This is a genomic window from Sorangium sp. So ce131, assembly GCF_051519095.1.
Taxonomy (GTDB): Bacteria; Myxococcota_A; Polyangia; order Polyangiales; family Polyangiaceae; genus Sorangium.
On the sequence record NZ_CP150455.1, the window covers coordinates 8,577,756 to 8,635,426 of the forward strand.

General features: G+C 72.6%; 39 protein-coding genes (2 of these 39 cut by a window edge). 21 read left to right on the top strand and 18 right to left on the bottom strand.

Going from position 1 to position 57,671, the window contains the following annotated elements:
- On the top strand, nt 1-200 hold the 3' portion of the coding sequence (locus tag WMF43_RS31030; RefSeq protein ID WP_437670212.1) for a GFA family protein. 196 nt of this gene lie to the left of the window's left edge; 200 of the gene's 396 nt are visible here — the last part of the coding sequence; its start codon lies off the left edge, out of view; it ends in the stop codon at nt 198-200.
- A 197-nt stretch (nt 201-397) separates the two neighbouring features.
- Nucleotides 398-1,672, top strand: a complete 1,275-nt coding sequence (locus WMF43_RS31035) for a PAS domain-containing protein (protein WP_437670214.1) — start codon at nt 398-400, stop codon at nt 1,670-1,672.
- A gap of 82 nt (nt 1,673-1,754) precedes the next feature.
- Here WMF43_RS31035 and WMF43_RS31040 read toward each other — a convergent pair whose 3' ends face one another.
- Nucleotides 1,755-2,669 (bottom strand): NAD-dependent epimerase/dehydratase family protein, encoded by a 915-nt coding sequence (locus WMF43_RS31040; RefSeq protein WP_437670216.1) that lies wholly within the window; start codon nt 2,667-2,669, stop codon nt 1,755-1,757.
- Nucleotides 2,670-2,874: 205 nt separating this feature from the next.
- On the opposite strand from WMF43_RS31040, the gene WMF43_RS31045 reads away from it, so the two are divergent.
- Together WMF43_RS31045 and WMF43_RS31050 are read left to right on the top strand one after the other, a co-directional pair.
- Complete coding sequence (locus WMF43_RS31045) at nt 2,875-3,852, top strand: LysR family transcriptional regulator (protein WP_437670218.1); 978 nt, start codon at nt 2,875-2,877, stop codon at nt 3,850-3,852.
- A 97-nt stretch (nt 3,853-3,949) separates the two neighbouring features.
- Complete coding sequence (locus tag WMF43_RS31050) at nt 3,950-4,720, top strand: alpha/beta fold hydrolase (RefSeq protein ID WP_437670220.1); 771 nt, start codon at nt 3,950-3,952, stop codon at nt 4,718-4,720.
- A gap of 228 nt (nt 4,721-4,948) precedes the next feature.
- On the opposite strand, the gene WMF43_RS31055 is transcribed toward WMF43_RS31050, so the two are convergent.
- Entirely contained in the window at nt 4,949-5,395 is a 447-nt protein-coding gene (locus WMF43_RS31055; protein ID WP_437670222.1) for a hypothetical protein, read from the bottom strand.
- Between the two features lie 417 nt (nt 5,396-5,812).
- Between WMF43_RS31055 and WMF43_RS31060 the strand changes: the two genes are divergently transcribed.
- Nucleotides 5,813-6,028, top strand: a complete 216-nt coding sequence (locus WMF43_RS31060) for a hypothetical protein (protein ID WP_437670224.1) — start codon at nt 5,813-5,815, stop codon at nt 6,026-6,028.
- A gap of 62 nt (nt 6,029-6,090) precedes the next feature.
- Here WMF43_RS31060 and WMF43_RS31065 read toward each other — a convergent pair whose 3' ends face one another.
- The 5 genes from WMF43_RS31065 to WMF43_RS31085 all read right to left on the bottom strand — a co-directional run bounded on the left by WMF43_RS31065 (nt 6,091) and on the right by WMF43_RS31085 (nt 10,425).
- Nucleotides 6,091-6,477, bottom strand: a complete 387-nt coding sequence (locus tag WMF43_RS31065) for a VOC family protein (RefSeq protein WP_437670225.1) — start codon at nt 6,475-6,477, stop codon at nt 6,091-6,093.
- 108 nt (nt 6,478-6,585) lie between these two features.
- Complete coding sequence (locus WMF43_RS31070; protein WP_437670226.1) at nt 6,586-7,194, bottom strand: GyrI-like domain-containing protein; 609 nt, start codon at nt 7,192-7,194, stop codon at nt 6,586-6,588.
- A gap of 298 nt (nt 7,195-7,492) precedes the next feature.
- A complete protein-coding gene (locus tag WMF43_RS31075; protein ID WP_437670228.1) occupies nt 7,493-8,242 on the bottom strand; it encodes a glutathione S-transferase in 750 nt (249 codons plus the stop codon).
- Nucleotides 8,243-8,426: 184 nt separating this feature from the next.
- Complete coding sequence (locus WMF43_RS31080) at nt 8,427-9,002, bottom strand: hypothetical protein (protein ID WP_437670230.1); 576 nt, start codon at nt 9,000-9,002, stop codon at nt 8,427-8,429.
- A gap of 487 nt (nt 9,003-9,489) precedes the next feature.
- On the bottom strand, nt 9,490-10,425 hold the full coding sequence (locus WMF43_RS31085) for a LysR family transcriptional regulator (RefSeq protein WP_437670232.1): 936 nt from the start codon (nt 10,423-10,425) through the stop codon (nt 9,490-9,492).
- A gap of 160 nt (nt 10,426-10,585) precedes the next feature.
- Here WMF43_RS31085 and WMF43_RS31090 point away from each other — a divergent pair, with 160 nt between their 5' ends.
- From WMF43_RS31090 to WMF43_RS31100, 3 genes are all read left to right on the top strand, one after another.
- Nucleotides 10,586-11,041 (top strand): DoxX family protein, encoded by a 456-nt coding sequence (locus WMF43_RS31090; RefSeq protein WP_437670234.1) that lies wholly within the window; start codon nt 10,586-10,588, stop codon nt 11,039-11,041.
- Between the two features lie 236 nt (nt 11,042-11,277).
- The gene (locus WMF43_RS31095) at nt 11,278-12,444 is read left to right on the top strand and encodes an FIST signal transduction protein (protein WP_437670236.1); all 1,167 of its coding nucleotides are present in this window, start codon (nt 11,278-11,280) and stop codon (nt 12,442-12,444) included.
- 2 nt (nt 12,445-12,446) lie between these two features.
- Complete coding sequence (locus WMF43_RS31100) at nt 12,447-13,145, top strand: STAS domain-containing protein (RefSeq protein WP_437670237.1); 699 nt, start codon at nt 12,447-12,449, stop codon at nt 13,143-13,145.
- A 175-nt stretch (nt 13,146-13,320) separates the two neighbouring features.
- Here WMF43_RS31100 and WMF43_RS31105 read toward each other — a convergent pair whose 3' ends face one another.
- From WMF43_RS31105 to WMF43_RS31120, 4 genes are all read right to left on the bottom strand, one after another.
- Nucleotides 13,321-14,370 carry an NAD(P)-dependent alcohol dehydrogenase gene (locus tag WMF43_RS31105; protein ID WP_437670239.1) on the bottom strand — a complete coding sequence of 350 codons (1,050 nt, stop codon included), beginning with the start codon at nt 14,368-14,370 and terminating at the stop codon, nt 13,321-13,323.
- Between the two features lie 225 nt (nt 14,371-14,595).
- The gene (gene mglC, locus WMF43_RS31110; RefSeq protein WP_437670241.1) at nt 14,596-15,639 is read right to left on the bottom strand and encodes a galactose/methyl galactoside ABC transporter permease MglC; all 1,044 of its coding nucleotides are present in this window, start codon (nt 15,637-15,639) and stop codon (nt 14,596-14,598) included.
- Nucleotides 15,640-15,675: 36 nt separating this feature from the next.
- Complete coding sequence (locus tag WMF43_RS31115; RefSeq protein WP_437670243.1) at nt 15,676-17,190, bottom strand: sugar ABC transporter ATP-binding protein; 1,515 nt, start codon at nt 17,188-17,190, stop codon at nt 15,676-15,678.
- 155 nt (nt 17,191-17,345) lie between these two features.
- A complete protein-coding gene (locus tag WMF43_RS31120) occupies nt 17,346-18,401 on the bottom strand; it encodes a galactose ABC transporter substrate-binding protein (RefSeq protein ID WP_437670245.1) in 1,056 nt (351 codons plus the stop codon).
- Nucleotides 18,402-18,610: 209 nt separating this feature from the next.
- Here WMF43_RS31120 and WMF43_RS31125 point away from each other — a divergent pair, with 209 nt between their 5' ends.
- The 8 genes from WMF43_RS31125 to WMF43_RS31160 all read left to right on the top strand — a co-directional run bounded on the left by WMF43_RS31125 (nt 18,611) and on the right by WMF43_RS31160 (nt 32,505).
- Nucleotides 18,611-19,726: a GIY-YIG nuclease family protein gene (locus tag WMF43_RS31125; RefSeq protein ID WP_437670247.1), complete on the top strand. Its 1,116-nt coding sequence runs from the start codon at nt 18,611-18,613 to the stop codon at nt 19,724-19,726.
- A gap of 145 nt (nt 19,727-19,871) precedes the next feature.
- Nucleotides 19,872-20,351 (top strand): MarR family winged helix-turn-helix transcriptional regulator, encoded by a 480-nt coding sequence (locus WMF43_RS31130; protein ID WP_437670249.1) that lies wholly within the window; start codon nt 19,872-19,874, stop codon nt 20,349-20,351.
- Between the two features lie 19 nt (nt 20,352-20,370).
- Nucleotides 20,371-21,111, top strand: a complete 741-nt coding sequence (locus tag WMF43_RS31135) for an acetolactate decarboxylase (protein ID WP_437670250.1) — start codon at nt 20,371-20,373, stop codon at nt 21,109-21,111.
- A 111-nt stretch (nt 21,112-21,222) separates the two neighbouring features.
- Nucleotides 21,223-21,489 (top strand): hypothetical protein, encoded by a 267-nt coding sequence (locus WMF43_RS31140; protein ID WP_437670252.1) that lies wholly within the window; start codon nt 21,223-21,225, stop codon nt 21,487-21,489.
- Complete coding sequence (locus WMF43_RS31145; protein ID WP_437670254.1) at nt 21,486-21,881, top strand: HNH endonuclease; 396 nt, start codon at nt 21,486-21,488, stop codon at nt 21,879-21,881. The genes WMF43_RS31140 and WMF43_RS31145 overlap by 4 nt, the downstream gene beginning before the upstream one ends.
- A gap of 107 nt (nt 21,882-21,988) precedes the next feature.
- The gene (locus WMF43_RS31150; protein WP_437670256.1) at nt 21,989-28,555 is read left to right on the top strand and encodes a kelch repeat-containing protein; all 6,567 of its coding nucleotides are present in this window, start codon (nt 21,989-21,991) and stop codon (nt 28,553-28,555) included.
- Nucleotides 28,556-28,716: 161 nt separating this feature from the next.
- Complete coding sequence (locus tag WMF43_RS31155) at nt 28,717-30,498, top strand: protein kinase domain-containing protein (RefSeq protein WP_437670258.1); 1,782 nt, start codon at nt 28,717-28,719, stop codon at nt 30,496-30,498.
- Nucleotides 30,499-30,648: 150 nt separating this feature from the next.
- Nucleotides 30,649-32,505: a PEGA domain-containing protein gene (locus WMF43_RS31160; RefSeq protein ID WP_437670260.1), complete on the top strand. Its 1,857-nt coding sequence runs from the start codon at nt 30,649-30,651 to the stop codon at nt 32,503-32,505.
- A 27-nt stretch (nt 32,506-32,532) separates the two neighbouring features.
- Here WMF43_RS31160 and WMF43_RS31165 read toward each other — a convergent pair whose 3' ends face one another.
- From WMF43_RS31165 to WMF43_RS31180, 4 genes are all read right to left on the bottom strand, one after another.
- On the bottom strand, nt 32,533-34,353 hold the full coding sequence (locus WMF43_RS31165; protein ID WP_437670262.1) for a sigma 54-interacting transcriptional regulator: 1,821 nt from the start codon (nt 34,351-34,353) through the stop codon (nt 32,533-32,535).
- Between the two features lie 131 nt (nt 34,354-34,484).
- Nucleotides 34,485-36,986, bottom strand: coding sequence for a hypothetical protein (locus WMF43_RS31170; RefSeq protein ID WP_437670264.1), 2,502 nt, complete (start codon nt 36,984-36,986; stop codon nt 34,485-34,487).
- 21 nt (nt 36,987-37,007) lie between these two features.
- Nucleotides 37,008-41,318: an RHS repeat-associated core domain-containing protein gene (locus WMF43_RS31175; RefSeq protein WP_437670266.1), complete on the bottom strand. Its 4,311-nt coding sequence runs from the start codon at nt 41,316-41,318 to the stop codon at nt 37,008-37,010.
- A 199-nt stretch (nt 41,319-41,517) separates the two neighbouring features.
- A complete protein-coding gene (locus WMF43_RS31180; protein WP_437670268.1) occupies nt 41,518-42,177 on the bottom strand; it encodes a histidine phosphatase family protein in 660 nt (219 codons plus the stop codon).
- Nucleotides 42,178-42,302: 125 nt separating this feature from the next.
- On the opposite strand from WMF43_RS31180, the gene WMF43_RS31185 reads away from it, so the two are divergent.
- The 3 genes from WMF43_RS31185 (at nt 42,303) to WMF43_RS31195 (ending at nt 46,167) form a co-directional block, all read left to right on the top strand.
- On the top strand, nt 42,303-42,617 hold the full coding sequence (locus WMF43_RS31185) for a hypothetical protein (protein ID WP_437670270.1): 315 nt from the start codon (nt 42,303-42,305) through the stop codon (nt 42,615-42,617).
- A gap of 347 nt (nt 42,618-42,964) precedes the next feature.
- Nucleotides 42,965-44,323 (top strand): PQQ-dependent sugar dehydrogenase, encoded by a 1,359-nt coding sequence (locus WMF43_RS31190; RefSeq protein ID WP_437670272.1) that lies wholly within the window; start codon nt 42,965-42,967, stop codon nt 44,321-44,323.
- A gap of 221 nt (nt 44,324-44,544) precedes the next feature.
- Nucleotides 44,545-46,167, top strand: a complete 1,623-nt coding sequence (locus tag WMF43_RS31195; protein WP_437670274.1) for a trypsin-like serine peptidase — start codon at nt 44,545-44,547, stop codon at nt 46,165-46,167.
- A gap of 114 nt (nt 46,168-46,281) precedes the next feature.
- Here WMF43_RS31195 and WMF43_RS31200 read toward each other — a convergent pair whose 3' ends face one another.
- On the bottom strand, nt 46,282-46,821 hold the full coding sequence (locus WMF43_RS31200; protein ID WP_437670276.1) for a GNAT family N-acetyltransferase: 540 nt from the start codon (nt 46,819-46,821) through the stop codon (nt 46,282-46,284).
- 890 nt (nt 46,822-47,711) lie between these two features.
- Between WMF43_RS31200 and WMF43_RS31205 the strand changes: the two genes are divergently transcribed.
- Both WMF43_RS31205 and WMF43_RS31210 read left to right on the top strand, forming a co-directional pair.
- Nucleotides 47,712-49,817 carry a collagen-like protein gene (locus WMF43_RS31205; protein WP_437670278.1) on the top strand — a complete coding sequence of 702 codons (2,106 nt, stop codon included), beginning with the start codon at nt 47,712-47,714 and terminating at the stop codon, nt 49,815-49,817.
- 889 nt (nt 49,818-50,706) lie between these two features.
- Nucleotides 50,707-51,939, top strand: a complete 1,233-nt coding sequence (locus WMF43_RS31210; protein ID WP_437670280.1) for a glycosyltransferase — start codon at nt 50,707-50,709, stop codon at nt 51,937-51,939.
- 357 nt (nt 51,940-52,296) lie between these two features.
- On the opposite strand, the gene WMF43_RS31215 is transcribed toward WMF43_RS31210, so the two are convergent.
- Both WMF43_RS31215 and WMF43_RS31220 read right to left on the bottom strand, forming a co-directional pair.
- Nucleotides 52,297-53,397 (bottom strand): serine/threonine-protein kinase, encoded by a 1,101-nt coding sequence (locus WMF43_RS31215; RefSeq protein ID WP_437670282.1) that lies wholly within the window; start codon nt 53,395-53,397, stop codon nt 52,297-52,299.
- Nucleotides 53,398-53,926: 529 nt separating this feature from the next.
- Nucleotides 53,927-57,671, bottom strand: partial view of a hypothetical protein gene (locus tag WMF43_RS31220; RefSeq protein WP_437670284.1) — the 3' portion only. Its footprint extends 1,121 nt past the window's final position; 3,745 of the gene's 4,866 nt are visible here — the last part of the coding sequence; the start codon falls outside the window, past its right edge; it ends in the stop codon at nt 53,927-53,929.

Genomic DNA, 57,671 nt, shown 5'->3' on the forward strand with positions numbered 1-57,671 from the left:
AGGGGTACCGCTGCCTCTGCGGTCAATGCTTCTCGCCCCTCTACGACGTGGTCCGCGCGCAGAGGTTCGCGCACGTGCAGCTCGGCACGCTCGCCGGCGTACCGAGGAGACGCCCCGATCATCACATCCACGTCGCGTACAAGGCGGCGTGGCACCAGATAACGGACGACCTCCCCCAATTCGATGAGTTCCCGCCCTAGCGCGGCCGCCGCGCCTCCTGTCCATGCGGCGCGCCGCGAGGTGGGAGGAGATCGCGTGTCAGGTCGTGCGCGGCGGACCTACCAGCGTCCGCCGCGGGCTCCGAGCGAGCAGAGGAGCACGAGGTGATGGCCGCCTCGGTCATCCGTGCACGCCGCTTGAGCGCTTGTGGTCTGCCGCGATGTGATAGAGGTGGCCCATGACGTCCGTCGATGTCGATGCGCTCACGGCAGAGCTCGCGCGCCTGCGCGAGGAGAACGCGGCGCTCACACGCGAGCGGGACGAGGCGCGCCGCGAGCGGGACGAGCTGCACAAGGCCATCCTGGGGATGCCCGCCGCGGTCGGGGTGATGCTCGGCCCGGACCACGTGTTCACGATCGTGAACGACGCGTGGCGCGCCTTGAATCCCGCTCTCGATCCGATCGGCAAGCCCTTGATCGACGTCCTCCCGGCGCCCCTCGGCGGGCGCGTCGCCGCGATGCTCGATCGCGTCTTCGCGACCGGTGAGCCCCTGATCTCCGCGAACGTGCCTTTCACGTGGCCGGGCGCCGAAGAGACGTCCTTCATCACGTTTCATTACTCCGCCCTGCGCAGGGACGACGGCGAGATCTTCGGGATGGTCTTCCACGGCCTCGACGTCACCGCGCAGATGCGATCGCAGCGCGAGGTGCAGTCGCTGAACGGCAGGCTGCGCACCTTCCTCGCCCTGGCCGAGAACGCGCCGGACAGCATCGTGGTCACCGAGCGCGGCCAGATCACGTACGCGAACCCGGCGTTCCGCCGCATGTACGGGTACGGCGCCGAGGTCGTCGGGACTCCCCTGCTCGACCTGGTCGACGCCGAGGGCCGGGCGCTCCTCGACGCGCGCCGGAAGGAGGGCGCGTCCCCGGGCGCAGCCCGGGCCGTCGTCACCTGCCGCCGCCACGACGGGAGCACCTTCCCGGGCGAGGTCTCCACGTTCCCCATCCGCGACGACGGCGGGCAGATCGACGCCGAGGGCGCCATCGTCCGCGATCTCACCGAGCAGCGGCGCGTGGAGCAGGATCGGCAGCGGCTCCAGGAGGACCTCATCGCGGCGCAGCAGCGCGCGATCCGCGAGCTCTCGACGCCGCTCATCCCGCTCGCCGCGCGGCTGGTCGTGATGCCGCTCGTGGGCACCATCGACAGCGTCCGGTCCGAGCAGATCCTGGAGACGCTCCTCCGCGGCATCACGGCGCACCAGGCCGCGGTGGCCATCCTCGACACCACGGGCGTGCGGAGCATGGATGAGCAGGTCGCGAGCTCGCTCCTCAGGACCGCCGGCGCGGCCCGCCTGCTGGGCACGGAGGTCATCCTCACCGGGATCTCGCCCGAGGTCGCGCGCGCGCTCGTGGAGATCGGGACCGACCTGAGCGGGGTGACCACGCGCGGGACGCTCGAGGCCGGGGTGGCCTACGCCCTCGGCCGCCGGTCCGGATCGAAGGGCAGGTCGTGACGCCTGGAGGCGGGCCCGCCCGGCGCCGCGGCGCGCCCGCCCGGCGCCGCGGCGCGCCCGCCCGGCGCCGCGGCGCGCGCGCTCAGGCGAGGCGCGCCGCGATGAGCGGGATGTCGTCTTCCAGGCGGTTCGTCGCCTCGTAGGGTTGCCAGCCGAGCTCGGCGCGCGCGCGCTCGTTCGACATCCGGTGGTCGAGCGCGAGCAGCATGGCGAAGAACGGCCCCCAGAGCGCGCCGGCCTGCTCGCGCGAGGCGCTCGCGACAGGCAGCGTCAGGGCGCCGCCGATCCAGCGGGCCACGTCGCCCGTCGCCACGTTGGCGCCGGCGCCGTTGTAGATCCGGCCCGGCGGCGCCTTCTCCAGGGCGAGGACGTACAGGTCGGCCAGGTCGTCGACGTGGACGCAGGTGACCTGGTTCTCGCCCGAGCCGATATGGTGGGCCGCGCCCGCCTTGCGCGCGGCCGAGACGAGCCGCAGGGCCACGCTGCTCGGCGCGTCGCTGTGGGTGAGGATCGACGGGCGAATGACGGCGGTCCTGACGCCCCGCTGCGCGCCGGCCACGTAGCAGCCCTCGACCTCGCGGCGTATGGCCCCCGGGTGGCCTGGCTCCGTGGGGTGATCCTCTCCGACGGGGACCTTCCCCGTGTTGCCCACGACGCCCGTCGCCGTCGTTCCGATCAGGCATTTGCCCGTCCCGGCGAGCGCCTCGATGAGCGCCTCGACGACGCGCCGCTCCTGCCCCACCGCGGACGCCAGATCGCCCGTGCGGTGCTCGAAGGCGAGGTGCACGACGGCGTCCGCCGCCCGCGCCGCGTCGGCCAGGATCCCGGCGTCGTCGAGCGAGGCGCGGAGCGGCTCGGCCGGGACATCCATGTCCCGCAGGCGCGCGGCGCTCGCCTCGTCGCGCACCGCCGCGATCACGGCGTGCCCCTTCGCGCGGAGCCGCCGCGCGACGCGTGAACCGATGTACCCCGTGGCCCCTGTGATCAAGACGCGCATCGCAACCTCCCTCTCCTGCTCCAGCGTCGTCCGCCCGGCGGCGCGCCAGCGGGCGCACGTTAGGCGCACGTCCGGCGCGCGGCGCCCAGCGCGCGCCGCGCGCCGGGCCTCCGTCGAGCCGCGCGAGGCCGCCCGCCGCGGCCCCTGTCCGCGGGAGAGTAAGGTTCTCCACGATGAAGTCGAGCGAATAAGATGTATGCGACCCATGAACGGAAGTTATGAGAAGGATCTCGACCTCAACCTGCTCCGCGTCTTCGTCGTCGTGGCGGAGGCGGGCAGCGTCACGGAGGCGGCGCGCCGCCTTTACCTCACGCAGCCGGCGGTGAGCGCCGCGCTCCGGCGGCTCGCGTCGGCGCTGGGCGCGCCGCTCTTCGTCCGCGCCGGGCGCGGGCTCGCGCTGACCGCGCGCGGGCGGCGCCTGCTCGCGTCGGCGCGCCCGCACCTCGAGGCGCTCGTCGAGGCCGCGCTGTCGCCGGCGGCGTTCGACGCGAGGACGAGCGAGCGCACGGTGCGGCTCGGCCTCTCCGACGCGAGCGAGGCGTGGCTGCTCGCGCCGCTCCTGCGCCTGCTCGAAGGCGAGGCGCCGCGCCTGCGCCTCGTCGTCCTCCCGGTGCAGTTCCGCACCGTCGCCGACGCGCTGGGCTCCTCGGCGGTGGACCTCGCGGTGACGGTCGCCGGCGATCTGCCGGCCGGCACGCGGCGGCGCGCGCTGTTCACGGGCGGCTTCGTGTGCCTGTTCGATCCGCGGCGCGCCCGGATCGGCAGGCGCCTCACGATGGCTCGCTACCTCGCGCACGAGCACGTCGTCGTGTCGTACAACGGCGATCTGCGCGGCGTCGTCGAGGACACGCTCGGCGTGCAGCGGCGGGTGCGGGTGTCGGTGTCGACCTTCCACAGCGTCGGCGCGGTCGTGGAGGGCAGCGCCCTTCTCGCCACGGTGCCCGGCATCATCGCCCAGGAGATCACCTCGCTGCGCCCGAGCCTCCGCGCGGCGGCGCTGCCGCTCGCCCTGGAGGGCATGCCGGTGGAGCTGCTCTGGCGGAGCGCGGTCGAGGACGACGAGGCCGTCGCCTTCCTGCGCGGCCTCGTGGTGCGCGTGGCGAGCGCGGTGAAACGCTCCGGCGCGGCGGCGCCGCCCCGTACGCCTACACGCCGCCGCTCGGCGCCGCCGCCCGCGGCTTGATCGGCGGTTTTCGACCCCTCCGGGCGGTGGTAGGCCTCTGCGCCGAGCCCCGCCGTGGCGCGGCGCGGAGCCCGGGGCATCTTTGCGGGGGAGCACCATGGACCACTTCGATCATCAATCGGGTCATTTTCTCGAGATAGACGGGGCCAGCCTCTATTACGAGGTGGTCGGCCAGGAGACCGGGCCGGCGCTCGTCTTGCTGCACGGCGGCTTCGGAGACATGGAGGACTTCAACGTCCTCGTGCCGGACCTCGCCAGGCGGTTCCGTGTGATCGGCGTCGACAGCCGCGGCCACGGGAAGTCCACGCTCGGCGGAGCGCCGCTCACGTACGAGCGCCTCCAGGGCGACGTGGAGCGGCTCGTCGGCCAGCTGGGGCTCGACCGGTACGACATCCTCGGCTTCAGCGACGGGGGCATCGTGGCCTACCGGATGGCCGCCCGGGATTCGTCAGCGATCAGGCGCCTGGTCACCGTCGGCGCGCACTGGGAGCTGAGGGAGGACGATCCGGTGCGAGAGATCCTGTCCAAGGTCACCGCGGAGAGCTGGCGCGCGAAGTTCCCGTCGACCTACGACAGCTACCAGAGGCTCAACCCGGAGCCGGACTTCGACGCTTTCGCCGGCGCCGTCGTCAGGATGTGGCTCGACGCCGGCCCTTCAGGATACCCGGGCGACGCGGTGGAGAAGATCTCTTGCAGGTCTCTCATTGCGCGAGGAGAGGATGATCACCTCGCGTCGCGCGACCAGATCTCCGAATCGGCGCGGCGCATCCGGGGCGCGACGGCGCTGACCATCCCGGGGGCTGGACACGCCGCGTTTCAGGACCAACCGGCGCTGTTCCTGCGCAGCCTGAGCGAGTTCCTCGAGTGAGGCTAGCTCGGCCTGTCAGAGGTCTTGGCGGGGAGCACGGCGAGAGAAGAGATTTCAACGCAAAGGCGCAAAGGCGCAAAGGCGCAAACCAGAATTTCTCTGTAGTTTATTTCTCTGCTTTTTTGCGCCTTTGCGCCTTTGCGCCTTTGCGTTAAAAATCTCTCGGGATCCCTGCACAAACCTGTGCGGCACGGAACGAGGGGGGCGCCGGCGGGGCGCCCCGAGGCCTCACGGAGTCACGCTCGTCAGCGTGTGGCAGTTGTTGCACGAGAACTCGCCGGTCTCGGTGGTCGGGTCGAACCGCTCGACCTGGAGCAGATCGGCCATCTGCGGCACGACCGTGTTGTACATCCAATCGGCCCACCGCCCGACCTCGGGATCCATGGCGTACTCGAGGAACGCGTCCGGGGTGTCGGGCAGCGGCGGGACCTCCGCGCTCGGCATCGCGTAGGAGCCGTCGGTCGCGCCGGCGCCGTGGCAGGTCGGGCAGCTCATGCCCTCGAACTTCGGGTCGAACGCGGCGAAGGTCTCCGACATCTGCGGCGTGACGACCTCCTCCATGTACGCGTAGCGCTGCTCGAAGCTCATGTCCTTCCACGCGACGGGCTCGCTGTCCTCCCCACCGCAGGCGGCGACGACCAGACACAGTGCGATCGGGATGCGCTTCATGGCCATGTTCCTTCTCCTTGCTCGTTTCAGCTCGTGCCGGGGCTCATCCGGCGGTTCGGGATCAGCGCGACCGGCTATACCCCAAAGACCCCGCCGCCCAGGGAAACTCATCGGTGAAAAGAACGAGGGGGAAAAAAATCGATCGGCCAGGGACATCGACCAGTATTTGTGAGATATTTCACATTTCACGACGCCGAAACCCCTGGCGCGGCGGTTCAGCGGCCCCGGGTAGCTGGCGCGCGCTCGGCTTGCCGGACTCGGGTCGCGGCTGCCGGGGCAGCATCGGGGAACGTCGGGGAGGAAGGGAAGCGCACCTGCGCACGTGAACGCGATCGCCCTGACGTGCTCTCGCGAAGCTGAAAGCGTGGCTCGCATCTCCCCGGGACTATCGGGCACTTCGAGATCGCCGGGGAGGCCGCGGCCGTGGGCGCGAAGGCGAAGGCGAGCGACGTCGTGCGGCTCGGCTTGCGCGCCCTCTCGACGGGACGAACACACGCCATCCACGGCTTCGGCAACTACATCCTCTCGAACCTCGCGCGCTTCGTACCGCGCTCCGTGGCGGCGCGCCTGACGGCGGAGGTCATGCGGAAGAATCAGGCGCGCGCCCTGCCCGCCTCGACGGCGGGCGCACGTCCCTGATCGGCGCTAAGCCTTGGCCGAAGGGTGAGGCCGCAGATTCGTGCTGAGGCCGGCTGCCCTGGTCATCGGCCGGCAGGCGGTTGCCAAAGCTCGACCTTGTTTCCTTCCGGATCGATGACCCAGGCAAACTTCCCGTACTCGGAATCGTCAATTTTCTCGAGAACGTTGCAGCCTTCTTCGCGCAAGACTTTAACGAGGGCGAGGAGATCCTCGACCCGGTAATTGACCATGAAGGTCGCAGCGCTGGGCGCGAAGTGGTCGCCTTGCGCCGAGCTGATGGACCAGACGGTCGTCCCGGCGACCGGCTTACCTTCACCGTCGGTCCAGGTAAAAGCCGTGCCACCCCATTCTTGGGCATCGATTCCGAGGTGCCGCTTGTACCAAGCCTGTAGCGCCGGAGCGTCTTTGGCTTTGAAGAAGATGCCGCCGATGCCAGTGACTCGCTTCATGGAACCTCCGAGGACGGGTGGTGGTGAGGGAGAGCGTGTATTCTCCAGCCTGACGCCTGAGTCAAGCCGTGCCGCGGAGCGGCGTCAGCGTGAACGTTCTGTTGACCATCACTCCATAGGTTGGCGGATGATGGTCTTCCACTTGGCTGGTTCGGCGCGACGTATATCGCTCAGGTACACCTCGTGGTGCTTTCCTGCGAGCGCCGAGCGCGCACCAATGAAATCATGGACTCGCTGAATCGTCGGCCCTTCTTCAGCAAAGGGGCCGATGTGAAGTATCTGAGCGCATGATCCTTCGGTGAAGCTCTCCAGCCTGAGCGAGCCTACCGCGGGGAGCGCCTTCTTTCGCCTAACCTCCGTGATGGCCGCCTGAATCACCGCCTCCTCCACGAAATGAGGCTGCATGATCATCATCGTCCATTTCCACCTCGACCTATCGTTGGAGGTGAAGACGGACAGGTCATCCGACCACCAGAGGCCTTCGAGGGGCATGACCGCATAGTCGATTCCTTTCGCCCCCTTCTTCACCATGAACTTCGTCGTGTAGGAGACGGAGAACAGCGCTTCCACTGCCTCGGCATACTCCTGTGATGTGTTGGGGTCGCCCTCGCCGTCGATCATGAGGAACTGAAACGTTGGCACCTCAACCTGCACCACCTCCTTCGCGGAAGGCTGGTAGAGATGTTTGAGCTCCCTCTTGAGATCAACTTTCGGCACGAATGCACCTGATGGCAGCTGACGGCATCGAGCTCACCGGCGAAGCCCGCCGAGGCGAGGGCGCACGCTACCACAAGCGCCCTGAGTCTTGAAGCACGTCCGGGCGGCGACCCGACGCCCCCCGCGAGGACGAAGCGATGACCCCTCCAGCGCACCGCCCCCGCCCGCATCTCCGCCGCCTCCGGCAGCCCTCGACGACCTGGAGCACGCGGGGCCACAGTCCGTGGCTTGGTTGCCCGAGCCCCGCTCGGATCACGGCGCCTCGGGCGTGACGTCCTTCAGGTCGAGCGCGCCGGATTCATCGTCTCTTCGACGGCGCCGGATCGAGCTCCGGATAACGCCGGAAGATGCCGTCTTCGTTGAAGGGCACCCGCCGATCCGAGGCCAGGTAGGCCGCTATCCCCGGGCGCTCGGCCACGCGGTCGTGCAGGGCGACGAGCCCCGGGATCCTGGGCGCGAACGCGGCCATGGCGTGCGGGAACGCGTAGCGGAGGCCCGCGATCACCTGGAACATCGAGAGATCCACGTAGGACACCGCGCCTCCCAGGAGGTGACGGCCGCCGTGGCGATCGAGGACGCGCTCGAAATAGCCGAGGAACTTGGGCATGCGCTCGGCGAGGAAGGCCTGGCTCCGGCGGAGGGCCTCGGGCTTCTGGTCCTCGTAATAGAGCTCGACGGAGATGGGGTGATGCGTGTCGTGCACCTCGGCGATCAGATCGGTGATGGTGAGCTGGAGCTGATGAGCGCCGAGCCTGCTCGCCTCGTCGTCGGGCGCGAGGCCGAGGCGCGGGCCGAGGTAGAAGAGGATGTTGGCCACCTGCGCGATCACGAGGTCGCCGGAGCGGAGGAACGGCGGCGCGAAGGGCTCGAGCGCGAGCGCGTGGCTCTTCATGAGCTTCTGCATGGCGGCGACGCCGCCGTGCTTCGCCGCGGGCAGGCGGGCGACATCGACATAAGGAGCGACGGCGTCCTCGAGCGCGAGGCGCACGAACTCTCCGCGGCCCTGAATGCCCGGCCAGTAATACAGCTCGTACGTTGGCGTGTTCATGACGGATAACTGGCGCCGGCGAGGGCCGCGGTCAATGGGCGCGCCGCCGAGCGGGGCGCGCCGCCGAGCGCCCCGCCGGGTCCGGCGCGGCGATGCCCGGAGCAGGGATCGACGTCGTACGCCGCCCGGGGAGGCGTTCACATGCGCATGTGAACGCGTTCACACGCGCATGTGACGGCGTGGCTCAGCGGCACACCTGCTGATAATCGGGACAACAATCCCCGTACAGCGTGCACGAGTTGTTGCAGAAGCACACCGGCCCTCCACCGTCGGCGCTGGGGCCGGCCCCGCCGCAGTAATTCGTGGTCCTGCCGGCGCAGGTGTAGAGGTTGCTGCGCGCCTCGAAGCTCGTGGCCCTGCACTCGCCGCCGCCCCAGAACGCGTTCGTGTGCACATGGAGCTTCGCGCGGCAGTCCGTCGGGTTGTCCGGGTTGACCCAGCCGGCGAACTCGCAGGCTCCATTCCCGGACCAGCTCACGTCGACCCTCACCCGCTCGTACCCCGGGCTGCACATCCCGCCGAACTCCGGGTAATGATCCTCCTCCATGATGTTCCCGCCGTAATGCCGGCTGAATCTCGAGTGCCGCCGCGGCGCGCTGATGGTGGCCGCCTGGGCGGCGCTCTCGACCTCCTCGTCGTCGGCGGCGTCGACCAGCTCCTCGAGATCCTCGTCGAGCACGCCCTCATCACCCGCGTCGACGGCGCACCCGACCCCGAACAGCGAAGCCACGACGATCGCATACGTAGAACGGTTCAACATGGCATCCTCCTCATCCAAAAAAAAATGACTCCGATTGTCAGCGCGACGGCATCGAGCGCTCTTCAGCGCCCCTGTTCACCATGCCGTCGAGACCCAACGCCGCGGCGCTGGGCACCGGCGGCCGCTGCGCACCGGCGGCGGCGAGCGCCGCGAGAACCACACGACAGCCCTCCTGCGGCGCGAGGACGGAGTCTCGACGCCTCGTTCGCCGAGAGCGACTCCGGGGACTGCAACGCCCGTACCATCAAGCGATGGGAACGAACGGCGTGCTGGTCACGCCGGGTGAGCGCGAACGACGGGTTAGCTGCTGGCCTGCCCCGCGCGGATCACGGGGAAATCGCCGCGTGGACGCCGCGATCGTGGACATCCCACGCCGACGGGCCGGTCCGGGTGCAACGGGGTGCAACTCCGGGTCTGGCGGGGTGCAACTCCAGGTGCAACGGGTGCAACAGCGCCGCTCCGCGCCCTCGTCAGGCCGCGCCCACGGTCACGCGATGCGCTTCACCCAGGCGACGACGAAGTCGCGGAACACCGCCACGTTCCGCGACATGTGCCGCGCGCTCGGATAGACGAGGTACATGGTGCCCGCGCGCCAGGACCACTCGGGCAGCACCTGGACGAGGCGGCCGCTCGCCAGGTCGGGCGCGGCGAGCAGCCGCGGGAGCGGGCCGATGCCGCCCCCGGCGCGGAGCACCGCGCGGATGAGCTGGAAGTTGTCGGTGGCGATGCGCCCGGTCGCCATCGCGTCGCGCACCGCGCGCGCGTCGTCGATCGGCCACTGCCCGCGCCGGGCGTCGGGCAGGAAGACCACCCGCTCGTGCGCGGCCAGCTCGTCGAACGCGCGCGGCAGGCCGCGGCGCGCGAGGTACGACGGCGCCGCGAAGAGCTGCACGTCGGAGTCGAGCAGCTTGCGCGCGACCAGCGACGAGTCCGGGAGCGCGCGCGTCGCCCGGAGCGCCACGTCGAACCCCTCGCGCACCAGATCGACCTGACGCGCGGAGAGATCCACCTCCACGCAGAGCAGCGGGTAACGCGCGCAGAACTCGACCAGCATCTCCCCGATGAAGGAGTCGCCCCCGTCCGGCGGCGCGCTGAGCCGGATCGTGCCCTGCGGCTGCCCCTGGTACACGTCGAGCGCCTGCGTGGCGTCGCGCAGGCCGGCGATGTGCGGCGCCACGTCGCCGAAGAAGCGGCGCCCCGCCTCGGTCAGCGCGACCGCGCGCGGCGACCGCTGGAGCAGCCGCACCCGCAGCGACTCCTCGAGGCGCGTCACCGCGCGGCTCACCGTGGACTTCGGGACCCCGAGCTGCGCCGCCGCCGCCGTGAACGAGCCCATCTCCGCGACCCGCGCGAAGGCGGCGATCTCGTCGAGCTGGGGCGCCGGCGCGACGCGGGCGCGGGCTTTGTCGCGGGGGCCAGGCATGCGGCGGATCTCCACCAGGTTCGGGGGTGCACCGGTAGGTTGCGTTGGTGCAACGCTGCGTTGACCCGTTGCACGATAGCACCAGGTGCCGGGAAGGCGCAAAGAGGAGGTGCGGGCGCTCCGGTGGAGAGCGGCCCGCCTCACCTCAGCGAGGCTCGTCATGAACAACGTCAAGCGTTTCGCTCCCGTCGCCGCCCGCGCGCTCCTTGGGCTCGTGTTCTTCGTCTTCGGCCTCAACGGCTTCCTGCAGTTCCTGCCGCAGCCCCCGGTGCCTGCGGCGGCTGCAGCCTTCGCGGGCGGGCTGGCCGCGAGCGGGTACTTCTTCCCGGTGCTCAAGGGCATCGAGGTCGTCGCGGGCGCCCTCCTGCTCACGAACCGTTATGTGCCGCTCGCGCTGACGGTGCTCGCGCCCATCGTCGTGAACATCGTCCTCTTCCACACGTTCCTCGCGCCCGGCAACCCGGTGGCCTGGCTCGTGCTCGCCCTCGAGATCTACCTCGCCTTCGCGTACCGGGCCGCGTTCCGCCCGATGCTCGCCGCGCGCGTCCAGCCCGACGCCGCCGCGGCCCCCGGCGCCGCGCAGCGCAGCGCGCGCGCCGTCGAGAGCGCCGCGTGAAATGTGCATGAATCCCGGGTGAGCGGCGCGCCCATCGCGCCCCCTGCGGCGCGGTCCGCCCGCCCGCCGGCGCCGCATAGGGGGCCATGCCCGCGCTCCTCACAGCCCATCACGACCCGGGAGACCGGCGACGGCGGTGGGCTCGACTGCCACCTTCACATCCCACGTGCCGCGCGCGATGCGCCTTGCGTGTTATTCACTCTGGGCGCTATCTTCTGCCTTCCTCCGGGAGGGCCATGATCGAAGCGACCACCGTCTCCATCGTTCACGAAGACGCCCGCGAGGCGGGCAGGCTCGCAGCGGTGGAGCTCCTCGATCGGCTGAGCCGGGCACCCGATCTGGTCATCGTCTTCGCCCCGGCCCACGTCGACGGCAAGGCGGTGCTGGAGGGCCTCTTCAGCCGGCTCCCCAAGGACACCCAGCTCGCCGGCTGCTCGACGGCCGGCGAGATCAACAGCGACGAGGTGCTGAGCGACTCGGTCACGGCCATGGGCCTTTGCTCCCGGGATGTCGAGTTCAGGACGTTCAAGGTCGAGGGCATCGGCGCGGACGCCCACGAGGCCGGGAGGGCGCTCGCGGCGCAGGTCAAGGCGTTCGATCCTGCGCTCCTCCTCCTGTTTCCGGACGCGCTCGCGGTCAGCGCGACGCGGCTGCTCGACGGCCTCCAGTCGGTCCTCGGCCCGGAGTTCCCGGTGCTCGGCGGGATGGCGGCGGACAGCGTGAAGTACACCGGCACGTTCCAGTACTGGAACCGGGAGGCGCTCACGAACAGCGCGGTCGCGGTCGGGATGAAGGGCCGTATCGAGCTCGTGACCCGGGCGCGCAGCGGCTGGACGCCGATGGGCGCGCCGCGCACGTGCACGAGGGTCGAGAACGGCAGCACGCTGCTCGCGCTCGATGGCCGGCCGGCGCTGGAGCTTTACGAGGAGTACCTCGGCGAGCGCGCCCGCGACCTGCCCACGGTGAGCACGGAGTTCCCCCTCGGCCTCGTGAGCGGGATCCAGCGCGGCGTGGTGACGCCGGACGATCAGATCCTCGTCTGCCGTGGGGTCCGCGGCGTGGACCGGGAGCGCGGGGCGATGCTGCTCGGCGGGGACATCCCGGAAGGCGGCCAGGTGCGCATGATGCGGGCCACCAAGGAGGATGTGATCAAGGCGAGCAGCGTCGCGGGCGCGCTCGCCTGCGACGAGATGCCCGATCCCACGCTCGCCTTCTTCTTCAACTGCGCGGCGAGGAAGGTCGTGCTCGGCTGGCGGTACCGGCAGGACGTCCAGGCGCTGTTCCGCCGCCTGGGTCCGAGTGTCCCCAAGATAGGGTTCTTCACCTACGGTGAGTTCTGCCCGACCGGCGGCGTGTCGCTGTACCACGAGGTGACCTTCACCGTGGCGCTGCTCAGGGCCTGATCATGCCTTGCGAGACGTGCCCGCTGGAGCCCACAGGCAGCGCCTTGCCGCTCGCGGCGTTCCTCGACCGGCTCGCGAGCTGCGACGGCTGCCCGCGGCTCGCCTCCGCGGAGGCGACGCCGCTCGTCCGCCTGCTCGTCGGCAGGCACCGGGAGGCGGCGCGGGCGCTCCGCGGCCTCGAGAACGACGTCCGCAAGCTGAAGCGGCAGCTCGGCGAGGCCGAGTCGGCCGCGGACGAGTACGAGGAGCGGCTGGCGACGCTGGAGCAGGTGCAGAAGAGGAGCGCGGCCGAGGTCGAGGAGGAGCTGCGCCAGCAGATCGAGCTCGCGCGCCGTCAGGCCGCCGAGATGATCTCGATGTCCACCCCGATCATCCGGGTCTGGGAGGGCGTGCTGGTGCTCCCCGTCATTGGCACGCTCGACGGCGCGCGCGCCGCCACCATGACCGACCGCCTCCTCGCCGAGGTCGCCGCGTCGTCGCCATCCCACGTGATCGTCGACCTCACCGGCCTGGACGCCGCCGACCCCGCGACGATCACCCACCTCCTGAAGATGGGCACCGCCGTGCGCCTCCTCGGCGCCCGGATGATCTTCACGGGCATCCAGCGCAACGTCGCCCACGCCCTCGTGACCTCCGGCACCGAGCTCGCCGCCGTGACGACCCTCGGCACCCTGAAAGAGGCCCTGCGCCGCATCGTCTAGCGGCGCAGGAGGCGCAGGAGGCGCAGGAGGCGCAGGAGGCGCAGGAGGCGCAGGAGGCGCAGGAGGCGCAGGAGGCCATGCGACTCTCCTGAGCCTCTCACGCGCTCTTCATTCGTGAACGGCCGCTAGACCTCGGCGGCGTCGAAGAAGGTGACCCTTTCAGGCGCCGCGTCGTTCACTCGGATTTGAGAGAAGCCATGTCGATGGTGAAGCGGTACTTCACGTCGGACTTGAGCAGCCTCTCGTAGGCCTCGTTGGCCTTCTGGATGGGGATGACCTCGACGTCGGCGGTGATGCCGTTCTTTCCGCAGAAGTCGAGCATCTCCTGGGTCTCGGCGATGCCGCCGATGGCCGAGCCGGAGAGGCTGCGGCGCGCCAGGATGAGGCTGAAGGCGGCGACGTTCAGGGGATTCGAGGGCGCTCCGACGAGGGTCAAGTTGCCGTCGCGGCGGAGCAGGTTGAGGAGGGCGTTGACGTCGTGGTCCGCGGAGACGGTGTCGAGGATGAGGTCGAAGCTGCCGGCGTGCTTCTGCATCTCGCTCGCATTGCGGGAGACGACGACCTCGTCGGCGCCCAGGCGGAGAGCGTCCTCCGTCTTGCCGGGCGAGGTGGTGAAGACGACGACGTGCGCCCCGAAGGCACGGGCGAACTTCACGCCCATGTGGCCCAGCCCGCCGAGACCGACCACGCCGACCTTCTTGCCCTTGGTGATGCCCGAGTGGCGCAAAGGCGAGTACGTGGTGATCCCGGCGCAGAGCAGCGGCGCCGCGCCGGCAGGGTCGAGGCCCGAGGGGACGCGCAGGACGAAATGCTCATCGACGACAATGCTGTCGGAGTAGCCGCCGTACGTGACGCCCCCGAGGTGCTTGTCGGGGCCGTTGAAGGTGAGGACCTGATTCGGGCAGTACTGCTCCAGACCCTCCTTGCAGCTCGGGCAGGTCCTGTCCGAGTCGACCATGCACCCGACCGCGGCGAGGTCGCCGGGCTTGTACCTGGTGACCGCCGAACCAACCCTGGTGACACGGCCGACGATCTCGTGGCCCGGCACGATGGGGTAGACGGTGTTGGCCCACTCGTTGCGGACCGAGTGGAGGTCGGAGTGGCAGATGCCGCAGAAGAGGATCTCGATCTGCACGTCGTGCTCGGTCGGATCGCGCCGCGGGATCTGGGTGGAGGCCAGCGGCGAGGTCGCGCTGGCGGCGGAGTAAGCCTTCGAGGTGTACATGGTTCGATGCTCCTCTTGGTGTGTTTTGCTCGCGATGTCCAGCGGTCGAACCGCTGCATGGGGCCGCCGGACAGGCGAGCGCCCTGCTCCGTGATCGTCGAGGAGGCGCTCTCGATCCTCCTGAGCTCGCCGGCTTCGCCGGGAGAGCCGGTGGGCCGGGTCCGGCTGTCGGCGCCGCGGGCCGCCAGGAGACCCACACGAAGCGACCACCACCGCGCCGGCGTGTCACCGCTTCCGCAGGTACTTGCGGATATCGACGGACACCGCCGCGACGATGATGATGCCCTTGATGATCTGCTGCCAGTACGCCGACACCCCGAGGACGACGAGCCCGTTGTTGAGCACCTCGAAGATGAGCACGCCGGTGAGGACGCCGCCGACGGTGCCGACCCCGCCCGAGGTGGAGACGCCGCCGATGACGCAGGCCGCGATGGCGTCGAGCTCGTACATCAGCCCGTAGTTGTTGGTGGCGCCGCCGGTCCGCGCCGCGAGCAGCGCGCCCGCGAGGCCGTAGAGGGCGCCGGCGAGCAGGTACACGAGCAGGAGGGTCTTCTTGACGTCGACCCCCGAGACGACCGCCGCGTCGCGGTTCGAGCCGATGGCGTAGATGTTCTTGCCGAGGCGCGTCTGGTTGAGGAGCACCCAGACGAAGAGCGTGATCACCGCGGCGATGATGACGAGGTACGGCAGCGCCCAGTCGCCGCCGAAGCGGATCGCGCCCGTGCCGATGCCCGTGAAGTCGTCGCGCAGGCCGCCGATCGGCTGCGCGCCGAGCGGCGGGCGGTCGACGTACAGGGACGCGGCGCCGTACACCATGATCATCGTGCCCAGCGTGGCGATGAACGGCGGGACGTTGAGGAAGGCCACCACGGAGCCGTTGATCAGGCCGACGAAGGCGCCGATGCAGATCGCCGCGACGATGCAGAGCAGCACCGGCTGGGGGGCGAGGTCCGGGTACATCCGGCTCGCGTAGTCCGGCCGCTGGAGGAGCGAGGCCGCGACGCAGGCGGAGAGCCCCACGATGCGGCCGGCCGAGAGATCGGTGCCGCGCGTGATCAGGATCCCCCCCTCGCCGAGGGCGATGATCGCCCGGACCGACGAGATGATGAGGATGTTCACGAGGTTGGCCACGCTCAGGAAGCTGGGCCGCATGACGCCGATCACGATGACCAGCGAGAGGAGGACCAGGGAGATGGCCTGTCTGCTGGCGAACTCCCGGAAGGCCGTCAGGTGATTGCGGGCGGCGACGCCGGAGCCCTTGATTTCCATGGGTTGCTTCCTCTTACGCTGGTTACGCCGGGTGGCTCACATGAACTGCGTGGACAGCGCCATGATCTCCTCCTGGGTGGCGCGTTTGCCCTCCAGGATCCCCGTGATCCGCCCCCCGCACATCACCATGATCCGGTCGGACATGCCGAGCACCTCGGGCAGCTCGGAGGAGATCATGATGATGCTCTTCCCCCGCTTCGCGAGGTCCGCGATGATCGCGTAGATCTCGTATTTCGCGCCGACGTCGACCCCGCGGGTCGGCTCGTCGAGGATCAGGATGTCGGGGCTCGTGAGCAGCCAGCGCGCCACGATCACCTTCTGCTGGTTGCCGCCCGAGAGGTTCTGGATGAAGGCGCGCGTGCTCGGCGTCTTCACCCGGAGCGCCTCCACGAGCCGCCGCACTTCCTTCTCGGCGCGGCCGCGGTCGAGCAGGCCCGTCTTCCGCTTGTACTTCTTCCAGCTCGCCGACAGCGTGTTGTCGGCGACGTCGAGCATCGGGAAGATGCCCGTCGAGCGGCGCTCCTCGGTGAGCAGCGCCATCCCCCGGTCGATCGCCTTGATGGGATCCCGGATCCGCGCCTCTTCCTGGCCGATGACGACGCGGCCCCTCGCGATCCCGCGCAGGCCGAACAAGGCCTCCATCAGCTCGGTGCGCTGGGCGCCCACGAGGCCGCTCACCCCGAGGATCTCGCCCTTGCGGAGGTCGAAGCTCACGTCCCGGAACGACCGGGGCTCGGTCGAGGTCAGCCCCTCGACCCGCAACACGACCTCGCCCGGCTCGTTCTCGCGCGGCGGGAACCGCTGCGTCATGTCGCGGCCGACCATGCGCTGGATGATGAGATCGGTCGTGAGCTCGGAGGACGGGTACGTCCCCACGACCCTGCCGTCCCGCATGATCGTGACCTCGTCGGAGATCCGCAGGATCTCCTCCATCTTGTGCGAGATGTAGATGATGGCCACCCCCTCGCGCCGGAGATTGCCGATGATCTCGAAGAGGTGCTCCACCTCGTGCTCGGTGAGCGACGACGTGGGCTCATCCATGATGATGATCTTCGCGCGCTGGGAGACCGCCTTGGCGATCTCCATCGACTGGATCTTCGAGACCGAGAGGTTCACGACCCAGGTGGTCGGGTCGATGTCCATGCGGAGCTCCTTGAAGAGCGCCCGCGTGTCCTCCAGCATCTTCTTGTGATCGACCAGCTTGAACGGCCCGAAGCCGCGGACGGGGTAGCGCCCCAGCCAGACGTTCTCCATCACGCTCCGGTAAGGGATCGGCTGGAGCTCCTGGTGGATCATGGCGATGCCGTGATCGAGCGCGTCGCGCGACGACGAGAACGAGACGGCCTTGCCGGCCAGGGTGATCGCGCCGGCGTCGGGCGCGTACATGCCGAACAGGCACTTCATGAGCGTCGACTTGCCCGCGCCGTTCTCCCCCATGAGGGCGTGGACGGTGCCCGGCCGGACGCGGAGGCTCACCGAGTCCAGGGCCTTGACGCCCGGGAACTGCTTGGAGATGTCGATCATCTCGAGGACGTAGTCGGCGCTGGCCATCACGTCTCCTGTGCTCTTGACGAGGGGACGGCGAGCGCCGGGCCCCGACCCACATCGCTCGAGGGCGGCCGCGGCCGATCCCCGGCCAAGGCTGACGGGAAGGGCAGGCCGAGCGCCCCGCCCGCGCCGAGGATCGGCTCGCGAGCGCGCTCGCCCTACTTGAACTGCTCGTAGTTCTCCTTCGTGACCTTCTGGTAGGGGACCCAGACCGACCGGCCGTCGAGCGGCGCGACGGTCGACTTTACCTCGGTCCCCGCGGCAAGCGCGTGGACGAGCTCGAACGTCGCCTTGCCCTGGTTCTTGGCGTCGTTCAGGACCGTGCCGAGCAGCGTGCCCTGGGCGAGCGCGTCGAGCGCGGGCGGGGTGGCGTCGACGCCCACCACCGGGAGGAACTTGCTGCCGGTGAAATAGCCCGCGGCCTTGAGCGCCTCGATGGCGCCGAGCGCCATGTCGTCGTTGTTCGCGAGGACGGCCTCGATCTTGTCGCCGTGCGCCGCCAGGAAGGCGGCCATCTTCTCCTGCCCCCGGACGCGCTCCCACATGGCCGTGTCCTCGGCGAGCTTCTCCACCTGGAGCCCGGCCTCGGTGATCGCCTTGATGGAGTACTCGGTGCGGAGGAGGGCGTCCTGGTGCCCGGGCTCGCCGGTCAGCATGACGTACTGGATCTTGCCGTCCTTGTTCCGGTCGGCCTCCGGGTGGGCCTTCCAGTAGTCGACGAGGATCTGGCCCTGGATCGTGCCCGACTGCTCCGCCTTGGCGCCGACATAGTAGATCTTGTCCCACTTGCCCATGTCTTCCTTGGTGGGCTCGCGGTTGAAGAAGACGACAGGCACGTTCTTGGCCTTGGCCTTGTCGATGATGACCGAGACCGCGGTCCGGTCGACCGGGTTGATCGCCAGCGCCTTGTAGTCCTGCACGAGGAGCTGATCGACCTGATCGTTCTGCGTCGGTTGTTGATTCTGGCTGTCGACGACGTTCAGCTCCGCCTTGCCCCTGGCGCTCTCCTCGATGGTCCGCCGCACATAGGACATGAAGGTGTCGTCGAACTTGTAGATGGCGACACCGATCTTGGGCGTGGCGGCGGCCGCGGTGGAGGTGCCCGTGCCGGGGGCGGCGTTGCCGGCCGCGGGCCCGCCGCTCGTCGTGCCGCCTTCCTGACAACCGGCCATCAGGACGGCGGCCGTCGCCGCCGCGAAACGAAGCGTTCTCATACGGAGATCTCCTTACTCGTCGAGGTCCTTGCTCGGGCTCAGCGAGCCCGTAGGAAGGAGGAACCGCGCCGGATTGTCAAGCGTCTTGGGCGCTGGCACCCGGGGCGGATGCGTAGTCCATCTCTCGTCGGCGAGCGCGGCGGCGGGGCGGCGCTCGGGGCCGGCGGCGCGGCTTGCGCGGCGGCCGCGCGTCCGCAAGAACACGGGCGATGTCGCGTGCGGCGTTGCTCCCGGCCCGGAAGAGGTCAGGCGACGAAGAGCGGCTCTCGCTGCTGCGCGCCTCGGTGCGCGAAGGGGCCGAGAACCGGCCTGGCGTCTACCAGATGTCCGGAGAGGACGGCGCGGTCCTCTACGTGGGCAAGTCAAAGCGGCTACGGACGCGCCTGCTCGGTTATTTCCGCTGCGATCCCGAGGAGAAGGGGGCCCGCATCCTGCGGGAGACGAGCCGGATTACGTGGGAGTACTGCCCGAGCGAGTTCGCGGCGCTGCTCGCCGAGCTCAGGCATATCCGGCGGATGCGGCCGCGGTTCAACGTGGCAATGAAGCGCGATCTCGGCCGTTACGCCTTCATCAAGGTCACGCGCGGGCCGGCGCCGAAGCTCCACGTGGCGCGCGGACCGGCGCGCGACGCCGGCGCGCTGTACTATGGCCCGTTCACGGGCGCGGGCCGCGTCCGCGAGGCGGTGCGCGCGCTCTCCAACGCGCTCGGGCTGCGCGATTGCGCCGAGGATGTGCCGATCCGCTGGAGCGATCAGCAGGCGCTGTTCTCGCTGGGGCAGCGCACGCCCGGGTGCATTCGCTACGAGATCAAGCGCTGCCTCGGGCCGTGCGTCGCGGGCTGCTCGTCGCGGGAGTACGAGGGCCGGGTGGCGCTCGCGCGCGCGTTCCTCGAGGGGCGGAGCGACGGTCCAATCGCCCGCTTCCGCGAGGAGATGGAGGCCGCCCGCGCGCGCGCCGAGTTCGAGCGCGCCGCCGCCCTGCGCGACCGGGTCCAGCGGCTCACGGCGCTGCGCGCGGAGCTCGATCGGCTCCGCTTCGCGCTCGGGTCGCTCTCGTTCCTCTACCCCGTCCCCGGGCACGAGGGCGACGATCGCGTCTACCTCATCCGGCGCGGCCGCGTCCGCGCCGAGGCCCCGGCGCCGCGCTCGGAGGACGACCGCCGCGCGCTCGATCGGCTCGCCGCCGAGGTCTTCGGCCCCGCCGAGCCCGCCGCCGCGCCGGTGCCGCCCGGCGACCTCGATGAGGTGCTGCTGCTCACGTCGTGGTTCCAGCGCTTCCCCGAGGAGCTCGCGCGCACGTTGCCGGCGCCCGGGGTGAAGGGGTGATCGGGCGCGAAGGCGGCTGAGCCCGCCGGCGAGGTCCTCGCGCCTGGCAGGGGAGAAGGTCGGGCTCGCCGCCAGCGGGGCCCAGGCGCGGGCTGCCCTGGCGAAATTGGTTGCGATACGCAACCATCCGTGTTCAGCTCGGCGGGTGAGCACGAGAGAGCTCCGCGCCGAGGTGCGCGCCTTCGTGCGCGGGTTCGGGCTCCTGGACGAGGAGCGGACGCCCTGCGGGGTGCGGCTGTCGCCGCGCGAGGCGCACGCGGTCGCGGTCCTCGCGGAGGCCGAGCAGGCGGGGGTGCGGCTGTCGCAGGGGGACCTCCGGAAGGCGCTCGGCATCGACAAGAGCAACGTCACCCGGCTGATCCAGCGGCTCCGCGACGACGGCCGGGTGGAGCAGGAGGTCGGCGAGGACGACGCGCGGGTGCGGCGCCTGCGCCTCACCGCGGCGGGCCGCCGGCTGGCGGCGCGGCTGGACGAGCGCAGCGCGGCGCGCTTCCAGGCGATCCTGGACGCGATCCCCTGCGCGGAGCGCGGCGCCGTGCTGCGGGCGCTGCACGTGCTGAACGGCGCGCTCCGGCGCGCGGCGGAGGAGCATTCGAATGCCGGGAGCGCGGGTGATGTGGTCTAACGTCGTCGTCGGAGCTGCGGTGTTGTCTCAGGTCCTCGCCTGCCAGCCCTCCACCGAGTCTCCTGGAACCCCGGCGCCGAGCGCGCCTGCGCCGGCGCAGGCGCAGGCGCCGGTGGAGGTCCGATCGTTCGGCGCGCTCCGCGCGATCATGCACGAGGGGCAGACGGGGCCCGCCGTGCGTGTCGGCGCCGTCGTCCCCGGGCCCCATGCGTTCGGGCTCGGCGCGCTCAGCGAGCTGCGCGGGGAGGTGACTGTCGTCGACGACGCGATCTGGACGGCGTACGCGCGCGACGATGGGACGGTCGACGTCCGCCCGGACGGGGCGGAGGAGCAGGCTACCCTCTTCGTGGTGGCCAACGTCCCGAGGTGGCAAGAGGCGACGCTCGACGCCGACGTGCCCGACGCGCAGCTCGACGCGCGCATCGAGGCGCTGCTGCGCGAGCGCGGGCTCGACGCAGAGGGCGCCGTCCCGGTGCAGATCCAGGGGAGCTTCCGCGAACTCAGCTGGCATGTGATCGACGGCCGGAAGCTCGCGCCCGGCGGGGGGCACGCGGACCACGTCCGGGCGTCCGTGCGCGGGACGTTCCCCGCCGCGGAGGGGACCCTGGTCGGCTTCTTCTCGAAGCAGCACCACGGCATCTTCACGCACATGGGATCGAATACGCACTTTCATGTGGTGCTGCCGGAGCGGCCGCTCACGGGCCATGTCGACGGCGTCACCGTGGTCGGCGGAGCGCGCGTCCTCTTGCCGGCGCGTTGAGGGGGCGCGCCGACCGGTGAATGGGGCCCCCGGTCCGCTGCGGCCGGATCTCCGGGTGCCGCGGGGCCACACCTGCGGCGGGCCGCGGGTCTTTCTGGTATGCTGCCCGCCATGCCCGTGGACGCCGCCGCTGCCATCGCCCGCCTCCTCGATCCCGTGGGTCGCTGCTTGACCCCCGAGGTCGCCCGCGCGCTGGTGAGCCTGCGCGCCGACGCGGAGACGCAGGCCCGGATCGAAGAGCTCGCCGACAAGTGCACCGAAGGGACGCTCTCGCCGGACGAACACGACGAGTACAGCGCTTACGTGGCGGCCATTGATTTTCTCACCGTGCTCCAGTCGAAGGCCAGATCCGTGCTGGCAAGCGCCCCTGGCGCGTGATCGCCCGGGCGCTCCGCGACCTCGTCCGGACGCGCGCCGCGCGACGCTGCGAGTACTGCGGGCTCCGGCAGGAGCTGGTTCCGCTCGTGGCGTTCCACATCGAGCATATCGTCCCTCGACAGCACGGCGGCGGCGACGGCCCTGAGAACCTGGCGCTGGCCTGCTATCACTGCAATCTCCACAAGGGCCCGAACCTCACGGGGATCGACCCCGCCACCGGCGCCGTCGTGCCCCTGTTCAACCCGCGGCTCGACGCGTGGGGCGAGCACTTCTCGGTGGAAGGGGCCGTGATCGTGGGGCGAACGCCCACCGCGCGAGCGACCGCGCGTGTGCTGAGCATGAACTCGCCGACCCGGATCGAGCTCCGCACGGAGCTCGGGGCGCGATCCTGAAGGCCGGCGTCAGCGCGTCGGCGTAGCGTCAGGAAGCTCGGCCCGGCGATCAACGCCCGCGCCGGCCCGGCTGTCGCTGCTCCGTGGGGCTTGGTACAAGACGCGGTATGCAGCACCGCGCCCTGATTCCTTGTCTCCTGCGGCCGCTCCTCGCGCTGCTCCTCGCCGTCGCCCCCGGGTGCGCCGCGGACGCCGAGCAGCCCGACGCGCGCGCCCTGCGGCGCGACTTCCCCGGCCAGGCCGACAAGGTGCTGCGCGGGCCCGCCGCGTTCGCCGCCGCCGGCGAGGGCTTCGAGGCGGCCGCGCCGGCGCTCCTCGCGGGGCTGAAGGCGCTCCACGGCCTCGCCGCGCCCCAGGCCCTCTGGGCTCCCCTCCCCCGGCAAGCGCCCCGGTCAGGGCTGCGCGCACGCCTGCCCCGGCGCGGCGACGGCGCCGTCCACCTCGCCCTGCCGGACGGCTTCGAGGTCCACGTCCGCGAGCGCGGCGCCTCGGGCGAGGGCGCCCTCGAGGGCGACGCCGTCATGTACTCCCGCGACGGCGGCGCCTCCTTCTGGGCCGCCACCGACGCCGGCTACGAGGAATGGCTGCTGCTCGCGCCGAGCGCCGTCACCCGCGCCGCCCCCGTCGCCGTCTGGGACATCCACGGCGCCGCCCCGCAACAGCGCGGCCAGGCCGTCGAGCTCGCCGACCCGACCGGCGAGCCGCGGCTCCGCGTCACCGCGCCGCTCGCTTATGCCGCGCCGGACCGCCCCGTCGCCGCCTCGCTCGCCGCCCGCGGGACCACCATCGAGCTCTGGGTCGACGCCGAGGGCGAGGCCGTCCTGGTCGACCCGGCCTGGATCCCGCTCTCGTCGCACATGACCATCGCGCGGGAACAGCACTCGGCGACGGTCCTGCACGACGGCCGGGTGCTGGTCGCGGGCGGCTCCCACGAGGAGGCGGGCAGGGGGTGGACGGCGCTGTCCAGCGCGGAGGTGTTCGATCCCGGGACCGGGCGCTGGACGGTCGTGCCCCCGATGGCCGCGCCGCGAAAGGAGCACACGGCCACGCTGCTGCCCGAAGGTCGCGTGCTGGTCATCGGGGGCCTCGACGACGACGAGGCGCTGCAGAGCGTGGAGATCTTCGATCCCCGCACCAACGGCTGGACGACCGCGCCCCCGATGGCGTCCGCGCGCCACGGCCACACGGCGACCTTGCTCCGGAGCGGCGACGTGCTCGTCGTGGGCGGCTGGCGGAATCACCCTGGGGACGGGAGCCCGCCGAGGATCGCCCCCCGCGCGGAAGTGTTCGACCCGCGGACTCAGGCATGGACGCAAACCCGGTCGCTGAACGTCGCGCGCGGGTATCATACCGCCTCCCTGCTGCCGGACGGTCGCGTGCTGGTGGCCGGGGGCGAGGGCCTCGCGAGCGTCGAGCTGTTCGACCCGGGGTCAGGGACCTGGACCCCCGCCGAGCCGATGTACCGCGCGCGGAGCGGCCACATCGCCGAGCTGCTCCCGAGCGGCGAGCTGCTCGTCGCGGGCGGCTCGTACCGGGACGAGCGGCACACGAGCGCCGAGATCTTCAACCCCGCGTTCATGACGTGGACGCGCGCCGGGAGCCTCGGGACCGGGCGGAGCAACAGCGGCTCGGCGGTCCTGGCGGACGGCCGCGTGGTCGTCGCCGGCGGGAACGACGAGCACGGCACCTCGGCCGCCGTCGAGATCTTCGACCCGGATACCTGGACCTGGAGCGCCACGGCGTCCCTCAACGCGGCGCGCCAGGTGTTTCCCCTGGTCGCCCTGAAGGACGGCCGGCTGCTCGCCGCCGGCGGCCACGGCAGCTGGAACGCGCTCAAAGACGTCGAGCTGTTCGAGCCGAGCTCGGGCTCGTGGGCGCCCGCCGAGCGCATGGATGAGGCGCGGGCGAACCACACCGCGACCCTGCTGGCCGACGGTCGCGTGCTCGTCGCGGGCGGCCTCGTGCCCGTCAGCGACGAGATGTTCAGCGCCAAGCGGCCGGTCGCGAGCGCCTTGTTGTTCCAGCCGGAGGACGGGCGCTGGATCGCCGCCGAGCCGATGCGCCCCGCCCGCGATGGCCATGCGGCGGTGCGCCTCACGGACGGCCGCGTGCTCGTCTCCGGCGGGCAGACCAGCGACGATCTGAACATCGACGCCGTGTCCTCGGCCGCGCTGTTCAACCCGGCGACGCTGCGGTGGGCCCCGACGGCGTCGATGCGCACGGCCCGGCGGCTGCACACGATGACCCTGCTCGACGACGGCCGCGTGCTCGCCGTCGGCGGCATGGTGCGATCCAAGGAGTTCCTCGCCACCTCGGAGATCTTCGACCCCAGGACCGAGCGCTGGACGGAAACGGGCCCGCTGACCTCGGTCCGCATCGCGCACACCGCGACGCTGCTGCGCAGCGGCCGGGTGCTGGTCACGGGCGGCGTGCTCCCGAGGGGCGACGACCACTACGGGATGTTCGACACGGCGGAGGTGTTCGACCCCGAGACCGGCGCCTGGAGGGAAGTGACGCAGCGCATGAGGGATGCCCGGACGCTGCACACGGCGACCTTGCTGGACGACGGCAGGGTGCTCATCGCGGGCGGCGACACCTTTTCCGGGAACGCCACCGTCGAGGTGTTCAACCCGGAGTCCCAGCGCTGGGAGGCCGCGCCCCCGATGTACGCCAGGCGGTCGTCGCAGCCCGCGGCGCTGCTGGAGAACGGCTGCGTGCTCATCGCGGGCGGCGTGACGCCGGTCCACGGCACGATCGCCAGCGTGGAGCTGTTCGACCCGCGGACGTTCACCTGGCGCGCCGCGAGCCCGATGGCCTTCCGGCGGTCGGGGCACAGCGCGACGCGGCTCCTCGACGGCCGCGTGCTCCTCGTCGGCGGCGTCGACGGGGACGACTACCTGCCCAGCGCCGAGCTGTTCAGCGCAGCGCCGCTCGGGGCGCCCTGCAGCTCGGCGTGCGAGTGCCAGTCCGGCCACTGCGTCGACGGCGTCTGCTGCGACAAGGCCTGCGAGGCGGTCAGCTGCGAGGCGTGCTCCGTGCGCCGCGGCGCCAGCGTGGAGGGGATCTGCACGCCGCGGCACCCGGAGTGCTCGCCGTTCGCGTGCGACGCCGAGACGGGCAGCTGCGTGGAGCGCTGCGAGTCCGTCAACGACTGCGCGGAAGGGTACGTGTGCGATCTGTCGGGCGGCTGCGTGCGGCTCCCGGAGGACCGGAGCTTCTTCGACACGAGCTCGTGCGCGCTCGGCGGCGCTGCCGCGCGCGCGCCGTCCGGCGCCGCGGGTCGATGGGCGCTGCCGCTCGGCGTGCTGCTGCTCGCTGCCCTCGCGGCGAGGCGGCGGCGCCGATCGGCCCGCGGCGCTGGACGCCGCCTTGCCCTGGTCGCCGCCGGCTCGCTCGCTGCGCTCGGGTGCGCGGCGGACGCCGAGCAGCCCGACGCGCGCGCCCTGCGGCGCGACTTCCCCGGCCAGGCCGAGACGGTGCTGCGCGGGCGCGCCGCGTTCGCCGCGACCGGCGAGGGCTTCGAGGCGGCCGCGCCGGCGCTCCTCGCGAGGCTGCAGGCGCTCGGCGGCCTCGCGGCGCCCCAGAGCGGCCTCGCGGCGCCCCAGAGCGGCCTCGCGGCGCCCCAGAGCGGCCTCGCGGCGCCCCAGAGCGGCCTCGCGGCGCCCCAGGCGCTCTGGGCTCCCCTCCCCCGGCAAGCGCCCCGGTCAGGGCTGCGCGCGCGCCTGCCCCGGCGCGGCGACGGCGCCGTCCACCTCGCCCTGCCGGACGGCTTCGAGGTCCACGTCCGCGAGCGCGGCGCCTCGGGCGAGGGCGCCCTCGAGGGCGACGCCGTCATGTACTCCCGCGACGGCGGCGCCTCCTTCTGGGCCGCCACCGACGCCGGCTACGAGGAATGGCTGCTGCTCGCGCCGAGCGCCGTCACCCGCGCCGCCCCCGTCGCCGTCTGGGACATCCACGGCGCCGCCCCGCAACAGCGCGGCCAGGCCGTCGAGCTCGTCGACCCGGCCGGCGAACCTCGGCTCAGCGTCACCGCGCCGCTCGCTTATGCCGCGCCGGACCGCCCCGTCGCCGCCTCGCTCGTCGCCCGCGGGACCACCATCGAGCTCTGGGTCGACGCCGACGGCGAGGCCGTCCTGGTCGACCCGGCCTGGATCCCGCTGGAGGAAGCGATGACCACCGCGCGTGCGCTGCACACGGCGACGCGCCTGGACGACGGCCGGGTGCTGGTCGTGGGCGGTCAGGACCTCGTGAAGACGCTGTCCAGCGCGGAGCTCTTCGATCCCGGGACCGGGCGCTGGACGGCCGTGTCGTCGATGGCGACGCCGCGCCGGGCGCACACGGCCACGCTGCTGCGGGACGGCCGCGTGCTGGTCGCCGGGGGCTCCGGCGACGCGGAGCCGCTGTCCAGCGTGGAGCTCTTCGATCCCCGGACCGGCGCGTGGACCGCGGGCCCGAGGATGCAGTCGGCGCGTCACCTTCACACGGCGACCCTGCTCGCGAGCGGCGCGGTGCTCGTCGTGGGCGGCACGAGCGGCGAGCCCGGGGACGAGCGCGCCCACGCGCTCGGGAGCGCGGAGCTGCTCGACCCGCTCGCCGAGGCCTGGACGGCGACACCGCCGTTGAGCCAGGCGCGCCTCCATCACACCGCGTCCCTGCTGCTGGACGGCCGCGTGCTGGTGGCGGGCGGCGGGGGCGACGACCCCGCCAGCGCGGAGGTGTTCAGCCCGCAGCGCGGGGAATTTCGCCGCGTCGGGCGCATGAACGACGCCCGCTCCAGCCACACCGCGACGCTGCTCCGGGACGGCCGCCTGCTCGTCGCTGGCGGCGACGACGAGGTCGGATACCTCGCGAGCGCCGAGATCTTCGATCCCGCGGTCGACACCTGGACCCGCGCCGCCCCCATGGCGTCGGCGCGATCCAACGGCCGCGCGTCGCGCCTCGCGGACGGCCGCGTCCTCGTGGCCGGAGGGCTCGGCGAGAGCGGCCCCCTGGTCAGCGTGGAGCTCTTCGATCCTGAATCCCTGACGTGGGTGTCCGCGGCCCCCATGCGCGCCGCGCGCTCCGACTTCTCCGCGACGTTGCTCCAGGACGGCCGGCTCCTGGCCGCCGGCGGCTACGGCAGCTCGGACCTGCTCGCCAGCGCCGACCTGTTCGATCCCCACGCGGACGCCTGGACCCCCGCCGCGGCCATGGCCGAAGAGCGCTCCGCCCACACGGCGACCCTGCTGCACGACGGCCGCGTCCTCGTCGCCGGCGGCGTCGGGCGCGACGACCCGGCCGCGCTCTCCAGCGCCGAGCTGTTCGACCCCGCGGGTGGAGCCTGGACCCGAGCAGGCTCGATGCGCGCCGGGCACACCCGCCACGCCGCGGCGCTCCTCTCGGACGGCCGCGTGCTCGTCGCCGGCGGCGTCGACCCGAGCTCCGGGTTCCCGACGTCCGCCGCGGAGCTGTTCGACCCGGCGACGCGCCAGTGGAGCGCGGCGGGAGCGATGCGCGTGGCGCGCGAGGGGCACCAGCTGACGGCGCTCAAGGGCGGCCGCGCGCTCGTGACCGGCGGGCTCGAGTTCCCCGACGGCAGCGCCGCATCGACCGCGAGCGCAGAGCTGTTCGATCCCGGCACCCAGCGCTGGGCGGCCGCCGCGCCGATGCGCACCGCGCGCCATGCTCACACGGCGACGCTGCTGCGCGACGGCCGGGTGCTGGTCGCCGGTGGAGAATCGCAGGAGGGCACGGCAGGCGCCCTCCTCTCCAGCGCGGAGGTGTTCGACCCGTCGACGAACGCCTGGACGCAGACGACGCCGATGAAGGCCGGCCGCCGCCTGCACACGGCGACCCTGCTGGACAGCGGCCAGGTGCTGATCGCGGGCGGCATCGCCGACGCCGAGAGCCGCGGCTCGGAGCTGTTCGATCCGGGGTCCCAGCGCTGGCAGAGCGCGGATCCCACCCACGTCGAGCGGCTCGGGCACGCCGCGGCGCTGCTGAGCAACGGCTGTGTCCTCGTCGCCGGCGGCGCCCTCAGCGGCCGCGTGCTCTCCAGCGTCGAGCTGTTCGATCCCCGGTCCCTCACCTGGAACCCCTCGAGCTCGATGAACGCTCCCCGTAATGCACACACCGCGACGGCGCTCCCCGACGGCCGCGTGCTGCTCGCCGGATCCGTCGGCGACCCGGACGTCCAGCCCGGCGCCGAGCTGTTCAGCGCTCGCCCGATCGGCGCGGTCTGCAGCTCGCCCTGCGAGTGCCGGACGGGCCACTGCGTCGACGGCGTCTGCTGCGACCAGGCCTGCGAGGCGAGCGGCTGCGAGGCCTGCTCCAGGCGCCTCGGCGCCAGCGCGGACGGGATCTGCACGCCGCTGCACCCGGAGTGCTCGCCCTTCACGTGTGACGCCGCGACCGGCAGTTGCAAGGAGACCTGCGACTCCATCAACGACTGCGCGGCCGGTTACGTCTGTGATCTCGCGCGCGCCTGCGCGCCGCTCCCCCCGGACCGGCAGTTCTTCGACACGACCTCGTGTGCCCTCGCGCGCGCGCCGTCCGGCGCCTCCGGGCGCGGGGCGCGGCCGCTCGGGCTGCTGCTCCTCGCCGCCCTCCCTGCCCTCGCCGCGGCCCGGCGGCGCGCGGCAGCGCCGGCGAGCGCGCCTCGGCAAGGCCTGCCGACTCGGCAACCCTTGCCGTGATCGCCGAGGGGGGATCCCCGGGCGCGCCCTCGGCCCCGAGCCCTCCCTCCGGCGTCGCGACGGCCCGCCTCGGATCACGTTTCCATCGCATGAACCGCGGCGCCGCCGTGTCCCTGCTTCCGTTGCCATGCCGCAGCGGCGTCTGGTAGGCTCACGCCGGCTTGGTCGGCACGACGCTTGCTCGCAAGTACCGGATCCTCCGCCTCCTGGGGAAGGGCGGCATGGGCGCCGTGTATGAGGCGCAACACACGGGGACCTTCCGGCGCGTGGCCGTGAAGGTCATCCGCGAGCACCTGATCGCCTCGCGCGGCGGCGGCGCGCACCGGTTCCGCCGCGAGGCGAGGGCGGCGGGCGCGATCGAGAGCGAGCACATCGTCAGGATCCTCGACTCCGGCGACGACGAGCTCTCGGGGATGTTGTACCTCGTCATGGAGCTGCTCGAGGGCGACGACCTGCAGCGGCTCATCCGCCACGTCGGGCCGCTCGAGGCGGAGGCGGCGCTGCGGATCGCGGCGCAGGCGCTCCGCGGCCTCGCGCGGGCGCACGAGGCGCAGGTCGTCCACCGGGACATCAAGCCGGCGAACATCTTCCTGGCGCGGGGCGAGGACGGCGAGATCACGGTCAAGCTGCTCGACTTCGGGATCGCCAAGATCAAGGCGGACGCGCTGGACATGCCGCACACGACCGGCCTCACGGGCACGGGGAGCTTCCTCGGGTCGCCGCTCTACATGTCGCCCGAGCAGGTGGAGAACAGCCGCGACGTCGATTTCCGCTCGGATCTCTGGTCGCTCGGGAGCGCGCTCTACTGCGCGCTGTCCGGGCAGGCGCCGCACGAGAGCGCCGGCTCGCTGAGCAAGCTGTTCGTGAGCATCTGCACCTCGCCGGTGCCGCCGCTGCACGAGGTCGCCCCCTGGGTGCCGCGCGAGGTGGCCGAGGTGGTGCACGGGGCGCTGCAGATCAGGCCGGAGGATCGGTACCCGAGCGCGACGGCGATGCTGGAGGCGCTGCGCCCGCTGCTGCCCGACGGGCTCGCGCTGCGGCAGGACATGCTCGTGCCGGCGCGCGGCGCGCCCCCCGCCAGGGCGGCGCCGTCGCCGTGGGACGAGGACCTGGCGTGGAGCGACGCGCCCGAGGCGACCGCGACCGCGACCGCATCGCAGGGTGGCGAGCGCACCGTGTCGCTCGAGGGGGCCGACGCGCCGGGCAGCGCGCGGCGCCTCACGACCACCGGCGGCCAGGCGACGCCGCCGCCGTCGGAGCGCGCAACCCTGCGGCCTGCCGCGCCGCTCCGGCGGCGCACCCTCGCGGCCGCGGGCGCGGCGATCGCGGTGGCGGCTGCCGCGGCGTCCGCGGGCTACGTGCTGCTGTCGAGGCCGTGGGCCGCCCCCTCCGGGGCCGAGGCGGCGCCGCCGGAGGCGCCCGGGGACGCGGCGCGCCTCGCGGCGGCCCCGGAGCCGTCCCTCGAGGCGCCTGCGGCCACGGCGCTCACGGGCGCGATGGTCGCCCTCGAGGTGCGGCACGTCTCGCTGGCGGTCGCGCCGGCGGACGCGCTCGTGGAGGTCGACGGCGCGCCGGCGGAGGTGAAGGACGGCGCCGTGACGGTCTCCGGCATGCCCGGCAGCCGCCATCGCGTCCGTATCGCCAAGGGGGGCAACGAGGTCGAGCGCGACGTCTTCGTGACCGAGGCCGGCGCGGTCCCTCCCGCGCTGGAGCTCTCCGTCACGAGGAGGGCGGCGGTCCCGGCGGTGAAGCCGCACGGCAGACCCCCGGCGGCGGACGCGCCGGACCAGGAGCCGACGGCGGCGGACGCGCCGGACCAGGAGCCGACGGCGGCGGACGCGCCGGCCCCGAAGCGGCCCGCGCCGGCCTCGAAACAGCCCGCGCCGGCCCCGAAGCCGGCGCCGGGACCGGAAAACGTGCTCATGCCCCCAGTCGAGCCGTGAGGGGCGTATGTCGATCGGGGAACAGGTCAGGGGGCGGCCAGCGCCGCCGCAGGCCGGCAAGCGGCCGGCGTCGCCCGCGGCTGCTGGGCGCGCCGGCCCGGTCGTGAGGCGTGGACGGCGCAGGGTCGCCGGGCGGGCGCCGTTGAGCTCATGAGGCGCCGCGCCGCGATCGGGCTGCTCGCCGCCTTGGAGCTCGTCGCGGCCCTGCCGCGCCGGGCGCTGGGCGCGCCGGAGGACACGCCGCCGCGCGAGGCGCAGGACGGGCCGGCGGCGGCCGCGCCGCCAGCGGCCGCGCCGGCGGAAGCCGCGCCAGCGGCCGCGCCGGTGGAACCCGCGCCGGCATCAACCGTCGCGCCGCCGGCGGTCGCCGCGGCCGCCCGGCGGAGCGAGGCCGTCGCGCGGTACACCAAGGGGCGGGCGCTCTACGCCGAGGGGTCGTGGGCCGCGGCGCTCGCGGAGTTCCTGGCGTCGCGGCAGCTCCATCCGATGTGGGCGGCCACCTCCAGCGCGGCCCTGTGCCTGAAGCAGCTCAAGCGCCACGACGAGGCGCTCGACATGTTCGAGGCGCTGCTCCGGGACTTCGGCGCGGAGCTGCCGGCCGGCGCCAAGGAGGTGGTGCAGCGCGAGGTCGTGGAGCTGCGCGGCCTCGTCGGCACCATCGAGATCGACGGCGCCGAGCCGGGCGCGGGCGTCACGATCGACGGGCAGAGCCGCGGCGAGTTCCCGCTGCTCGCGCCGCTCCGCGTGACGGCGGGGAGCCACGTCGTGCGGCTTGCCAAGGAGGGGTTCGAGCCGTTCGAGCGCCGGGTCGAGGTGGCGGGCGGCCAGACCGCGCGCGTCGCGGCCCGGCTGCGGGCGCTCATGCGCGCCGGGCGGCTGCGGGTCGCCGAGCAGGGCGGCAGGGCGCTCGACGTGGTCGTGGACGGGAGCGTCGTCGGGAAGACGCCCTGGGAGGGGCGGCTCGCGGCCGGCGACCACGTGGTGCTGCTGCGCGGCGAGGGGGACCTCGGCACGTTGCCGGTCTCGGTCTCCATCGAGCTCGACCGGCTCACGCCGATCACGCTGCAGGCCGAGGAGCTCGCGGCGGCGCTCCGGATCGAGCCGGAGCCGGTGAACGCGAGCGTGGCGCTCGACGCGGTGACGGTCGGGCGCGGGATCTGGGAGGGCCGGCTGCGCGCCGGGGAGCACCGGATCGAGATCGCGGCGCCGGGGTTCGTGCCCGAGGCGCGCCGGATCGCGGTGGCGCGCGGCGAGCGGAAGGTGCTGCGCGTGCGGCTCGGGCGCGACGAGCTGTCGCCGTTCTGGCGCAAGCCCGCGCGGCCGGCGCGGGCGGTCGTGGAGCTCGGGACGGCGCTGATGCTGGTGCCCACGTTCGGGGGCGACATCACCAGGCAGTGCGGCGAGGACTGCCGGATGGCGATCGGCGTCGGGGGCGGCGCGGTGGTCCATGCCGGGTACGAGCTCGGCATGGGCCTCGGGTTCGGCGTGACGGTCGGCCATGTCGCGGCGACGCAGACGATCTCCGGGCGGACCGCGTCGCTGACCCCGGTCGGGCTGCCGGCGCAGGCGGGCACGGCGGAGGACGTGCTCGCGCTGCGCGCCGGGCTCGTGGGGGCGTGGGTCGGCCTCACCCTGGGCGAGCGCTGGCCGCTGCACTTCCGGCTCGGCGTCGGCGAGATGCTCGGCACGGTGCTCGACACGCGCACGGGCGAGTTCTACGCGAGCGACGCGCGGAGCTACCCGCTGGATCCCGCGATCGAGCAGCACGACGCGGCGTTCCTCCACGTGACGCCCGAGGTGCGGATCGGGCTGCCGCTCGGCCGGCACGTCGAGCTGACCGCGGGGGTCGCGGCGCCGGTGCTGATCAGCCTGACGACGCCGCAGTGGTCCGAGGCGCACGGGGTGAGCGCCGGGATCGACGGGCTCGGGACCTTCGGGGGCGACGCGCTCCTCGGCCCCGTGTTCATGATGCTCGCGCCGGGGATCGGCGCGCGGTTCGACTTCTGAGGCCCGCGCCTCGCCGGGCGCCTCGGCTCAGGGCCGGCGCTTCGCCGGGCGCGCGTCGATGCCGTACTGCTTCAGCTTGAACACGAACGTGCGCGCCGGCATGCCGATGAGCTCCGCCGCGCGCGTCTGCACCCCGCCCGTCGCCTCGAGCGCCTCCTCCATCCGCCGGCGCTCGAGCTCCTTCAGCTCGTCGGCGATCGGCCGGAAGCGCGCCGGCGCGGACGGCGCGCCGGGGGACGGCGCCGCCGCGGCCTCGCGCCCCACGATGCGGTCGGGGAGGTTCCACAGCTCGACCACGTCGCCCTCCGCGGTGGCCGCCGCGAACTCCATCGCGTTCTTCAGCTCGCGCACGTTGCCCGGGAACGGGTAGGCCGCGAGCTTGGCGAGCGCGGCCTCGGAGAGCTCGAGCGCCGCCTTGCCGGCCCGCGCGCGCGCCCCGACGAGGAACAGGCGCGCCAGGATCGGCACCTCGCGCGGGCGGTGCCGGAGCGGCGGCAGCTCGACGACCGCCGTGCTGAGGCGGAAGAGCAGGTCCTCCCGGAAGCGGCCCTCGCGGCGCTCGACCTCGAGGTTGCGGTTCGTGGCGGCGACGATGCGGAAGTCGACCTCGCGCTCGCGCACGTCGCCGAGGCGGGTGATCCGCCGCGCCTCGAGCGCGCGCAGGAGCTTCGCCTGCGCGCCGAGGGGGAGCTCGCCGACCTCGTCGAGGAACACGGTGCCGCCGTGCGCCCGCTCGAGCAGCCCGGGCTTCGGCGCGCGCGCGTCCGAGAACGCGCCCCGCTCGTACCCGAACAGCTCGCTCTCGACGAGCGTCTCGGGGAGGGCGGCGCAGTTCAGCGTGATCATCGGCCTGCCGGCGCGGTCGGACCAGTGGTGCAGCGCGGCCGCGGCGTTCTCCTTGCCGGCGCCCGTCTCGCCGAGGACGAGGACCGAGAGATCGCTCGCGGCGAGCCGGCGGATCAGCTCGAACACGCGGATCATCGCCGCGTCGGCGAGCACGATCTCGCGCCCGCCGACGTCGTGCCGGACCGCGGTGTCCGCGGCGCCGGCCACCGTCCCCGGCGCGGCGATCGCGGCGGCCGCGGCGGCGCCGGAGACGAGGGTCTCGGCGTCGCAGCCGTCCGCCGGGTACGAGGCGAGCCCGCCGCGGACCTCCGGCGCGAGCGGCGCGAGCGCCTCCAGGAGCTCGAGCGCGGCCGCGTGCGCCGCCTCGGCGCCGAGCTCGGGCATCAGGGCGACGAGCTGCGCGCCGCCGTTCCAGGCGAGCACGTCGATGAGCCGCAGCGCGGCCGCGGCCCTCGATCCGGCGGCGCCCCGGTCCCGCATGCCGGCCATCGACACGGCGACCACCGCGAGCGGCCTGCCGTAGTCGCCGGCGCGCTCGAGCTCCTCCTCGAGGCGCCGGCGCCACCGGCCGAGGTCGACGACGGCGCGGTCCGGCGCCCGCGGATCGCGCCGGAGGATGAGCAGCGCGTCGCCGATCGCGACGACGTCGCCGGAGGAGAGCAGGCGCGAGCCCTCGAGGCGCTCGCCGTTGACGAGCGTCCCGTTGTGGCTCTTGAGGTCGGTGACCTGCACCTCGCCGTCCGCGACCAGGAACTTGGCGTGACGCCGCGACGCCGCGGCGGCGGCGACGCAGATCTCGGACTCCGACGAGCGGCCGACGAACAACATCCCCTCGCGCGGCAGCGGGAACCGCCGCGAGGAGGAGCCGTCGATCACGAGCAGGTACGCGGAGGCGTCCAGGCTGGCTTCGAAGAGATCGCTCCGGTCAAGGCTCGCGGTCTGCGCCCTGGAGTTCAGCCTGTCCACCGTGGAGAGCTTCCCTCGGAAGGGGGGGTGATTCAAGGAGGACGCACTTTGGCGACATCACGGAACGGCGTCGCACCGCGCGGTGTACAAGCGGGTTCGCTGCTGGCGGCGACGGTCGCGCGTGCTCCGGCGTCCGCTGGAGAGAGGACGTGATTCCGCGCGGCGGCCTACACCGCAGACTGCGTCTGAAGGTGGACGAGCATGCGCGCGAAGTCGCACAGCGCCGAGGAGCCGCCGAGCCGCAGGACGAGCTGGAGGACGGCCTCGGCGTGGAGGTAGTGCTCCGAAGGCAAGTAGGCGAAGAGGGCGGGATCGCTGATGTCGATGGTGCGTCGCCACGCGTCGGCGCGCGCGCGCGCCGACCAGATCGCCCGGAACGCGGCGGCGGGCAGGCTCGCCAGCACATCGCGGAGCGCGCCGTCTTCGGTATCCGGCTTCGCCAGGAGGGCCCGCACGGCGGCTTCGACCTCCGGCGCGGAGGCCTCGCGCTCCGCCTTGGACCGCGACGCCGCCCCGCTCGCCCACCGGCGGAGCCGCTCCTCGGGCGAGAGCTCCCCTTCCCCGGCGCCCGCCGCGGCTGCGCCCGGCGACGCCGCCTCGTCGCGCACATCCGAGGGTAGGTCCGCCTCGGCCCGCGCTTCGAGCATCACGCGCACCTCGCGCGACAAGGACTTCTGTCGCCAGGCCGCCCGGTCGAAGAGCTCCGCCCCTTCCTCCAGCGCCCAGCGCAGCGCCGGCTCCCACCGGGACGCCGGCAGCGCGGCCCACACCGGATCTGGAATGGCCATCAGCCAATCGCCCGCCCGCGTCCTGCCGATCTGCCCCGCCGCGACCGCATCGAGCACCCGCCCGGCGAGCTGCGCGGCGCGCTCCGCCGGGACCAGCGGCAACACCGCTGCGATCGCCTCGACGCAATCCTCCTCTTCGAGCTCATCGCGCTCGTCGACCAGCGCCAGCACCTCGTCCACGAGCGCCGCGCGCTGGTCGCCCTCGGCGAGCGACGCCGCGGCGGACACCCCCCTCAGCCGCACGGGCCCGCCGCGCTCGCGCGCCTCGTCGAGGTAGAGCGAGAGGACCACGCCGCGGTCTGCGCCGGCGGCGAGCCGCGCGGCGCGCCCGAGCGTGGCGAGGATCTCCACGCTGGCTGGCCGCTCATGGCGCGCGAGCGCCGCCCGCAGGTGCTCGCGCTGCTCCTCGGGGGAGAACAGCTCGGCGAACCCGGGGAGGTCGTAGAGCTCCTCCCCGCCCTGGAGCAGCGCCCGCGCGAGCCGGGCGCTCCGCTCGCCCGCGAGCTCGCGGGCGAACTCCATCACGAGCGCCAGCTCGTCCCCGGCGGCGTGGTGCTCGGCGAAGTCGAGCACCACGTCGAAGCCCCTGTCCTTGAAGATCGCCGCGGCGCGCTCCGGGCCGAACAGCAGCCGCCCGAGCCGCGACGCCGCCGCCTCGACCGGGTGTGTCGACCCGCGCTCCTCGGCCGCCGCCACCGCTAATGCCAGGCGCTCGCCCAGCGCCGCGCGCTCGTCCTCCGTCAGCGACGGCCCGTGCTCCGCTGCCCAGTCCGCGATCCACTCGAGCGCCTCCGAGGCGGCGTCGCCGAGCGCCTCGATCCGGCGAAACGCCTCGTGGAACAGCGCCGACGCGCGCGGCTCTCCGAGGTGCGCCGCGACGCGCAGGAGCGCGTCCGCCCCCGCCGAGGGGTCCGCCTCGCCGCGAGCGCAGGCGATCGCCTCGTCCGCGAGCGCCGGGCACACCGCCACGACGTCCGCGAGCGCCGCGGGCAGGCACCGGCTCGTCCGGGCCCGCTCCAGCGCGAGCCGCGCGATGCGCACGCGCGACTCGCCCGGGTGCTCGCGCGCCACGGACAGCAGCTCATCCACGCCGTCGAGGCCCTGGCACTCGGCCTCCGACGCCTCGAGCATCCCCGCGCCCGCGAAGGCGTGCGCCGCGCGCCCGCGCGCCGAGAACCCGCCGCGCGACGTCCCCTCCGCCTCCTCGGCCTCGAGGGCCGCGCGCAGCCGGACGATCTCCCCCTCCCCGCGGGCGCGCTCGCGATCTCGGGCCGGCAAGAGCGGCAGGAGGTCGCACCACGACAGGAACCCGACGATCGGCTCCGCCTCCGGGATCCACGCCGCGATCTCCGCCGCGGCGCGCGCCGCCGCCGCGGCGGGGAGGTACGGCGCGCACGAGCGCAGCGCCTCGGCGCGGCGCACGCCGAGCGCGCGGATCGCGTCGAGCGCGGCGTCGTGTTGCTCGGCGCGCGCGAGGCGCACCGCGATCGCGACCACCGCCGCCTCGTCCGCGAACCACGCCGATCCATCGCCGGGCTGAGGCTGCACCGCGAGCGCCAGCACGGCGCCGAGCGAGGCATCGGGAAACACCCCGAGGTGGCGGAGGACGAACGCGTGGCGGCTCACGAAATCCACGCGCCGGAGCCGGTCGATCGCCTCCTCCGCGCTCCACAGCCCGCACTCGAGCGCTCGCGCGCGCAGGCTGAAGGGGATCTCCCTCTCGGCCCAGCACGTCCGCTCCGCGCGCTCTCTCGCCCGGAGCTGCCGCAGTATCGCGTCGGCGCGCGCCCGCTCGGACTCGGCCTCTTCGAACGACCGGTCCGCGAGGCGCCATGCGTCGAGCGAGCGTGCCAGCGTGTCTTCTCCGGAGGAGGTCTCCATCAGCTGTCCCCGTCCCTGGCGCTACTTCCTCGGTTTGTGCTTGTCGCGCGGGCCGATGTAGTTGCCCTGATCATCGTAGTACGGGTTGCCGCCGGACGCCCCCCCGCCACCACCGCCGCCTCCAGGCTCCGGCCAAGCCCCCGGCGGCCCGCCCGGCGGATAACCGCCCGGGGGCGGGTTCTCCGGCGGGTAATACACTCCCTGATTCTTTCCGGTCTTGGGATCCTTCTGCGTGACGTGTTTGCCCTCGCCGTCGGTGCGGGGCACGACGGCCGTCTGCGACGCCTCGGTCCTGGGGCTCTCCGTGCCATGCACCTTCTTGCCGTCCCACGGAGCATCGTTGTGGTGCACGCCGCCGGTGGCCTTGGGCTGCTCCTGGCCCTTCTTCTTCGTGTCCTTGTTGGGATCCGCGTTGATGTTGTCCGGATGGATGCCGAGCTCCCGGAAGACCTGCGCGCAGAACTTGCACGGCGGAATCGGATTGCCCTTCTTGTCGTACGCCTGGATCTTTGCGCCCTTCCGGTACTGCTCCCGCAGCTCATTCCGGACCTTCGCGTTCTGCTCGTCTTTCGAGAGCTTGTCCCAGCCCGTCTGCTTCTGGAGGTCGCCTCGGATCTCCTTCGCCTGCCTGTCGAGCGCCTCGATCTCCGCGCACTTGCCCGCCGTGTTCGGGAGCCTCTCCTTGCTCGGATCCTTCAGCTTCTTGGTCTTCGGGTCTTCCTCGGAGAACTTGCCCTTCGCCTTGTCGACGGCATCCTGGACCGCGGGGTCGTACTCCGGGTTGCCCTGCGCGTCGCGCGGCTTGTCCGGCTCGTGCGGAGGTCGCGGCTGGCCTTCGGAGTAACCCGAGATCTCCTTCTTCTTGCCGGCCCCCGGCTGATCCCAGATCTTGGCCTTCGCCATCAACCCCAGCGGATCGACGAACCGCGTGGGCTGACTCTCGGCGTAAGCGAAGGCGTTGAAGCCCGAGATCAGCCCCACCGGATCGGCGCTGATGTAGCGCCCCGCCTCCGGGTCGTAGTACCGGTGCCGGTTGTAGAACAGGCCGGTCTCCTCATCGTAATACTGGCCCTGATAGCCGATCGGCGTCGTCGTGACGGCGCCGGGCGAGACCTCGAACCGACCCCACGCGCTCCGCCGGATCTCGCAGGCCACCGAGCCATCGGACGACAGCAGCCGCTCCGGGGTACCGATGTCGTCGGTCAGGTAATGGTAGTAGCCGCTCGCGACCCGCTGCCCGCGCTCGACGCGCACGTCCTGGTGCGCCCACGGAAACCCCCGGTCGTCGTGGCAGTAGGTCCGCGCCTCCACGATCGGGGCGCCGGCGCCGGACGGGCGCTGCGTGATCTCGTGCACCAGCACATCGCCATCCCACACGTACCGTGTCGTCGACTCCACGGCCGGCGCGGCGCCCGGCGAGCGCCGGACGACCTTCTTCTGGACCCGCCGGGCGAACGGATCGTAAGCGAAGGTGATGCACACGCCGTCCGGGCGCTCCACCGCCTCGAGCAGGCCGTTGGCCCCCCATCGATAGTGGACGGTCTGCTCGCCGTCGCGCCCGGCGGTGCGCGCCTGGACGAGCCGCGCATCGTCGTCCCAGGTGTACTGCTTGCTGCCGCGCTGCTGGAGGCGGTTGCCCTGACCATAACGCCGCTCGACCAGCGCCTGCTCGTACAGGTTCCCCGTCGCGTCGTACACGAAGCGCTCGGCCTCTTGCCCGTCGATGCCCGCGAAGGCCAGGCGCCCCACGCCGTCGTGCTCGAAGCGCCGCACACCGGCGGCGCGGTCGCGCACCTCCAGGAGCTCGGAAGCGGGCGAGTACCGGTACGCTTGCTCCACCGTCGTCACGCCGGCCGAAGGGGCGCTCCACGCGGCTTGCCCCGTCGCGGGGAGGCGCGCCGCCGTCACGCGGCGCTGCACGAGGCGGTCGCGCTCGTCGTAGGCCGCGTCGATCCGGCCGCCGGCGGGCAGGATCCGCGCGACCTCGCGGCCAAGCACGTCGTGCACCGGCAGGATCTCCTCGCCCCCGTCGAGCACGACGCGCGTGCTCTGCCCCATGATGTCCCGATCCCACGTCTGCGCGTGGCCGAGCGAGGTCGCGCGGCGGACCACGTTCCCGACGAGATCGCGCGCGATGTCCACCACGACGGTCTCCCCGTCCACCGTCTGTTTCTCGCGCACCACCCACCCGAGCGCGTTCCGCTCGTACTCGAACACGCCGCACGGGCCCTCGGCCCGCACGATCCTCCCGAGCGCGTCGTACTCGAACCGCTCCACCCGGTCGTCGTCGTAACGTTGCTCGATGAGCTGACCCGCGAGGTCGTATTCGTACCAGGTCTTCTGGCCGAGCCCGTTCTCGGCCATGATGAGGCGACCTTCGGAGTCGTACCGGTAGTGCAGCTGCCGGCCGTCGAACGTGCGCTCCGAGACGACCATCCCCGCCACGTTCAGCGCGATGGAGTGGACCTCGCCCTTCGGGTTGACGACCTCCACGAGCCGGCCTTCCCGGTCGTACTTCATCCGCGTGACCGCCCCGTCGGCCTCGTGCACCTCGCAGAGCTTGCGGAACCCGCCATACACATAACGGGTGACGCGCCCGTTCTCGCCCATCACGCTCGTGCGCTGCCCGATGGCGTCGTAGTCGTAGCGGACGACGCTGCCGTCCGGCTTGCGCTCGGACAGCAGATCCCCTCGGGTGTTGTAGGTGTAATAGAACGTCGCGCCGGACGGGTCCTGCCTGGCCGTGCACCGTCCCCAGGTGTCGTACGCCCACCGGGTGACGTGGCCTGACGCGTCGACCTTCTCCACCAGGTTGCCGTGGGCGTCGTGGCCGAACCGCGTGCGGCCTCCGTTCGGGCCGATCGTCTCCACGACGAGACCGCGGGCGTCGAAGCGGCTCTCGAACTGCGCGCCGAGCGGATCGGTCCAGGCGATGCCTCCGGCGAAGCGCTCCACGCGGGTCTCCCCGCCCATGGCGTCGATGCTCCGGCGGATGTGCCCGTCCGCGTCGCGCTCGTGCGTCGTCACCCGGCCCAGCGGGTCGATCTCCTGGAGCACGCGGCCGAGGGCGTCTCGCTTCCACTGGGTCGTCGCGCCGAGCGAGTCCGTGTACGCGAGGAGATTCCCGCCCTCGTCGTACCGGCGCTCGACCACGGCGCCAGCGGAGACGGCCTTGTCGAGCTTGCCGTGCTCGTTCCCGAAGTACCGGTGGACGGTGATGGAGTCGATCGCCTCGGAGTAGCCGTCACCATCGTAGATGAACTTGCAGTGATAGATGCCCTTCGCAGCGGTCTCCCCGTCGGCGAGGACCGCGGGCACGCCGTCCGAGAGGCTCCTGTCCGCGCCGGCGCCGTACGCTCCCCACGTCTCGACGCACCGCCGCTCCCCGTCGTAGCGGAAATGGAAGGTGAGGCCGACCGGCGAGGTGTGCGTGAGCAGGAGGTGGTCATCGTCGTAAGTGTACGTGGTGGCGTGGTCGTCCGCGTCGCGCGCCTCGACCAGGTGACCGCGCTCGTCGTAGGCGAAGCGCCCGAGCGCGATCCAGCGGCCTTGCTCCGGCGCGTTCTTGATCTCCCACGCCGCGATGCGACCCTCGCGGTCGCGGCGGACCCTGACGACGCGCCCCGCGCTGTCGTGCACCTCCGCGAGCCGCCCGCCGGCGTAGACGAGCGAGATCGTGTTGTCGAACGCGTCGCGGACGGCGGTCAGGAGCCATCGCTCCCCGTGGCGCGCCTCGAACACGAGCCACCTGCCCTCGCCCGTGTCGAGCACGAACCCCCGCGCGCCGCGCAAGAGGACCATCCCTTCGGGGCCGGTCTCGCCTTCGCCTTCCTCGAGGGCGTCGAACTCCAGGCCCAGCCCCTGATCGCTCCACACGGTGATGGAGCGCCGGCCGACCTCGATGTCCCACGCCAGCGAGTGGCACCACCCGAAGCCGAGGCCGACGTCGCGCTCGGCCGAGGTGGCGTAATAAGCGCGCGCGATCTCGAGCGGGAGGGGGCCCGGCAGATCGACGTCGAGCACGGGAATCGTGAAGACGTTCCCGGTGACGACGTCGACCGGGTCGCCCTTCGAGGCCTTGCCGCTCTTCTTCCCCTTGTGGTGCTTCGGGCAGGAGCCGCCGTTCGGATCGCCGGTCCCATTGCCGCAAGCGCCTTTGCCGCCGCCGCCGGCCCCCTTGCCGCCGTTCTTGCCCTTGGCCTTCTGGCTGTTCTTTCCGCCCTTGCCGCCCTTGCCGCGGCCCCCTCCGCCGCCCCCTCCGCCGCCGAGGACGAAGACGCCTGGGTTCATCCCGGGAATCGCGGGGATGTTCGGGACAGGGGCCGTGCGCATGCTCGCCTGCGTACGGCATCTCCGGCCGGGCGTCAAACCACCGTCCCGCGCGTGAGCGGAGCCGAGAAACAACGTCGTCAGCGGGTCGGCCGCGTTTCAGCCACACCATTCTATTCGACGAGTGGACCGCCGCGCGCTGCTGTCCGGAGAGCGGGTTGGTGGCGCCGTTCGTGTCCCGGTGCGCGCCGCGCCGGGCGCCTCACGCCGGGGGCGCGGAGAGCGCCCCGGCCAGCGCGTCGCCGAGGTGGGAGGCGTCGTTCCAGACCACGAGGTGATAACCGCCGCTCTCGTCGCGCTCGATCAGGCAAACACCGGTGTTCGCCGGCACCTTGAGCGCCTTCAGCCCGCTCGCGCCCATGTGGAGCACCCGCCCCACGAGGGTCTTGATGGCGGCGCCGTGGGAGACGAGCGCCACCGCCTCGCCCGCGTGCCGCTCGGCGACCCGCTCGAGCGCGCGGGTCATCCGGTCGCCGAGCTCCGCGTAGGTCTCGCCGCCGCCGCGGCGGACGTCGACCCCGCTCCGCCACGCGGCCCACTCCTCGGGGAAGCGGGCCTGCACGTCGGCGCGGCTGAGCCCCTGCCAGGCGCCGAGGTGCACCTCCCGCAGCCCCGCGTCCAGGGCCGGCGCGAGCCCCAGCGCCGCGCCCAGGATGTCCGCCGTCTCGCGGGCGCGCTCGAGGTCCGAGCAGTAGACCGCGGCGGGCCGGATCCGGGCGCCGACCAGCCGCTCGGCCAGCCGCGCGGCCTGGGCGCGCCCCCGCTCGTTGAGGCAGCTCCCCGCCTGCCCCTGGAAGACCTGCGCCCGGTTGTCGTCGGTCTCCCCGTGGCGGATCAGCATCAGCTTCGTGGTCGCGTGCACGTCGGCCGCGCAGTGTAGCAAGCGATCGCCGCGCGACGACCCCCGCGGGCGCGCCCGCCGCGGCGCGCGCCCGCCGCGGCGCCTCCAGGCTTCCGATGGGGCGCCCGCCGGTGCAGGATGGGGCCATGAAGACGACCCTCGACAGGCGCCCTCGCCGCCCGGCACGCGCGGCGGCCGCCGCGCTCTCCGCGCTCCTCGTGGTCGGCGTCGCGCTCGCGGGCTGCAAGAAGGGCGGGGCCGGCGGGCCCAGGGGCAAGGAGGCGGCTCCGGAGCGCGACCGCGCCTGCGCAGACCCGGCGCGGCCGAAGGCGTATTTCTATCCGGCGCCGAACCGGACGGACTACTGGCCTGACGACCCCTGGAAGGACGGGTGCGCCATGCTCGTGCCAGATCACCTGTTCTGCTGCCCGGCGGCGGGCGCGCCCGGCACGGCGAAATGACGAGGGCGCGCGGCGAAATGACGAGGGCGCGCGGCGCTGACACGCGCGGCGCTTGACACGCGCGGCGCCCTCCCATTCCAACCCAGCGCGCCGGCGTCGCGCGCCGCCCGCGCACCTCCGATTCCGCACGTGCCTTTCTGCCACGCGCGGCGAGTTGCCCACCGCTTTTCTGCCACAGGCGCAGGCCGTCGCCTTCGTAAAATGCCCTTGTTTAGCCGCGCGCCGTCCGCGCGGTACGCGGCGTGCTTTCATCCCGCGCTCGAGCCGAGGTCACCCACAGAGACGTGCTGTGCTGCGGACGCCCACGTGGCGCCGGAGCCTGCCTCGGTTCGGAAAGGGTCTCTCGCATGCAACGACGTCTTGCGCCATGGCTCATGCTCCTGCTCATCCCGTCCTGCGCTGAAGAGGGGGGCGTGAAACCCATCGAGTCTCCGGCCGGTACGACGGGCGCGGGCGGCGCGCCGCCGGAGGAGCCAGCGGCGGGCGGAGGCGGCCAGGGCGCGGGCGGAGGCGGCCAGGGCGCGGGCGGCAACAGCGGCGCAGGGGGGTACAGCCCGGACGACGACAGCACCTTCCGGCCGGAGCAGCGGCCGTTCTCCGAGGACCTGCTCGAGCGCCTCGTGACGAAGCCTGGGTTCACCGTCAACGTGTTCGCGAAGGACGTGGACAACGCCCGCATGATGGAGGTCGCCGCCGACGGGGGCGTCTACGTCACGCGGCCGATGCCCGGCGACGTGCTGCTGCTGCGCGACACCGACGGCGACGGTCAGGCAGACGACGGGATCAAGGCCTTCGAGGGGGGTCCGGGCTTCGAGAACCTGCACGGCATCGCGCTCAGCGAGGACGGCGAGACGATGTACCTGGCCACGCCGACGAGCCTCTACGCCGCGGCCGTCAACGCGGACGGCAGCCTCGGAGAGCCGACCGCCCTCCTCACCGATCTGCCCGACGGCGGCCAGCACCCCAAGCGCACGATGCGCTTCCTCCCCGGCACCGGATCCCTCCTGCTCTCCGCGGGCAGCAGCTGCAACGCGTGCTCGGAGACGAACCCCGAGCACGCCGCGATGGTGCTGATCGACCCGTTCAAGGGCCAGCAAACGCGGCAAGACCGCTCCGTGTTCGCCACGGGGCTCCGCAACACCATCGGCTTCGACTGGTATCCGGGCACCGAGGAGCTCTGGGGCATGGATCACGGCAGCGATCACCGCGGCGGCGTGGTGCCGCCCGAGGAGCTCAACCTGCTCGTCGCGGGCAAGGACTACGGCTGGCCCTACGCCTACTCGAGCGGCCCCGGCGAGGCCGCCCCGGACCCGGTCATGGACGACCCGCCCGGGTCCACGAAGCAAGCCTACGCCGCCAGCACCGAGCCCGCGGTGCTCGTCTATGAGGCGCACAGCGCGCCCATCGATTTCCGCTTCTACACGGGCGACCAGTTCCCGGCCGAGTACAAGAACGATGCGTTCGTCGCGATGCGCGGCTCGTGGAACCGCTACCCGCCCGTGGGCTACAAGGTGGTGCGCGTCCTGTTCGACAAGGAGACGCGCCAGCCGACCGGCTTCGAGGACTTCGTCACGGGGTGGCTGCTCGACGACGGCCGCGCGCACTTCGGCCGCCTCGCCGGCCTCGCCCAGCTGCAGGACGGGTCGCTGCTCATCAGCGACGACACGAACGGGGTCATTTACCGCGTCGCGTACACCGGCGACTGACGGCGACTGACGGCGACTGAGCGGCGGGGCTCACGCCGGCGTGAGCCCGCGCGGCGGCCGCTCCAGGCGCTCAGCACGAGCGGCAAAACGACCCTGCCTGAGCCCGTCGCGGGACGTCGCGCGGGCGCACAGGCGCCCATGGCAGCAGGAAAGGCGCGGGCGAGGCGCGCGCGCGGCAGGTAAGATCCGCCCTCACGCCGGAGCAAGGAGCTCGATCGATCATGCCGCGTCCGCTCTCGATGTCGCTCGCAGGAACGCTGCTTTGCGCAGCGCTCGTCACCTCATCTTGTTCCTCGTCGGATCCGCCCGCCGGCCCGGGCGGCCTGGGCGGCGCCGGCGCCTCGGGCGGCTCGGGCGGCGCGGGCGCCTCGGGCGAGGGCGGAGGGGCCGGCGGGGCGGGCGGCCGCGATCCAGGGCCAGGGAACGGGGAATCCGAGGTGCTGCTCGGGCGGGACGAGGCGAACGCGCCGCTCCGCGCGGTGGGGCGGCTGCTCGGCGGGCTCGGCTCCGGGGCGTGCACGGCCTTCCTCATCGATCCTTCCGGGCGCCCCGAGGCGCCGGCGCACGTGGTGACGAACGGCCATTGCACCCACGACTGGGCCGTGCCCGAGGCGGCGAACGCGGTGCACGTCGACACCGAGGCGACGCCGGAGCTGCGGATGCTCTTCAACTACTTCCAGGACACCGTCGACGCGCACGTCGAGGTCCCGGCGAAGGTCGTCCGTTACGCGACCATGAAGGGGACCGACCTCGCGGTGGTCGAGCTCGACGCCACGCTCGGCGCGCTGGCGGGCCGCGGGATCACCCCGCTCGGCCTCGCCCCGTCGGCGCCGCCTCCCGGAGGGCGCGTGTCCGTGGTCGGCGCGCCGCAGCTCGAGGTGGAGTTCCTGCGCCGCGCCCGCTGCAGCGACGAGGGCCCCTTCGACGTCGTCGAGCGCGGCTGGCACTGGTTCGGGGCGCACCGGAACCGCTGCGCCGACATCGCGAACGGCAGCTCGGGCTCGCCGGTGCTCGACGAGGCGCAGCGCGTCCATGCGGTCGTCAACACCACGACCCAGGGCAGCCCGCCCGACGGCGACTGCTTCCTCGGCAGGCCGTGCGAGGTCGGCGCGCCGCCGGGCGTGTCGGTCGAGCGCGCGAGCTACGCCGTCAGCGTGACCGGCCTCGGCGCCTGCTTCGACGAGGGCGGGCGCTTCGCCCTGGACCGCGAGGGCTGCCCGCTCGATCCGGGCCGCGCGCTCGACGTGCTCACCTACCCTCCGCCCCGCGCACGCCCGAGCGACGCGGCGACCGGCGCGGCGAACACCTGGGAGGTGACGCTGGGCGAGCGGGACGTGCTCGCGTTCTTCCGCTACAAGCTGGGCCGCGGCGGCAGCATCGACTGCCGCAAGGAAGAGGGTTACTCGGCGCCGATCAAGCTCGCATCGCAGGGGCTCTCGATCTTGCCGCTGCCCGAGCTCGAGGGCGTCCAGCAGCTCTGCGTGATCGCCGGGCCGACGGAGGTGCACGACGGGGCGTGGCAGCCGCTCGCCTTCCCCACGGTCGTCCTCACCACGATCGACACGACGCCGCCGACGCGCCGTCCCGAGCTCTCGATCGTGGGCGACGCGACCGAAGGCCTGCGCGTCGAGCCGATCTTCTCGCTGCCGGAGCTCGCCGACTTCGAGTACCACGTCGGCCCGCCGGAGACGACGGACTGCGATGATCCTGCGGCCGCGTGGCGCCGTTACCGGCGCATTGCCATCGTCCTCGGCGCCCGCGAGCTTCCGGCCCGGTTCTGCGTGCGCCCCACCGACTGGGCGGGCAACGTCGGCGAGCCGTTCGACTACCTGCTCCCCCCCTGAGGCGGCCGCGCTCCCGGCCGGCGCCGGCGCCCCTGAGCCGGCGCTCCGCCGCGCCGCGGTCTCTCCGCCGCGCCGCGGTCTCTCCGCCACGCCGCGGGCCCTGGCGAGCGCGGCTCAGGCCCTCCGGAGCTCGAACCCGAGGGCCGGCATCCCCTCGATCGAGGCCGGCCCCGTCCGGTGGAACCCGAGCTTCTCCAGCACCCGGATCGACGCCGCGTTCTCGGGCATCACGGTCGCGATGAGGCGTGGGAGCCCGAGATCCTCGAACGCGTAACGGATGCACGCCCTCGACGACTCGGTGGCGTACCCGGCCCCCCAGTGCTTCCGGAAGAAGCGGTATCCGAGGTCCGCGACCTCGGTCTCCTCCCACCACCTCAGCCCGCACCAGCCGAGCTTCTCCCCTGTCCTCCGGTCGAGGACGACGAACCGACCCATCCGCCAGGTCGCGTACTGCTTCGCCAGCCGCTCGACGACCGCGCGCGCCTCCGCTTCATCGGCGAAGGCCGCGTTGCCGGTGTAGCGGACCACTTCCGGATCCGAGTTCAGCTGCATCATGAACGGCGCGTCGGAGAGCCGGTGGGGGCGGAGGTTCAGGCGCTCCGTCGAGAGGATGGCGTCTCCCGCGTCGGTCTCGTCGATGTCAGGCCAGGTCATGCCGCCATGGTAGCGGGTCCGCCGCGCCGGCGCCCCCGCGTCCTCGCTCGGAGCCCACCCGGGACCGCCGGGGCCCGATCCTGAGCCACGAGGAGGCCTCGCGGCTCGGGCAGCGCAGCGCGCGCCCCGGGGCCCGGGTCGGACGCCCTGCTGTCGTGGGTCTCTCGGTCCTGCCGTGGTGTGGCCGGCATCCTCTCTTTTCCTGAGCGTCTTTCCCGCGCGTCCTTTTGGCCTCTCCGGCCCTCGCGCGGCGTCCTGACATGGTGGTTCGTCCTGCGCGCCTTCTGCGCATTTTCGCGCTCCACCCGTTTGTCGCGCCAGGGATCGGCGGCGCCGCGACATCGCGCCATGCGCGGCCCCCCGCCTCCCCGCCCGGCCCGTTTTCCAGCGGTGATCTCGGATCGGCGGCGGGACGGGTCGCCCCGCTCGCGGCCGTCAAGCCCTCCAGAGGGGCTTGGTGTACCGCCCTCATCAACTTAGGTTTGCTCCAGACACAGCGCATCGGCGACCTGCGCCTCCTGGCGCTGGCGACATCCGGCGGCGACCGCGCCACGGCGCGGCGCGCGGAGGTCTCGTCGACGCGTCGACCTGGCTTCTCGTATCCGTATTGGTGGGACTCTCGTCGAGCAAGGCGGGGCTGGGCCCAGGGGTGAGATCCGCCCTGAAATCGCCCTTCGCCCGACTCACACTCTGCCTGTGTCTCCACCTGTTCCGAGCACGGCTGACTGCAGGATCGAGCGCCTCGGCGCTCGGGATCGATAGAAAGGTGGGGTCACATGCGAAGGTATCGAGCGAGCGCGATTTCTGCTGGAGTCCTTGCCGGGTTTACGGGCGTGATGGCCATCGCAGGCGCAAGCTGGGCCGATGGCAAGTATCAGCAGTTCTCCCAAATGGGAGTTCAGGGTCCCGTGGGGCAGCAGGGGTTCAAGGGCGAGAAGGGCGAGCGCGGTCCCCAGGGTCCCCAGGGTCCCAAGGGCGAGCGCGGTCCGCAGGGCCCCCAGGGGCCGAAGGGCGAGAAGGGCGAGAAGGGCGAGAAGGGCGACTCTGGTCCCCAGGGCCTGGCGGGTCTCAAGGGCCAGGACGGCGCCATCGGCCTCCAGGGCCTCAAGGGCCACGACGGCGTCAAGGGCGAGAAGGGCGAGCGCGGGCCGCAGGGTCCCCAGGGGCCCAAGGGCGAGCGCGGGCCGCAGGGCCCCCAGGGGCCCCAGGGCGAGCGCGGTCCGCAGGGCCCCCAGGGGCCGAAGGGCGAGAAGGGCGACTCTGGTCCCCAGGGCCCGGCGGGTCTCAAGGGCCAGGACGGCGCCATCGGCCTCCAGGGCCTCAAGGGCCACGACGGCGTCAAGGGCGAGAAGGGCGAGCGCGGGCCGCAGGGTCCCGCTGGCCCCCAGGGGCCCAAGGGCGAGAAGGGCGAGCGTGGTCCCCAGGGCCCGGCGGGCCCGGCGGGCCCGGCGGGCATCAAGGGCCAGGACGGCGCCATCGGCCTCCAGGGCCTCAAGGGCCACGACGGCGTCAAGGGCGAGAAGGGCGAGCGCGGGCCGCAGGGTCCTGCTGGACCCCAGGGGCCCAAGGGCGAGAAGGGCGAGCGCGGTCCCCAGGGCCCGGCGGGTATGGCGGGCATCAAGGGTCAGGACGGCGCCATGGGCCTCCAGGGCCTCAAGGGTCACGACGGCCTCAAGGGCGAGCGTGGTCCCCAGGGTCCTGCTGGACCCCAGGGGCCCAAGGGCGAGAAGGGCGAGCGCGGTCCCCAGGGCCCGGCGGGTCCGGTGGGCATCAAGGGTCAGGACGGCGCCATGGGCCTCCAGGGCCTCAAGGGCCACGACGGCCTCAAGGGCGAGCGTGGTCCCCAGGGTCCTGCTGGACCCCAGGGGCCCAAGGGCGAGAAGGGCGAGCGCGGTCCCCAGGGCCCGGCGGGTCCGGTGGGCATCAAGGGTCAGGACGGCGCCATGGGCCTCCAGGGCCTCAAGGGCCACGACGGCCACGACGGCGCCAAGGGCGAGAAGGGCGAGCGTGGACCCCAGGGTCCCGCCGGACCCCAGGGGCCCAAGGGCGAGCGTGGTCCCCAAGGCCCCCAGGGGCCGAAGGGCGAGAAGGGTGACCCCGGACCCCAGGGTCCGCCGGGCGCCAAGGGCGTCGACGGCGCCAAGGGCCCCATGGGCCTCCAGGGCCTCCAGGGCCTCAAGGGCCACGACGGCCACGACGGCGCCAAGGGCGAGAAGGGCGACCGTGGTCCCCAGGGTCCCGCCGGCCCCCAGGGCCCCCAGGGCCTCAAGGGCGAGAAGGGCGAGCGCGGACCCCAGGGTCCCGCCGGCCCCCAGGGTCCGCAGGGTCCCAAGGGCGAGAAGGGCGAGCGCGGCCTCCAGGGTCCCGCCGGACCCCAGGGTCCCAAGGGCGAGAAGGGCGAGCGCGGCCCCCAGGGCCCGGCGGGTACGGCGGGCATCAAGGGTCAGGACGGCGCCATGGGCCTCCAGGGCCTCAAGGGCCACGACGGCCTCAAGGGCGAGCGCGGACCCCAGGGTCCCAAGGGCGAGAAGGGCGAGCGCGGCCCCCAGGGTCCCGCGGGCATCGCCGGCCAGCAGGGCCTCAAGGGCCACGACGGCCACGACGGCCTCAAGGGCGCTCAGGGCGAGCGCGGCGCGCAGGGCCCGGCGGGTCCCAAGGGCGCTCAGGGCGAACGCGGCCCCCAGGGGCCGGCAGGCCCGCCCGCGCTCACCAAGATCCGCATCGTCTCCGTGACGCGCCAGGCGGATCCCACGAGCTCGTTCGTCAACGTCAGGGCGGTCTGCAAGGCCGGCGAGATCGTCCTCAGCGGCGGCTTCTCGGTCTCCGGCGGCGCTCAGTCGGTCACCAGGGTGGTTGAGAACTCGCCGCTCGACTCCGCCGAGGAGGGCCGCGTGGGCTGGACGGCCACCGCCATGTTCGACAGCGGCTACGGCAAGAAGGGCCAGACCATCGCGCTGACCACGTTCGCCGTCTGCGCCGAGCTCCCCGTGCACTGAGCCCGACGAGCGCAAGCGCGCCACGCACCTGGCGTGAGCCCGCGCCGCGAGCCCGCCTCTGTCCCCCCTCTCCCCAGCACCCCGGGGACAGGGGGGACAAATTGCAATTCAAATCACAAACACTCCCCAGAACCTCCGCTGTGGCTCACCGTCGTACATATCGGGTCGCGGGACAGATGCTGCCGAGCAGCATGCGCACAGAGGGCTGATGCCGAAGAGCAGCACCTGGCCGGGGGACCCGGCGCCATGGGCAGCCTCGGGCCGCGCGCAGGAGCTCTTCACGCCGCTCGGGGCGGCCCCGCCGGCGGCGGCGCAGCGGGTGTGTCGGCCGCTACGCGGCCCGCGCGAGGCGGTTCGCCGCAGGGGACGTGCTTCTGCGGCCCTCCAGAAGAGCGCCAAGGCCGCGATCGGGGAGTTCCCTACATCGGCGGCGCGCCGTGCGCCTCTGTCACACCGCGCTGGAAAGACGCGCCGCGGCGTAAAGCAGCTTGCACGCTTTTCGCAAGCATCGCGGGCGGTGACCTCATGAACGCGCGGCCCTTTCAAGATGACGTAAAAATTTCGCGTCCCGCGCGAACTATTCCGGCGCACTGGCCGGTTCTCCCCTGCTGCTCCCGCAGGGCTGCCGGCGCGCGTTCGTTCCTGGCGGTCGTCCTTTGCCACAGCTGTTGCCATCTGCCACAGCGGTGATTGCAAGTATCCAAGTTGGCCCGTTATGAAGGTACCCCCTCACTTCAACCCAGAGGTAAGAGGCATGTTTGGCAGGACTCCGAAGAGTCCTGCCTGCCCCCGAAACTCTGTGGTAACTTCCCTCTGGGGATCACGACACGAAGGAGGGGTTTCTCTCAGGTCAGACCACATGCGCCCGTGCGCACCCTAGAGGGGAACCATGAGCACAACCCACGCTATGAAGAACACCCAGCCTGCACTGACGACCCGAGGGCGCCGCAACCGTCTTGTGATCGCGCATGTGCTGAACTCCTTCCAGGTAGGAGGCGCCGAGCAGGTGGTGGTGGACCTCGCCGGTCTGCAGCGGGACGCGGGGCATGACGTGAAGGTCGTGGGCATCGCGACCAACGCGCAGGGTCCGCGCGCGGAGCAGCTCCGGGAGCGCGGCGTCGAGGTGCACATGATCCCGAAGCGCCCCGGCTTCGACATCACGCTCCCCGGCAAGCTCGCGGCGTTCTTCGCCAAGCACGACGTCTCCATCGTGCACTCGCACAACCAGATGCCGCTCATCTACGCGACGGCCGCGGGCCGGCTCCACCGCGTACCTGTCTGCCACACGCTGCACGGCGCGGTGTTCGACCAGGGCCGCAGGGCGTGGCTGCGGCACGTGGCGGCCAGGCTCGCGGACGCGCACGTGGCCGTGTCGCAGTCGACGGCCGACTTCATGCTGAAGAACAACGAGGTCCCGCGCTCGAAGCTGCACGTGATCCTGAACGGAATCGACCTCTCCCGGTTCAGGCCCGACCCGGAGGCCCGGGCGCGCGTGCGCGCCGAGCTCGGGATCCCCGCGGACGCGTGGGTCGCGGGCTCGGTCGGGCGCCTGTCGCAGGTCAAGAACCACGCCCTGCTGCTCCGCGCGGCCGCGGCCGCGGGCGTCCTGTCCGAGGACGGGCGCCTGTTGCTCGTGGGGGACGGGCCCGAGGCCGCCCCGCTGCGCGCGCTCGCCGAGGAGCTCGGCATCAGCGATCGCGTCGTGTTCGCCGGGGAGCGGCACGACGTGCCCGAGTTCCTCGCCGCGATGGACGCCTTCGTCCTGTCGTCGACGTCCGAGGGGCTGCCGCTCTCCATGGTGGAGGCGATGGCCACCGGGCTGCCCGTGGTCTCGACCGCCGTCGGCGGCATCCCGGCCCTCCTGGGCGACGGCGAGGCGGGCCTGCTCGTGCCTTCGGGCTCGGTCGAGTCGCTCGCCGAGCACCTCGCCGCGCTCAAGTCGAACCCCGAGCGGGCCGAGGCCCTGGGGAAGCGCGGCCGGAAGCTCGCCCTCGGGCGCTACTCGGCCGAGCGCATGATGGCGAGCTACATGGATATCTACGAGAGCCTGCTCTCGCGGCGGATCTCGGAGCGCCGCGGCGTCCTGCGGGCGAGCGCGCTGCTCGCCGGGCTGAACGCGTAGACCACGGCAGCGCGCCCCGGCGCGCCCCGGCCGCCTCCGCGGCGCCGGGTCGCGGGTGGACCACGAAGGCGCGGAAGACGCAGGGAACGCCCGCTTCTCTGCGCCCTCCGCGCCTTTGCGGCTCCATCGGCCGGCGGCGCAGCGCAGCCCGCGGGCGCGTCCACGCCGCCAGCCTGCGGCCCGGCGCGCGGGCGCGTCCACGCCGCCAGCCTGCGGCCCGGCGCGCGGGCACGTCCACGCCGCCAGCCTGCGGCTCGGAGCGCGGGCGCGTCCACGCCGCCAGCCCGCGCCTGCGCCTCGGCGCGCGGGCGCGTCCACGCGGTCAGCCCGCGCCTGCGGTCCAGCGCGCAGGCGCGCTCAAGGGGCGCGCGGGATCGTCGAGAGCGAGCGAGGGACCGTCGAGAGCGGCGCCGGCGTGCGGGAGGGCCGCGTCCCGGAGCGCGCCGACGGCGCGCGCGCGTCGAGCGCGGCGTCGGCGCGCACGGACAGGGGCGGCGGCACGCTCGGCCGCAGGGGCGGCGGCACGCTCGACCGCCGGGGCGGCGGCGGCACGCTCGACCGCCGGGGCGGCGGCGCGCCCGCGACCGCGATCCGGGCCTCGCGCACCGCCGCCAGCATCGATCGCGCGTCAGGCCAGCGGTCCTCCTGCGCGAACTCGAGCGCGCGGTCCACGAGCCGCACCACGGCCGGGTGCATCGACGGCGCGACCTTCGCGAGCGACGGGATCGGGCACGTCATCCGCAGGAAGAAGAGCTCGTTCACCGTCGGCGCCTCCTGCACGTACCGGTTCGTGAGCAGCGCGAACATCGTCGCGCCCAGCGCCCAGATGTCGGTCCGCGCGTCGACGAGGTCCCAGCGCGCGCGGGCCTGCTCGGGCGGCATGTACGCCGGCGTGCCCATGGCGCGGAGCCCCGCCAGCGAGGTCTGCGACGAGGGGACCCGCAGGCGCGCGATGCCGAAATCGAGGATCTTCACCCCGCCGTCGCGCGTGAGAAAGATGTTGTCCGGCTTGAGATCGCGGTGGACGATCCCCTTCTCGTGCGCCGCGGCGAGCACGTCGAGGATCTGCTCGCTCAGGAAGAGCACCTCGTCCGGCGCGAGCGCGCCCTTCTGCGCCTTCCAGCGCTGGAGGACGGTCTCCCCCTCGAGGAGCTCCATCACGAGGAACGGCGAGCCGTCCTCGGCCACGCCGTCGGCGAGCACCGCGGCGACCCCGGGGTGGTTCACGGCGTTCGCGATCGCCTTCTCGCGGAGGAACCGGGCCCGGTCGATCTTGTCCGCCGCCCGCTCGGGGTGCAGCAGCTTGATCGCGGCCCGCGCTCCGCTCCGGTGCGTCGCCGCATAGACCGCGGCCATCCCCCCGAGACCGACCAAGGCATCCAGCCGCCACGCGCCGCTCAGCACCGTTCCCACGCGTGCCTGCGCTCTCCGGACGTGCGCGCCATTCTCGAAGTCCATCGCTGACTCTTTTCTATGCCTTCGGGCGACCGATCCTTCAAATCATCCCCGGGTCGAGGAGACGAGGTGCTCCTCTTCACGTCCCGGGTATCCAGAGCTCGGCTGTCCAGATGGATCGGCGCTCCACGACGGCAAGCTGAGGGTGCAACGTGTAGGGACCGCGCCCTGCCGGCCTCCCTTCGCCGCCGACATCGGAGGCGCCTCGGGCCGGCGGTGCCAACAGCACGTCATTGCACGGAAAAGTTCAGCAAAAGCCGCGCCATGCAGGCCCGCTGGACGAGCGCAGCAAGATCGAGCGCTCCCCCTGGGGCCGATTGCCCCGCGTGGCAAAATGCCGCGACCATCGTGCCGCCGTGGACCGTGTGCGGTTCAGGGGATTACCAGGATGCAGCTACGGTGAGACGAGCCCCCTGGTTTGCGGGGAGCACAAAGGGTCCTGTCGCCCTGATCACCCGAGCTCAACAGCACCGTCATCCCCTCGTCACATCTGCCGAGATCGCGCTCGCCGTGGGCGGGTCTGGACGCCGGCTCAGTGGATGCCCTTGAGCGTGGGATCCCCCAGCCGGTATGCCGACAGCGCCTGGCGGATGAAGACCGGCACCGAGACGTAACTCTCGAGCGCGACGCACGCGCGGTTCGACGAGCACGTGCACTGGTAGAATTCGCTGTAATCGCCGTCGCCTTCGTCCGGGTCGGCCTGGCATCCGGGGACGCCGTCGCGCTCCGTGCCGCCGTCCGGAGCGACGGCGGCGATCGTGGGATCCCACCGGACGATCGGCTGCCCGCCCTCCGGGCTCAGCGTCACCTCGTGCCAGTCCGCGTCGCCGTCGCCGTCGAGGTCGGGGCCGGGCGCCGTGACGTAGGCCTTCGCCAGGAGCTCGTTGGCGTGCTCCAGGATGCGCGCGCCGATGCCCTTCTGCACGACCTTGCCGAAGAGGGTCTCGGTGCCGAACGTCTTCGCCACGAACACCTTCCCGGACGGGTGGTGGAGCTCGATCCGGTTCGTGAACCCAGGGTCGGTGTCGGCGCCGACCTCCCAGATCTGCATCATGTCGAGCCACGTCTGCATCTGGTTCTCGGGCAGGTACAGGAGGGTCCAGGCGATCAGGAACTTCTGCTGCTCCCAGCCGACCTGCGGGTCGAGGACGGCGACCGCGGCCGGGGCGCGCGGGTCCCACGGCGCGCTGTCCGGCGCGCCGTAGACGCTGCACACGATGCTCCCCTCGCCGGGGAAGCAGCTCTCCGGCCCGCGCTTGCTCCACCACGAGGTCCAGGCCATCGCGCCCGCCGGATACCCGCTCGAGTCCTTGATCGGCCGGCCGCGCTGATCCGCCTCGACGCGCACGCCCTTGATGGCGTCGTCGCCGGTGAGGTTGTTGGCGAGCCAGCGGCGGTACCCGTCGGGGAAGACGTCGGCGAGCGAGACGGCGCGGTGGCGCGCGTCGAGGAAGTCGAGCCGCGAGTCGCTGATGAAGTTGTCGACGGACTCGGTCATCAACATCGCCACCCACGCCTTGTCATAATAGGAGCCGGCGTTGATCGTGTAGGCCGAGTCGTACTCGCCCTTGTCTTCCGCGAGGGCGCTCTCGAGCGGCTTGCCGCCGAGGGCGATGTCGCCGAAATACCCTGTCGCGCCGTTCGGGACGATCACCTGCGTCTCGCCGGGATCGGTCAGGACGTCGCGCGCCGATCGGAGCACGGTGTCCCCTTCGGGGAGGAAGTGCTCGCCTGGCTGCGGGCGCGCCATCTGGAGCGTGAAGTGATCGAACGCGATCCCGGCCGCGAGCAGGTTGTCGCGGAAGGTCCGGCCCGCGGCGGGGCCCCAGAAGGTATCGAAGTCGACGCCGAGCTCCAGCGCGGCCTGGCGGTAGAGGTTGGCGATCAGGCCGAGCCCCTTGGCGCCGTCGCGCATCTTCGCGTTGTAGCGGTTCAGCGTCCGCTCGGACGCGGCGCGCACGCTGAAGGTCTGCCGGTCGCGCCGGTAGTTGTCGAAGATGTGGTTCACCTCCTGCTGCGTGATGAAGAAGTTGAAGAGCTCGTAAGGGTCCGCGCCGTTGTCGTGCCGGTACACGCTGAGGTTGCCGAGATCGGCCCAGCGGTCGGTCGCGAAGCCGTACGGCACGCGGGTGCGCCCCGCGGGATCCACCGAGGGCCCTTTTGCGTCCTCGGGTGTCGACAGCGTGCGCCACGGGACGTAATCGACCTTCTGCTGCCGGCACCGCGTGTACTTGCCGTCGACCGGCACGATGTGGCCGTCGAGGACGGGGTGCCAGGCGCCGTCCCGCGCCTCGTCCCAGCCGGAGGGCATGTACGCGGTCGGATCGACCTCGACGCAGGTGTCCGGCCGGATCAGATCGTATTTGCTCTGCAGCGCCGAGTAATGGATGTCTTTGCCGTCGTATTCGGGCCGGATGCCGAGGACGCCGCCGAAGTTGTCGATCTTGGCGAGCGTGCCCTTGCCGCGCGGGGAGCCCGCCAGGTAGCTCGGGTCCGCGTGTACGGCGACCGCGTCGCCGTAGAACATCCGAACCGCGGCGAAGTCGTAGGCGCCGAGGCCGATGAGGTCCTGCGTGGGCTCGCCGGCGTAATCCATGGTGGACGAGTGCATGAACATCCAGATCAGGTTCTTCCGCTCGCCCTCGGTGACGGGGTCGAAGTAGCGGGGCCCGACGCAGCGCTCGCCGTCGTCCGACAGCGTGTCGCACGGGGTCTTCACCCGCCCGTTCTTCGTGCGCAGCTGCCAGTACTGCGGCCGGTAGCTCCAGGCGTCGGACGAGCTCACGAAGTTGTGGCGCAGGCCGATGGAGTGGCCCATCTCGTGGATGATCACGGCGTAGTGCGCCCGCTGGGCGAGGTAGCGGCGCATGGCCTCGGCGCGCCGCGCCCGCTGGGCGGCGTCGCCCTCGCCGAAGTGCCCGTAATCGTTCGTGAATTTCTCCTCCAGGAGGTCCGCGAGGGCCGCGGTCGCGAGCGGGGCCGGCGCCTCGTGCAGCACACACGCGCCCCGCCCGGCGAGCGCGATCTCCTTCAGGTTCCTGAGGTCGCGCTGCACGCTCGGGTTGGCGCCCTGGAGCGGCGAGGCGACGCGCATCACCTCGTCCGTGAGCGGCAGCCCCGCGACGCCGGTGAGCTGCTGCATCGCCTTCGTCGTGAGCTCCGCCTCGAGCGCCGTGCCCACCGCGGCCTTGCGGCGCGCCGCGTAGACCGCGCGCATGCTGTCGGGCGCGCTCGCGTCGGCGGCGATGGCGCGCACCTCCTTCGAGAGCCGCTCGAGGCGCGCGCGGAGGCGCGGGTCGCGCAAGGCGTCGGCGCCGTCGCCGGGGAGGGCGCCCGCGTCGAGCCCGGCCGCCGCGGCGACGCGCCGGTCGAGCTCCTCCCGCGTGAGCCGCGGCAACGCGCCGCCCTTCGAGGCGCCCTCGCTCGCCTGGGCCCACGCGCGCACGTAGCGGCCGTCGGTGACGTCCTCGGTGCTGAGCTCTCCCTGGACGTAGCGGGCGGCGTCGACGACGCCCTGGCTCCAGAGGTCGTTCACATGGGTCCAGACGTTGATGCTCGACGCGATCTTCTCGCCCGTGAGCGGGTCTTCCGAGTCGCTGTAGATGCCCCAGGGCGAGGGCGACTGCGGCGCCTCGAAGCTGTTCACCTGGTGGTACCTGAGGTCCCCGATCCGCGCGTTCAGCGCCGCGTCGCAGGCCTCGATCAGCGCGGCGTCGCGCCCGGCCGGCTTGCGGCGCTCGTCGCGGCACATCCGGGCGGTCACGCCCGCCGGGAGCCGCCGGTCGCCGCACGCCGCCGGATCGTCCGCCTCGACGGGGCTGTGGCAGAGCACGAGCATCTCGGGCATCTTCGCGAGCGCGACGACGCCCGGCGCGTAGCCGCGGCGCGCGGCGAGCGAGTCGGCGAGGGCGTCGCAGCCCGCGTCGCCGGGCGCGGCGCCGCGCCGGCACGCGTCGACCTCGCGCGCGAGCGCGACGGCATCGGCGTCGTCGTCCATCTGCCCGTCGAGGATCGGGAACGCCGCGCGGCATTGCCCGGCGTCGCCGCGCGTCCGCGCGCACTCGGCGTACCTCGCGGTGACGACGGCGCTGCGCAGGGCGACGTCCCACTCGTGCGCCGCCGCGGCGGTGGCGTCGAAGTAGTCGGGGTTGCTCTCCGAGGTGACGTACCACGGCTGCGGTACGGCCTTGCGCCGCTGGTAAGGCAGGGTGCAGCGCTGCTTGAAGGTGTCGCACCGGGAGCCGGGGCCCACCTGCACCAGGTCGCCTTCCCATTCC

Excerpts from the sequence above, each read along its gene's own strand:
- WMF43_RS31185 (WP_437670270.1), top strand. The coding sequence starts at position 42,303 with ATGAAGACGACCCTCGACAGGCGCCCTCGCCGCCCGGCACGCGCGGCG.
- WMF43_RS31045 (WP_437670218.1), top strand. The coding sequence starts at position 2,875 with ATGAACGGAAGTTATGAGAAGGATCTCGACCTCAACCTGCTCCGCGTC.
- WMF43_RS31100 (WP_437670237.1), top strand. The coding sequence starts at position 12,447 with ATGCCTTGCGAGACGTGCCCGCTGGAGCCCACAGGCAGCGCCTTGCCG.
- WMF43_RS31040 (WP_437670216.1), bottom strand. The coding sequence starts at position 2,669 with ATGCGCGTCTTGATCACAGGGGCCACGGGGTACATCGGTTCACGCGTC.
- WMF43_RS31115 (WP_437670243.1), bottom strand. The coding sequence starts at position 17,190 with ATGGCCAGCGCCGACTACGTCCTCGAGATGATCGACATCTCCAAGCAG.
- WMF43_RS31205 (WP_437670278.1), top strand. The coding sequence starts at position 47,712 with ATGGGAGTTCAGGGTCCCGTGGGGCAGCAGGGGTTCAAGGGCGAGAAG.
- WMF43_RS31190 (WP_437670272.1), top strand. The coding sequence starts at position 42,965 with ATGCAACGACGTCTTGCGCCATGGCTCATGCTCCTGCTCATCCCGTCC.
- WMF43_RS31050 (WP_437670220.1), top strand. The coding sequence starts at position 3,950 with ATGGACCACTTCGATCATCAATCGGGTCATTTTCTCGAGATAGACGGG.
- WMF43_RS31095 (WP_437670236.1), top strand. The coding sequence starts at position 11,278 with ATGATCGAAGCGACCACCGTCTCCATCGTTCACGAAGACGCCCGCGAG.
- WMF43_RS31210 (WP_437670280.1), top strand. The coding sequence starts at position 50,707 with ATGAGCACAACCCACGCTATGAAGAACACCCAGCCTGCACTGACGACC.
- WMF43_RS31090 (WP_437670234.1), top strand. The coding sequence starts at position 10,586 with ATGAACAACGTCAAGCGTTTCGCTCCCGTCGCCGCCCGCGCGCTCCTT.
- WMF43_RS31055 (WP_437670222.1), bottom strand. The coding sequence starts at position 5,395 with ATGGCCATGAAGCGCATCCCGATCGCACTGTGTCTGGTCGTCGCCGCC.
- WMF43_RS31140 (WP_437670252.1), top strand. The coding sequence starts at position 21,223 with ATGCCCGTGGACGCCGCCGCTGCCATCGCCCGCCTCCTCGATCCCGTG.
- WMF43_RS31125 (WP_437670247.1), top strand. The coding sequence starts at position 18,611 with ATGTCGCGTGCGGCGTTGCTCCCGGCCCGGAAGAGGTCAGGCGACGAA.
- WMF43_RS31085 (WP_437670232.1), bottom strand. The coding sequence starts at position 10,425 with ATGCCTGGCCCCCGCGACAAAGCCCGCGCCCGCGTCGCGCCGGCGCCC.
- WMF43_RS31080 (WP_437670230.1), bottom strand. The coding sequence starts at position 9,002 with ATGTTGAACCGTTCTACGTATGCGATCGTCGTGGCTTCGCTGTTCGGG.
- WMF43_RS31160 (WP_437670260.1), top strand. The coding sequence starts at position 30,649 with ATGAGGCGCCGCGCCGCGATCGGGCTGCTCGCCGCCTTGGAGCTCGTC.
- WMF43_RS31035 (WP_437670214.1), top strand. The coding sequence starts at position 398 with ATGACGTCCGTCGATGTCGATGCGCTCACGGCAGAGCTCGCGCGCCTG.
- WMF43_RS31105 (WP_437670239.1), bottom strand. The coding sequence starts at position 14,370 with ATGTACACCTCGAAGGCTTACTCCGCCGCCAGCGCGACCTCGCCGCTG.
- WMF43_RS31175 (WP_437670266.1), bottom strand. The coding sequence starts at position 41,318 with ATGCGCACGGCCCCTGTCCCGAACATCCCCGCGATTCCCGGGATGAAC.
- WMF43_RS31200 (WP_437670276.1), bottom strand. The coding sequence starts at position 46,821 with ATGACCTGGCCTGACATCGACGAGACCGACGCGGGAGACGCCATCCTC.
- WMF43_RS31150 (WP_437670256.1), top strand. The coding sequence starts at position 21,989 with ATGCAGCACCGCGCCCTGATTCCTTGTCTCCTGCGGCCGCTCCTCGCG.
- WMF43_RS31170 (WP_437670264.1), bottom strand. The coding sequence starts at position 36,986 with ATGGAGACCTCCTCCGGAGAAGACACGCTGGCACGCTCGCTCGACGCA.
- WMF43_RS31195 (WP_437670274.1), top strand. The coding sequence starts at position 44,545 with ATGCCGCGTCCGCTCTCGATGTCGCTCGCAGGAACGCTGCTTTGCGCA.
- WMF43_RS31075 (WP_437670228.1), bottom strand. The coding sequence starts at position 8,242 with ATGAACACGCCAACGTACGAGCTGTATTACTGGCCGGGCATTCAGGGC.
- WMF43_RS31215 (WP_437670282.1), bottom strand. The coding sequence starts at position 53,397 with ATGGACTTCGAGAATGGCGCGCACGTCCGGAGAGCGCAGGCACGCGTG.
- mglC (WP_437670241.1), bottom strand. The coding sequence starts at position 15,639 with ATGGAAATCAAGGGCTCCGGCGTCGCCGCCCGCAATCACCTGACGGCC.
- WMF43_RS31065 (WP_437670225.1), bottom strand. The coding sequence starts at position 6,477 with ATGAAGCGAGTCACTGGCATCGGCGGCATCTTCTTCAAAGCCAAAGAC.
- WMF43_RS31120 (WP_437670245.1), bottom strand. The coding sequence starts at position 18,401 with ATGAGAACGCTTCGTTTCGCGGCGGCGACGGCCGCCGTCCTGATGGCC.